Source organism: Porcincola intestinalis (genome assembly GCF_009696445.1).
GTDB classification, from domain to species: Bacteria; Bacillota; Clostridia; order Lachnospirales; family Lachnospiraceae; genus Porcincola; species Porcincola intestinalis.
Window position 1 is genome coordinate 1 of sequence record NZ_VULZ01000014.1, and the last position, 57,671, is coordinate 57,671.

Genomic DNA, 57,671 nt, shown 5'->3' on the forward strand with positions numbered 1-57,671 from the left:
CATAATCGATCTCTTCAAATAGCATTGTCCAGCTGGAAGGCGCGGGAAGCCGCGCCACATCCATCATGTTCGTGCTGCCCTCAGTATCGATAAATACCGGATCGGGAAATTTAGAAGCCAGTGTTGATTTCCCGATCCCTTCCGGACCGTAAATGACAACTTTTGTCGCCTTGTGGATAACGCCTCGTGTTATCTCCATTAAAACTCTCCTTCCTTCCACGCTGATGACGGCGCTTTCGCGGTTTTCAGCGTGGTTGATTCACTATATCCATCGGTGATGATGATGCTGCATTCATCACCGTTGCTCACTCTGGTGGCAATACACTGCAGGTTCTCTTTTTCCAGCCATTCACCGAACTCGGCAAGCGTATTTCTGTCCATCTGTTCCAGCTTGTCAAGCAGAACAAAACCGCATTCAGGATTCAATTCCCGTACAATTGCAGTCGCAACCTTCAGCTGATCTGATCCGCTCATGCAATCCCATGGATGACCGTTGTACAGCAGTTTCCCATCCTCAACAGTCAGCCCCGGAAGTGGAAGCTTTGCCCCATCAAACAGCTGATTTTTCTGTTTGCGGACTTTGTCGAGTTGAGCTGTCAGCTTGTTGTACTGATCAACATACTGTTTTGCATCCTCTTCAGCTTTGTCTTTGTCGAGATTCGCCCGGACTTTCCGGTTCGTCTCGTCGATTTGTGCGATGTTTTCTTCAAGCTCCGCAGTTGACTCGTCCTGAAGCTGAGCGACCGTCTTTTCGGCAATCTGTTCATTTTCAACATAGGTTTCGTATTGCGCCTCCATGGCTTCCAGCTTTTCGCGGAGATCTGCAATCTGCATCTCAAGGCGGCGTTTTCCCGCCTTTATATGTTCCAGATTGTCACGTTTCCGCTGATTTTCGCCGTTTCTGGCGAGAATTTCCTGCTGCTGCCTGATCAGCTCCGACGCTGACACTGGTGCCTGCGGAACGTCCGGATAATATGTCTGCTCCTCCGCATATTTCTTCTTCTGGTCCGCGATCCTGCCGATTGCCGTTCGTTCTTGATAAATTTCCTCTTCTTGTTTTTCCAGTGCGGTAAGCTTTTCCTTTACCCCAATGATATTAAGAAGGGTATTAGCTTTTTCGCTGTCACTGGCCTGCATGAATTTCGGAAGATCGAGTGCCAGCTTCGAGATAAAGCTGTCAAGAATCTGCTGCCCGGCACGGCCTCCGGTCGGGTCAGTCACTTTCAGATCAGAATTCTTGCCCTTTCGCTCTACAACAAGGCCGTTGCTGAGCACCACATGGAGATACGGATCAGATACAGATCCTTCCCGATGCGGCTGTGATGGACGGAAGTAATTGCCTCCGAGCGCCCACGCAATCGCATCCAATACAGAAGTTTTGCCCTGGTTATTGTTTCCGCCGATGATTGTCAGCCCTGTCGTTGAAGGTGTCATCTGCACGGCTTTTACCCGTTTAATGTTCTCGATCTCAAGTTCATTGATTTTCACTGCCATCCTGTGTCCCTCCTTTATCTTTCAGCAGCATTTCATCGACTGCGCGTCTGTAAAATGTCTTGCTGATTTCGAATCCATAGAAATTTCTTCCCAGTTCCTGACACGCTCTAGCTGTTGTTCCGGAACCGAATCACGGATCAATCACAACGTCTCCCGGGTCAGTGAATATCTGCACAAGCTGTTTTATGAGTGAAACAGGCTTTTGCGCCGGATGAATCTTCGGGATGTCTTTTGGATCCCGTTCCCATTTGAACCAGTTAAATATCATGTGCCCGGTTCTGCGGATGTTTTTTCCGTTCTCGTCCACCTTCAGCCCGTTTCTGAACTTAGGAAGCCTGTCACGGTAGAACAGCAGCGCATATTCAGTCGCTCCGACAACCCGCATATTCGCCTTCAGAACTTGCGGACTGTAATTCTTCACGAACACAAGCGGGATGTAGTGGATGAATCCATGTTTTGCGGCTGCATTGATGAGTGTCTGAAACCGCTCAAAGGAGCAAAACACAATCATGCATGGGCTGTCTGATGATCTTCCTCTTGCGCATGGTCTCGTGTCGTCCTTCTTCATCAGCTGCGAACAAAAATGGAAGTATTCATACAGGTTAAAATTGAAGTCGCTTGTGAATCCCGGTCTTCCAGCGAATTTAGACTCCCCATTCTTGTTGTCCCCGCCCTTGTACCACATGGGGTTGGAACCATAGAAGTTTGTCCCGACGTTGTACGGAACATCCGCGATGATGAGCTGGGCCTTGTGGATCGGGTAGCCTTTCCAGTTCTGCATGGAGTCGTTATATAACTCACATTTCAATCGTCTCTGCATTTCATGCGCCTACCTTTGTGTCGGCCCATCTGGTCAGGCCGTACCGGTCGCTGATTGTCGTTGCCGTATAGTAATGTTTTTCGCGGATCAGCGATGACAGCGCCCTGCAGTTAAGCATGTAAAACGCGATCGCGATGATCGCAGTCACGCCCATGCCAGGCTGACTTTCCGGCTTTACCAGTGCCAGGAATCCCGCCGCTATACCGGCGGACAAAGCCTTAATGATGATCTTTCTTCTCATTTCTTTCCCCTCCTGTGATTTGAATCGCGAGCTGGCATTCGCCATCCCGCCAGTTACGGTTTAAGCAATGCCTTCGTGCGGCTGCATAGCTCATATGCTCCTTGCGGACGACATCCCCATTCCGGATTGTGATTAACGCTACTCGACACATTTCTTCGCCCTTTCATGCCGCCGCATCGCTCCGCGACGCTTTGCCCCTGCGACCAATACGCTGCTAAACTTTTCTTTAGCTGATCGTTGCTCTTCACAGCTTATCTATGGCCAGTCCAGGCACAGCATCGCTACGGCGCTGCTAGACTTCTCTTCGCAAATCATCGCCTAAACTTTTCCAGTCTTTGCCTTGGCATCACTCATCTTTGCAACCTTGGCTCTTGCGAATCCACATAATGCATTGCTTGTGCGGATCTTCGCATTGCTTCGCTTTGGCGTTACATAACAATGAATCTCTATTCATCTCTATTCTTTTGCTTTTCCCAACAATGCCCCGCATAGCTATTGCTGTGCCACATATCTCGTCGCTTTGCCAGCTGCGTAGCCTGTCAGCGCTTTACTATCGCTTCTCCGATCGATGTGACGCGTTGCTTCTGCTTCTCTCTGCCTCACCATGCGCCTCTGTTACTCTGCGTGTTAGCGTGTGTTAGTGCGTGTTAGCGCGTGTTAGTGCGTGTTGCTTCCGCGCGACGTTTCTATGCCTTTCCTTCGCCTTGCAATCTAAACACTACCTTGCCTGCGCATTTCCACTCTTTTCTTATGGCGCGCTACGCTATGCTCTTCTTCTGCGTTGCCTGTGTTCGCTTTGCGTCGCCATCGCAGTGCATCGCTTCACTCTTCTTCTGCGATGCCTATGATCGCTGTGCGTCGCCCTCGCCGTCCAATGCAGAGCAATGCTTTTTCAGTGCGAAACGAAACTATTGCTTATCATAGCTAATCTATTCTGATGCTATTCTTGGCCATTCCTTGCTTTTGCAACTTAACGCTTCGACATGCCGTAGCCATTCAATGCTTTTCTCTTCCACATCGTTGCCATTACTCTTCCGGGTCCACATAGTCCCAGATGAATGATCCTTTGCAACTATTCCGCCAACCGCCGATGCCGTTGTCGTAACCGTAGTCCAGCCATTCCTCGATCATCCCGCGGCTTCCTTCTCCCAGAAGGCTTACGATGTCGAACTCCACCCATGCTCCCGGTGCGATGCTTTCGCTGTCGCTGATTGCCACTCTGTCGCCCTGCGGAGTCGATGCCCGCAGCGGCCGCTGACAGTCACCGATCGGCTTGTTCGTGTGAATTACGATCTCGCGAACCGTCTTATCTTCAACAGTGCCGTTTGTGATCGCGTCCTTGCTCTTCTGGACGTCGGAATACACCTGGATCAGCGTGTCTATCTTGCCCTTATAGGCCGTGAACTTTTTCGCGGTCGTCTCGCTCTCCGGAATCTGCCGGCAGGCCCCGCAGGCGCTTTTGAAGAACCCACGGATCTGGTAGTCGAACAGGATCGGCTCACCGTTATCATTACGTGGGAAGAACGTCTTCCCCTTCGTGATTTCTTCTTCAGCGTTCAGGTTCTTTATGTCTTCCAATTCTTGATTCACCAGCGCATCGCGCTGCTCATCGGTCAGCCCTTCCCTTATGTATTTCTGGCTGGCCTTCTGCTTCTTCTTGATTTTCCCGGCAACGTAGGTTCCGTGGATGTCCTCGTTTCCGGAGGCCGTTCCCAGAAGCTCATTCATGAATGTGAGCCGGACATGCATCACCAGCGCGTCCTTCCGGAGCCTCTCGCCTCTGGTTCTTCTCTTATTCAGTTCTGCTGCTGTTGCCATTTGTGTTTCCCTCCTGTGTTGTGTTTACTTTAGTGTTTCAGGCGACCGGCCTTGCTTCCGCTTCCTGCTTCAGCACCCACATGCCCTGCTCAGTTTGTTTTCTTTTGGCAAGCTGATCGAGACATGCCTGCGTGAATCGCTGCCGGTATCCTTCGGTGAATGTCACGACGACATTGATTTCCGTCTCTTTTCGCTTCATGCTTCCGGCCCTCCTGACAAATCGCTATCTGTATCCGAAGTGTCTAATTTAGACACTTCTGGGCTAAAAAAAATGAGTACAATCTTCTCAGGATTAAGGTGATAACGGACACTTATCATTGTTATTTCTTTCTTTGTGAACTCGGTTCCGCTTTCATTAAGCTTCTGAGAGAAGGTACTGCGTGCGATTCCCAGATAATCGGCCAGAGATTGTCCTGTGTCATGATGAAGCTTCATTTCAGCTTCAAGGATTTCTTTCCGCACTGTTTTTTCACCTCCTTTTTTGTGTCTTCTTAAGACACCACAATAATATCCTTTAGTGTCTGTTCTGTCAACTACTATTTTGAAATTTAAGACACTTTTTATTGATATGCGCACAAACAAGGTATATTATCAATGTATAAACAACAGGAGGGCGCACTTATGGGGATGGCTGAGCGAATAAAAGAACGGCGTAAAATAATGGGATATACGCAAGAGGAATTGGCGGACAAATTAGGGCTGCAAAAATCAGCAATTGCTAAATATGAAAACGGAAGAGTTGAGAATATCAAGCGTTCAGTAATTGAAAGAATGGCGAATGTTCTTGAATGCTCACCAACATATCTTATGGGGTGGGGTGACTCTTCTCATATCATTCAAGCCCCACTGGGTAATAATCGGATCCCTGTTTATTCTGCGGCCGGAGCCGGGAAACCGCATTTGGCAACTGATGATATTCTTTATTTCATTGACTATAGCGGCGATCCTAACGGTGTAATTGCCGTGGTAATAGATGGAGACAGTATGACTCCTACCATTCCTAATGGCTCGGTTGTTGTAGCTGACCGTAACTTGTCTGTAGAATCTGGAGATGTTGTGATAGCAGTAATTAACTCCGACAATGAAGCTCTTTGTAAGCGTCTCAAAAAATACGATGACGGCATCGCCCTTGTATCTGATAACCCGGATTATCCGCCGTGGTACTTCTCGGCTGATGAGGTGCAAACGCTTCCGATCAGGATTGTCGGAAAATGTACAGAAGTACGGAAGAAGTTATAGGAGGGATCCACTATGAAAAAACATGCAATCGTAACAATGACTCTGGCGATCGCATTAGCAATGCCGGCAATCACGTCCGCAGGTCCGATGTCAGATTTTGCAGCGGAATCTTCAGAAAAAGAGTATACCTTCCGGGGGATCCCGTGGGGTTCTTCATTAGAACAGGTAAAAAATTCTGATTTTCTATTACAGTATTCAGACTATGTTTATGATTCTGAGAACAATGACATTGCTGTTCAAGATGTAAAGGTTGCCGGGAAGACGGCTGGTGTAATTCTCTATTTCGGATACAAAGGGTTATATTCCGCAGGGTATGTATTCGATAAAGAAGAAGGCGGAATATCTGACGATTATCAGACCTTCTTGGATGTTGAGAAGTCACTCAAGAAAAAATATGGAGACCCAGACGAAAAAAAAGACGATTTTGCTGCGGATGTCATAAAAAACACGCCATCGATGTATGCTCTTTCAATTTCTATGGGAAAAGCTGTTTTTCTTAGAAAATGGATAGGAGAGGACACAGAGTTATGGCTTGCGACATCTGGCTCTAATGGAACGATTACAAACATACTTATCTATCAGTCAAATACTCTTTCTCCGGTAGAAACAGAAATTGACGATGGATTATAAACCGCTATTCCCGTTTATTATACCCGTTTTTGCATGAAATATGCAAATATCTGGAATAATATCGCGTAGAAACTGCATTATAAAAGCCGCCCGGTGCTGCAACACCAGACGGCAAAGGTCATTGTACCCCGACGCATTATACGGGCAACCTCTGACCTTTTTCATTATATCACAGGAGGTGGTTCTGTGCGCTTCTTCTGCTATGGACGTAAATCTGTATTCTCTGACAAATCTGATTCTGTTGATAATCAGCTACGCATGTGTCTGGATTACTGCGAATCGAAGTTTCATGGACAGATCGACAGCTGGGAGTGCTTCTCCGATGAAGATTTTACCGGGGCCAATACTGATCGACCGCAGCTGCAACTTATGTTTTCCAGAATTCGTGAAAACGCTGCTGATGCCCTTGTTGTTTACCAGCTGGACCGGCTGTCCAGGAATGTCCGCGATTTCTCTAACATGTATGCAATGCTAGAAGAGCATGGAGTCATGTTCATTTCGATCAAGGAAACAATTGATACAACAACGCCAATTGGCCGGGCGATGATGTTTGTTACCGCCGTCTTTGCTCAGATGGAAAGAGAAACAATTGCGGAGCGCGTCTCGGACAATATGCTGGGGCTTGCGCGAAAAGGATATTGGACCGGTGGGAATCCTCCAGTAGGATATATCCGCAAAAGCATTGTTGAGCACGGAAGAAAGCATGTAACCATCATTCCTGATCCTGACGGCGTTGACTATGTCAATCGTATATTTGACACATTTATTTCATCTAACCGAAGTCTACAGGGGATGGAAACGCAGTTCAAAAATTCTGGCATCAAAACTCTGTCGGGTAAATTCTTCTCGTCTACGCAGCTCTACAAGATTCTTACCATGCCATTCTGTGTAGAAGCTACTCCGGAAGTATACGACTACTATGCAAACAAAGGATGCATCATGGATCCAGATTCCCCGCGCGAAAAATGGGATGGTTCTGTGGGCGTTATGGTTTACGGGCGGACAACTGGAAAAAACAAGAAGCATCAGCTTCAGCCTCCAGAAAAATGGACCGTTTGCTTGGGGCACCAGGAGCCATTCATGAAGGCCGATAAATGGCTGCTTGTTCAATCTCGATTCTCTGAGCATAAATGTATCAAAGATGCTAAATGGCCGGTCCCGCTGATGAAGGGCGTATTACGTTGCAAATGTGGGTCATTGATGTCGGTATCAAGAAAGAAACGAGTCGATGGCTCATGCTCTTCTTGGTATTACTGCCGCAAAAGGATGCGTCAGGGGGTCAGCTATTGTGATATGGGACAGACGGCGTGTGACAAGCTCGACAGCCGATTGATTAGCATCTTTCGGGACATTGCAGCCGATCCGAAGCTGATAAATCAGTATCTTCAGAAAACCGAGGACAAACCGCTTCGCGATCCAAAAGCGATTCTCTCCTCAATTACATCCTGCGACGGCAAGATCGGACGGTTGACTGCATCTCTTGCTCTGGCTGAATCATCTTCTATATCAAAATACATCATTGCGGAGATAAAGCATCTCGATTCAGAGAAAAGCAGATTGCAAAAAGAACTTACGGATATAGAACACGAATCAAAGCGCAAAATGGCACGCGAAAAAGATTCTCTTAAAGCTATTGCGGAAATATCCAGGTTAATATCAGGGCTAGATGGATTTAACGACAAAGAACGCAACGAGATCGTTCGCTCTGTAGTGAAGACTTGTACATGGGATGGCGTGAATCTTTTTATTACGCTTTAATCCTCACTTTTTTGTTATGCGTCCGAATCGGATTATAGTAGGGGAAGTCCGAGGCGCTGAAACCATCGATATGCTTCAGAGTTTCAACACCGGCCATGTTGGATATCCCTCTTAACTACATGATTTCCAGCTGAGTTTTCTTTCCCATAGGTTGTGTTGCAAAGAATCACATGTCCAGACTTCAGCAGAATTTTCATATCGTTAGTCGGCAATATATCGATATGATCGATATAGTTTACAATTCTTTCCCGATCCATCGTCTGAAAATTCCTGAGATTGGCGATGGCGGCCCTAATACCCGCCATTTTAGCTGTCACATAGGAATCATCCAGTTTTATTTCTTCTTTAACACGGATCTGTTCCGACAACTTGTCAATCTCATCTGTAATTTCATTGATTCTTGCAAGGACTCTGGCTTTTGCAGGTCCTGTTAGCACATCTTCAGAAAGTGTGTCAAGCAGCTTGGATATCTGCTTTTCACGAGCAGTTTTCTGCTTTTTCAGGTCGTCCGTGTCGCCCTCTTTTTGGGATGACTCAACACACTCCAGAAGGACCTTTTCAAGTGTTGAAAAGACAATGTCCTGCTGATCCATAATCCTTTTTAGAGACTCTTTTACTATTCCATCCAAGTCTTCTTCAAATACGCGGTTAATATTGCTCGTGCAATTCGAATGGTTCCCGACTCTATAGATTGGAATAGTTTTATTTCTGTCAGCATATCCAAAGCGGAATGGCTTGCCACAAACACCGCAAAAAATTTTACCGGCATACTTGTGCGTTCCCTGAAAGTATGTCTGTATAGTTTTCTTGTCTGGCTTTGTGTAGATAGTCAACCGAGCATGGTAAACCCTCTGCGCAAGTGCAAACAGCTCTGGGTCTACTATCTGAAGGTCTGGTCTTTCTACAAGCACCCACTTTTCTTTAGGGAGTTTGACGCGCTTTGATTTCACTCTCCCCATTCCAAGTTTCGTAGTGCGTTTGTTGATATAGAATTTCCCAATATAGCGTTCATCCCGCAGGATATTAAGAACGCTCCGGTTGCACAGTGTAATGCCCTCAGCGTTCAATTCTCTCGTTATCTGCGCTGGGAAGCGATTATAGTACACGTATTCCTCGTAAATCCTGCGTACAGTTTTCGCCTGCTCTTCATTGATAGTTATTGATTTACTGTCACGATGCCAGTCATACCCAAAAGCACAGTCCTTGGCAGAGAGTTCTTTGCGCTCACACCTGAGTTCCTGAACTTTTCTTCCGTTGATACTCTGCTGTTTTACATACTGTGCGTCAATGGCATACTTAATACTATGGAGAAGATCAGAGTTCATATCCTCAAAGTCATGAACCTGACCATCTTCAAGCGTAAGAACCGTTGTATTGTACTCGATAAGAATGCTTGTGAGCTGAAGTGAGTTTAACTGATCACGGTTCAGCCTGGAAAGGGCTTTCGTGATAATTAAGTCAACACCGCCGGTTTCAATTTTCTCTACCATTTCATTGTATTGAGGCCTATTGAAATCATTCTTTCCCGAGATACCATCATCAACATATACATTCATCAGATAAATGTTGGGGTGGCTTTCGATATACTTTTTTGCCAAATCTACCTGATTGGCACACGATTCTTTCTGTCCATCAGTGTCTGTCGACACTCTCGCATAAATGACTGCTTTTACGCTTTCCGTATTAGTATCATTTATTCTTTTCTTTATCTCTTCCGCATAATTCATGTTCCATACCTCTTAACAGAACTCTAGATAACCGTCTTGCAAAGAATAGATATCTAACTCGAGCGCTTCTCTGATCCTGCAGAAATTCGAAGTTCTCCAATGGATATCGTTTAGGTTCTGCACCAGTAACAAATCGTATTTATCTCTATTGGCAATCAGTTTCTGAAGTTCATGCTGTTCGCCATCCCTTTGGTGAAGCGTCATATCCGAAAACTGATCTGTTATCTTCCAGTCAGTTTTTTTCTCGGTAAAGGCTTTGAAAATATCCTGCCTGAGTTGGAATACTTCTTCCATTTCCTTCGGTGTTGCGAGGTGGCAAGTATATGTGGCAACCTTCAAGCTCTTATTAAAAGGTGCCGTACTCCAGACAAAACTCCCATTATCCGGTGTATGTACTTCAAGGCCTTTATCTCGAAGCTGTTTCAATATCGACATGCTCTTCATCGTGTTTTTCGAGATATGGTAAAAATCCTTAGCGATCAATGCATCAAACTGATTGCACTCTGACATAAAGCGATCGAACTCGGTCCGTTGATAACGGAACAGGCTCTTGTCACAGAAGACTTCTGCAACCTCAAATCCTCTGGACTTTGCAAACTCTGTAAGTCTGAAAATTTGTTTTTGATTTACTATCGGTCTCTTCTGAGATCCGTCTGTAAAATGATAGATTGCTGCTTTCTTCTGTGACATTTGCGCCTCTTAATCAAGCTGTTGCTCGGTATTCCGCTTTCTCCGGAGCATTGATGTTTCCAATAGTTGCTATCTTTTGAACTGCTCTGTTATAGATATCCTCATCAATTACTTTGCTGTTCAAAAGATCATTGAGAAAAAGAATCTCAAGTGAAAATGCTGTCGTGCCGTTCATTCTGATCCCCCCTTTTTCATATCAATACGGGTGGATTCAGAAGCCGATGAAAGGTCCTTGCTCTCCGGAAACATGAAGGCCGTCAAATTCCTCTTTGGGATTCTGTATGCGTTACCAACGCGTATGGATTTGATCTCACCTGTGTCCAGTAGCTTATAGACTGTGCTTCGACTGATATGAAGAATCTCCATGATATCTTTTGGGAGAAGGACTTCTTCATAATCTGATAACTGCTTACCCGTATTCATGTGCTTCCTCCTGTGCTTAATGCGCACTTTTTTGTGCTCATTTGTACTATAGCACCATGTCCGTTCTCATGCAAGCACTTTTTTGTGCTTTTTATTATGAAAACTAATTAGGAGTCTTTATTTGTACTTTAAGGCTGTGATAATATGAATGTATTGAAATTTACGCACATTTATGTGCTTATCTGGAGGGAATCGAATGCATATTCAGAATCCAACAGCTCAGGAAGATCTATTGGACTTTTATGATAGGACCGCCGCCGAACGCGTAGGCAGAAGGATCCGTGAAATAAGAATGGCTGTAGGACTATCGCAAACGGAATTGGGAGAAAAAATTGGTCTTTCAGCAGATCGAGTACGAAAATATGAAAACGGTGCTAGAAAGCCAAAATCTGATCTAATAAAAAAGATTGCTGATGTTCTCGGAGTAGAACCTATCGCCTTTGTAGATCCGGTTACGGTTAATACCGTTGGAGATATGTACGCATTCTTTGAAATGGAGAAATTGTTCGGCTTAAAGGTTAAGCGTGAGGGTGGGAAGCTTTCTCTTACTTTCGGGGATGGCTTTACCGGTTCGATGAACGATTTTCTAGATAAATGGGAAAAAGAACTCAGCACTTATAAGGAAGAGTTAAGCTCTGCAACTTCAGATGAAGAAAAGTCCCAAGCTACACAAAGATACAATATGTGGAAGTGGACATTTCCAAAGTGTATTTATCATAAGATAAATCTGGAATCGAAAGAACAGAAAAAGGCCAGGCTAGAAGAACAGATTAAGCAGCTATCGCAGGAATTATCCGACTTGAACAATGATGGCAACTAATTCATCGGCAACAATTCTCTCTAATAGTTAATAACAAGGTCTGAGGATATTGATAGATTCCTCAGACCTTTTCTCCCTTTTCAAGATGTCTTTGTAGCGTACGCCTTGTAGCGCATCAAGGTCCTCGGACTGACACCAGTCAGCTCTGCCACCTCAGAGTAGCTATGGTTCTTCAGGAGATCCAGAGCCTGTTGTTTTTGTCTCTTGTTTAACGCCTGCGGTCGTCCTTCCTTAAATCCTGGCTTCTGCCTTGCTATTGCTTTTCCCGCCTGTGTTCTTTCTACAATCATATCCTTCTCAAATTCTGCGAAAGCCAGCATTACAGTTCGAATAAGTTTGCCGTTTGGTGTGTTATTCAATTTCCCCATATTGAGAATATCCACAGAAATACCTTTGGTGAGGAAATCATCAACGATCTGTATTCCCTGAGACGCGCTGCGTGCGATTCTATCAAGTTTTGTTACTACTAATGTATCGCCGCTTTTAAGAATCGATCTCAGTTCCTCGAACGAGGGTCTATCTAATGTCGCTCCGGTAGCAGCGTCCTTATATATGTTGTTCTCCGGAACCCCTGCCTCAAGGAGATCATGTACTTGAACTTCTAGACCGTTGCCGGTCAGCTCCTGCTGTTTTGTACTAACTCTTGCATAGCCATAAAGCGCCATTTTTCTTCTCCCTAGTATTGTCACTAAGTTTTGTCGCATATTATAGTGTCATAATATTAAAGGTTTTGTCATGTGTCAATACTTATAAGTTATGTCAGTTCTTAATAATAATGAAGAGCAAGCAATCGCGTGCTTGCTCTCCTTGTCATTTATTGAGTTGTTCAATTTCTGGAAGGATTGTGTTCAGTTTCAGTATTATACGGCGTTGCTCCTGTTCCGGAGGTATAGGAATAGGCATATTTTGAAAGTCTTCAAATCTGAGACTATCGACTGTGGTTACTTGTTTTCGATATGTCTGAAGAATATACGTTTCCATACCTTTTAAGACAACATATATATACTCACATATATCTGGGTAGTATAACGAAAAGGCTTTTATATCTTGGTTTATAGTACTATTTGCCGTTAATATTGATACCGGTAACATTCGTTTCAATATCCCACTTCGTACTACCATAAGCATTGTATTTGGTGGATATAATCTCATTTCGGAAGCTGCATACTCGGAAATAAGCATTTGTGATATGGATAAATATTTATTCTTCATATCCTTCGATGTAATCCATGACACTCGCCCGTTCTGCCAATTTCTTACATCGCTCATAGATGGTGTTTTCCCACTACTAAATTCTCCCAGGTCCTTCAACCGTATCCATGTCCAGCTGTCTGGGATATCAAAAGGTTTTTCATCGTCTGTAATTTCCGCTAATGGTTTCTGCTTCTTGATCTTCCCTTCCTTGATCAGCTTCGCTTTCTCTTCTTGAATCTTCCGGAACAGCTCTTCTCCGGTTCCTTCTTCCGGACGCTGCTCGACCAGTTTGCCTTCCACAGCCATCTGCAAGATGGATTTGGTCATCTGATCTGGAAAATCAACGTTCAGCTTATCAAGTTTTTCAGAGACTGATTTATATTGCTTTACGAATGGCGCTAGCAACTCTAGTTTTTGAACAATACGAAATTGCTCTTGTAGTGGTGGAAGTGGTACCAACATGTTGCTAATACTACTATTATTTAATGTAAATCCCTTTACAGCTTTATTAGCATGTCCATATTGTGATAATTCTGGAAGCATATGAAACAAATAGTCCCGAAACGAATTATTAAAATCGATAAAGGGAAAAATGGAAATTATCGCTTCATTATGTACGCAATCCTCTCCAAGTATTGAAACCTTTCCAAGCTGAATTTTAGGAAGCTGTCAGTAGAAGAACGGAAGTGGCTGAAAAAGATTGCGGAAAAATCCGACTTGCTGAAGAATCCAAAACCGCAGAGAGGACGAAGATAAAAAATGCCTGAACGGCGGTTCTGGTTTTTCAGAACCACCATCCAGGCATTTTGTTTAGTAATAGAAAAAGGTGCAGTTGATTATTGCGTATTGTCAATCTCTCTCAAACCGGGTAGTAAAAATACGGCAAGCGCAACGATGATAATGCCAATTCCGCAAATGACAAACCATTTCTCAACTCCCAGCCGCTCCGCCAGAGGCCCGGAAATGACAAGGCCAAACGGCATGGCGAGGGAAGCGGCGCTTGTCAGTAGAGAAAAAACTCTCCCCAGATATTCTGGTTTGACCGTTTCTTGAAAAATCGCATTTTGCACACCGTAAAATGGAGCGGAAATTCCCATAACAGTACAGCACACAACAAAGACAAGAAATGCGTCTGGCGGCAAAAGCCCGGAGAGCATATTGCTAACGCCCATCAGGAGAACGGAAAGACCGATGGTGTACCGCCGTTTCTTAAAACCGCCCCAAATGCTCAGAATGACTCCGCCAAGCAGCATACCAACCGCAAAAGCAATTTCAGCGGCAGAGGCATGGGCCGGTGTTCCTTTGAAGTATGACATACAGATGAGAGGAAAAAGCGTACTGATTGGCATATAAAAGAACATATAAATTACACCAATCCAGAGCAGAGCAAAGAGGCCCCTGTTTTGCTTTAATACCACATACCCCTCTTTCATATCCTGTAAAAACTGTTGTCTTTTCGTTTCTGGACATAGTTCAGGCGTTGGTATGGACGAAATCGCAACAGTCACACAGGCAAGGATTGCACCCACAATATCTAACAATATAATTGCATTAAGAGGCCAAACAGCATATAAAAACGCTGCGGCAGCTGGACTGATAATCGCACTTACTGCTTGCATGGTCTGCGTGTAACCAGCGCATTTTGTAAGTTCCTCTTTTGGCACAATCATAGGTGTTGCTGCGCTGAATGCTGGAGAATGAAAAGCAGTTCCCGCACTTCGGATTAACAGGACAACCATAATAGACCATACGGGCAATTCCATGTAAAACGCCACCAGCGCCAGAATACCGCCAGCGGCGGCAATTATCAAATCCGCACCAATCATTACGCTTTTACGGCTGTGCCGGTCAACAAAAGCACCTGCAAACGGGCCTAAACAGGCTTGCGGCAAAAATCCAATCAGTGTTGCCGCCGTCAATATGATTGCAGAATTAGTTTTCGCAACCAAATAAAAGATAATGGCCATTTGCAAAATACCGCTGCTAATAAAGGATATTGCTTGTCCGGCAAGAAGTGTAAAATAAGTTTTTCTCCATGAATTGTTGTTTTGGGTCATAATGCGAACCTCCTTTTTTATTGCATTGTTCCTTTGTTTCTGCAATAAAAAGCAGGCGTTGTCCCACAGAGAGGGCAGACGCCTGCATAACAACAAAGCACGAAAAAACACCACGATACAGTTCAAAGACTGCTCGTGTCAAACCTACGTGTTCCTTTGCATACGCACGCAAAAAAAGCCCACCATCATGTGGAAAGGTACTTCTACTTTTTATTGCTTATTAGCGTACACAAATTAACACACGTAAGCCTCCTTCCAATCTCAAACTGTCGCACAGTATAACACACATCCGATAGACTTGTCAACCATTTTTAACCTTGTTTTCCATCTTGTTTTTCCATCTCTTACGGGCAGTAGCAAAGCCAGGCGAGCCAGTCAACGGTCAAGATGAACGGCGCTTTCAGCGCCGCCGTTGACAGTCTCGCCCGTCTTTGCTAATGGGTAATCAAGGCGGGAAAGCCATTTTAGGGCTTTCCCGCCCATTTCAATTTTGGGAGAAGAAAGGCCCCAAAATGAACGAGTGCGGCCAAACACTTTTAGGGATTGGCCACCTTGTCCACCCATCCAGCGGGGCGGCGGGGAACGGTCAAGGCCGGGCGTCAGCCCATTCATTTCAGCCTTGACGGTTTCCTGCCGTCCTGCTACTTTTCCCGGAGTGTGGCCACACATCTGGTCACGGTGTCCAGAGCTTTGGGACTTTTTGTCCCATAGGCCGGGGGCGGAGGACGAGGGACGGGGGCTTTCATAATACGCCCTGTCTGCTGCTGAAATCAGCCCTTTGTTTCCGGCTTACCAGCCCCAAACAAAGCCCTGCTTTCCTGCCGCGTCAAATGCCCTTGCCCTCCCCGGCGGCAACGGTATTTTCAGGGCAACGCCGACAGAGCGTATAACACACTACACTTTGCTCCGCAAAGTCGTGTGCCAAATGGGGCGCTGCCCCCTTTGGAAACCCCCGCAACAAACAGGTGCTATGCACCCAGCCGGGAGCATAGCGCCGTTTGTTGTCAGCAGCCCGTTTCACGGTCTGCGTGTAGTTCCTTGTAAACTGACCTAACGGAAAGTTTAAAACTCATTATTAACGTACCTTTAGGACTGATCAGGCTTCCAAACTTTTTTTCGAAAGCTCCTTGTGATATACCTTCTTTTGTCTTGACAACCACACCGCCGTCTATCATATCGGCAATCGAAACCCAAGGGATATCTCTTTTCCAGAAAGATAAGTCTTCTCGAGGTGGTGTTTTCCCCATCCTAAAACTAACTATTTCACCAAATCTTACCCACCGCCAACTCTCTGGGATGTCAAAGGGTTTTTCATCCTCATCTATTGCTCGAAGAGGCTTCTGTTTCTTAATCTTTCCCTCTTTGACAAGTTTGGATTTCTCTGCTTGAATCTGATGAAATAACCCTTCTCCCGTACCCTCTTCAGGTCTTTGCTCTACCAGCTTTCCTTCCATGGCAAGCTGCAGAATGGATGCCTTAAGCTGTTCTGCTGTCATCATGCTCAATCACCATCCTTTAGGTCGATGCCAAGGACATCTGTTATCTTTTCCAGAATCCGGTCAATATTCGCATTCAGGCTTGCCCGCTTCTCCTGGTATTCCTGAATCAATTCTTTTGGTGGAAGAATTTCTTCCTCCTCATGTGGATATCCGCAAAGATCAAGGTTATAACTACCCTCGGCTATTTCATCAGCTGTATAGCACTTTGCCTTGAAGCCATCTCCATCAACAATCTCAGTACGGTTTCCCCACCATTCACGGACTGGATCAAAGTGTTCGGTTCGCATCGGCTTAGTCTTGCTGAAATGCTTGTATCCTTCAGGTATATCCAGACGATAGAACCATGTCTGCTTTGTGCTGCCCGTATGATCGAAGAACAGGATGTTAGTCGTGATTGATGTATAAGGTGAAAACACGCTGCCAGGCATACGAATAATGGTATGCAGGTTGAACTCATTCATCAGCTTCTTCTTGATCGCAACCTTTGTATTATCTGTTCCGAAGAGAAAACCATCCGGAAGGATAACAGCAGCCCGACCATCCTGCCTCAGGCGATACATGATAACGCTCATAAACAAGTCAGCTGTCTCGGAGCTTGCCAGATCAGACGGGAAGTGATTCTTCACGTCATTTTTCTCGGCGCCTCCATATGGCGGATTCATCAGCACAACGTCGAACTGATCTTTCTCCGTATAGTCCAGAACATCCTTGAGCAGGCTGTTGTCGTGATATACACGAGGATTCTCAACGCCATGCAGGAGCATATTAGTAACGCAGAGCATATACGGAAACTGCTTCTTCTCAATACCGTAGATAGAATCATTCACAGCTTCCGCATCTTCTGTTGTCTTTATCTGCTTTTCAAGCTGCTTCAGCCAGCTGACAAGAAATCCTCCGGTCCCGCAAGCGAAGTCTGCACACTTTTCACCAATCTGCGGCTGGATCATCTCAGCCATGAAATCCGTCACTGCTCTTGGTGTATAGAACTCACCGGCTGATCCTGCGCTTTGCAACTCCTTCAGGATGCTCTCATAGATATCGCCAAACGCATGGCTCTCTTCATAATCCCCGAAGTCTACGCCATCGATAACATTCACAATCTGCCGTAAAAGTACGCCGTCCTTCATGTACTGGTTTGCGTCCTCAAAGGTAGACTTAACGATTGCTTTCCTGATATCCGTGCTGCTGTCTACATCCAGATTCTTGAGGGTTGGGAAGAGTGTATTGTTAACAAAATCAAGGAGATGATCTCCTGTCAGGGCAGTCCCTTTCCCATCATCAGCAGCCCAGCTGCGCCATCTGCAGTTCTCCGGAATGATCGACTGGTAATTCTCATCATCAAATTCCCAGTTCTCTTCCTGTGCGTCATATACTTTCAGGAACAGCAGCCATGCGATCTGCTCGATTCTCTGTGCATCGCCGTTGATTCCTGCATCATTGCGCATGATATCTCTGAGTCTTTTTACAAAACTTCCAAGGTCACTCATTTCCAGTCTTATCCTATCTTATAAATCTCGTCTTCCAGTTCTCTGACAGCATTCTGATACCCAGCTTTTCCTCCGAACAGTTTCGCTATCCTTGCGGGGTTGCCCATCCTGCGGAACGGATCCAGTTTCAAAATATCGGTCTTTGTTATCTCCGTGATGCCCTCATTAGCGTACTTATCAAGAAGCGCCTCAATGACCGCCCTGGCGGCTCCGGTATATTTGTGAAGAAAATCCCTCTTCTTCACATTTTCCGCCCGTTCTCGTCTCGTAAGAGGCTTTGCGTCATAAGCCACATGCGCAATGAAATCAAAATCATCTACATCGTCCATGTGTTCATCATTCTTCAGCTTTTCAAGGTCAATACCGTGCTTTGCAAGTTCTGACCGGATTGCCTCCTTCTTGTCCGTTTCAGACCATTTCCGGACAAACGCGCTCAGATCTGCATAGTCATGACGGATATTCTTGCGCGTATAGTCAATGATATCTTCCTGACGGAGAAGTTTGCCGTCCGTGTCATATACTGATACGACCTTCTGGATAATCTTTACCGGACACCCTTCCGAATCGACATACGGCATCGGATTTTTGGGTGGTTTTGGTTCCGGACCCGGACCCGGCCCGGGTCCCGGCCCGGGTCCCGGATCTGTCGGAGGCATATACCCAGGATCAATCTCAATCGGACCATCCCAGTCAGGATCTGCGAAAAGTCTTGCAACACCCCTGAAATCCATAACAGCAAAACTCAGCTTTCCCTGATCTTCACGGACTCTTGTGCCTCGCCCTATGATCTGCTTGAACTGAGTCATAGAGTTGATGGTCTTATCAAGAACGATCAGCTTCGTCATTTTACAGTCCGTGCCTGTCGAAAGCAGTTCAGACGTTGTGGCGATAACCGGATATTTTGAAGTGACGGAAATGAAATAATCAAGCTGCTTTTTGCCGTAAACGTCACTTCCCGTGATACGGACCACATAGTCCGGATTCTTCTGCACCATGTCGTGGTTCTGATTCACAAGGGCTACTCGCATCCGCTCTGCAGCTTCCTCGGTAGCGCAGAAAACGATTGTCTTCTGCATCCGGTCAGTAGCCTTCAGATACTCAGTGATTCTTTTAGCCACCTCCCTTGTCCGGTCCATCAGGACGATGTTGTAATCATAATCGGAGTTATTGTATATCCTGTCTTCAATCTCATTGCCGAAATAGTCAAGCTGCCCCTTGAACGGTCTCCACCCATCAGAGATGTTGAGCTTCATGCCAAGCACACGGAACGGCGCAAGGAAACCGTCATCAATGCCCCTCTTCAGGCTGTACTCATAGACCGGTTTTCCAAAGTAGTCGATATTCGAGACATACTTTGTCTCTTTCGGGGTTGCTGTCATACCGATCTGGGTAGCCGACTTGAAGTATTCGAGGATCCTCCTCCAGTTGCTGTCGGCTTTTGCTGATCCGCGATGACACTCATCTACAATAATCAGGTCAAAGAACTCCGGATCAAACAATTCCGAATAATGCTCCTGATCATCATCGCCGATAAGCTGCTGATAAAGAGCAAAATACACCTGATACGATGTAATAGTGTCCTTGTTGTCCTTCGCAAAATTAACTTTGTGGATCACCTTTTCCAGCGGCGAAAAGTCCTGCGAGATGGACTGATCGACCAGATTGTTCCGGTCTGCCAGATAAAGGACTTTATGCTTGATGCCAGATGAAATAAGCCGGTACACGATCTGGAACGCCGTGTAGGTCTTTCCGGTTCCGGTCGCCATCACCAGAAGGATACGGTCTTTTCCCTGGGCGATTGCATCCAGAGTGCGGTTGACAGCGTTTCTCTGATAGTAGCGGGGCGGGTAAGTGTTCTGGCTGCTGTAATATGGCTGCCTGATCAGCTGCTCCTCTGTATCATTCAGCCTTTTTTCAGTCTTATAGCGTGAAATAAGTTCATCCTGAGTCGGGAACTTGTCCATTGAGAGCATCCGTTCCGAGCCGGTCAGGAAGTCATGTTCGCAGAATCCATCCCCATTCGAACTATATGCAAACGGAAGATCCAGCATCTTTGCATACGTGATCGCCTGTTGAAGACCATGCGAAACGGAATGATTGTTGTCCTTTGCTTCAACGATCGCAATGGGATGGTATTTATTCAGATAGAGAAGATAATCAACCTTCTTCGGAGTCTCGCGGTAAGCCATGTTACCCTTGATGTTGATGCGCCCATCCGTGATCTTTGTCTCCATGGTGATATTCACACCATTCTGCCATCCGGCAGCGTTAATCGCAGGAGTGATGTAGTTGAGCTTGATATCTTCTTCGGTCATTTGTTTCTTATCAAGAATCATCAGACGCTCCTCCTCAGGACATACTTAAAAATATTATAACTTTCGCGGATTGTTTACACAATAAAAAACGCCGCTGCATAACTGCATACGGCGCAAACGCAAACTGTAAGTTTCAATTTCAGCCTCAGTCAAAATGCCAATGATGATAAAAATGTTCCGTGCAGATTTATGTTGCATTTCTCTTTTCGGTCGTCCCATTAAACAAAAACCGCAGAGAAGATTCATACATCCTGTCAATAGGCAGGGACACTGAAAGCGGTTATAATCAGAACCGTGATGTATCATCTGCCAGTGAATGAACTTTCATCCACTGTCGGCGGAGGTGCGAAGGGAGTCCCTTGAGGGGCTCCCTTTTCAATATTCATGATCCGAAATATGTTCCATCACCTTCTCGTGTCACGACCATCCTGATGAAGACATATACGAAATGGACTGCGATGAAGACCACAATCAGGTTCAGCTTTACTGCCGACATCATATCGGCAAACCAGACCAGGACGACAAGTTCTGTCACAGCGATATAGACGCTGATGCTGTCCGCGAAATGCTCTCTGTAAAATCCTACGAGCTTATAGCCGGCAAATCCCAGACCTCCGAATACAAGTGCTAAGAGGCTTGCAAAACCAGCGACAGCAAGCACCGCAGGAAGGATCTGACGGATCACCGGAACAGCGATCTTTTCATTCAGACTCCATGCAGCTGTTGCAAAACTCCATGCAGCGCTGAACATACCGGTGATGAAGCCGCCGATAAAAGTCAACGCCTGAAGGAGATCATGTGAGAAGCGTGCAGACTGAATGGCGCGGAAGATCAGATCGAGAGATGCAAACAGAAGGACTCCCCATGTGAAAGCCTCGTCTTCCTGCTCGCGTCTTTTATACCGATCTTCACATTCCTGTTTCTTGAGCTTATATTCACGGTGCAGCCGGTCTCGGTCCTCACGATACCGCCGGTCTATGCCGGCAAGGTTTTCATATGCCATCTTGTCGGCAAGGTCCGTGATCCGCTTGTCCTCCTCGTCCACTTTTTTCTGAGCTTCCTGCTCAAGCTCTTCCGCGTGGGCGAGTTTCTTTTTCGCTTTTTCCATCTTCTCTTTGTAAGATGCCTTAACGGATTCTGCCGCCGCTTCTGCTTCCGATGCTCTCTTCCTCAATTCGCTGTTCTGCTTCCCGAGTATCCGATTCTCTTGCAGCACTTTGTCTGCGCCGTTCAGCGCGACGATCGTCTCGCTCTGCTCTTGCAGCTTTTTCTTCATCATCAAGTTTTCTGATGAAAGAAGCCGTATCTCCTGCGCCTGTCTCCGGATCGTTTCGGACTGACTCTGCATGACCGATTCCTTCGACTGCTGACTCGACTTCTCTGTAATACTGCACGAATCCATCTTCTTTCTGATCTCTGTCGGAGCGGCTCCCTGCGAGCCTGAGTTCATTCTGTCTCTCAAATTCATGGATCAGGTTCTCCTTGTCAATATTCATGCTGAAGGTTTTGCTGATGTTCGTGTCCCGGACCTTGTCACCGTTGCCGTTCACAAAAGTGATATGTTTCTTCTTCGCCGTCCATGTGACGTTCCATCCCTTCTGCGTCATGCCGGCAATAAATGCTTCACGGCTCGTGCAGCCCTGAAGCGTCTCCACGATAGCGATTGCGCAGTCTGCGACAAAACTCTTCTTCGCCTCGTTGACCAGCAGATGGTACTTGTCCTTGCTCCATCCGCGGATCTCGCCCTCCTCGATCTTAGCTCCATCGAAGTGCTTTCCCTTTTCTGCTACGGAAAGACCACGTTCCGCGCAGAGCTGGTTGGTGAAGACTTTCTGTTTTTCCAAATCAGCTCTGGACTGGTGCAGCTTCCTCCCATCAATGTATGAGACGGTATTCGTGACGATGTGGATGTGAAGGTGGTCGCGGTCCTGATGAACCGCAATCAGGCTCTGGTGTCCGGAGAAGAACTGGTCGCAGAATTTCTTCGCAATCTCCATGCACTCTTCCGGAGTCACCTTCTCGTCTCTGTGAAAGCTGATGATGTTGTGTGCATACATTCTTCCGGAGTCTTTCTTCCAGATTTTCTTCTCCTCAAGGAATGCCTGATAAACATCATCGTAAGTGATCCTGTCCGGTTCATACGGACCGATGATGTCCGCATACCCGCCAATAACCTTTTTCTCCTGAAGCACGTACTGGATCACGTTCTTCATTGCTCCATGTGATTTTGTTGACTTATTAATAACCTTGTTGATCGCCATATTTTCTCTGCCTCCTTCCTTGCCAGGTCCAGTTTTTCACTGATACCGTCAAGGGATCTCACTGCGGGAAGATATCCCTGCCCGTTTGCGATGTGAGCCATCTGATTGACGTTCGTTCCAAGACCTTTGATCTGCCTCACGAGATCGGACAGATTCCTGCTGTTCTCTTTCCATACAGCCAGAAGCTGCTTCACTCCGCTTGAGTCGATGATTGGTGATCCGATGACGGCTTCGATAATGTACGTCTGCTGGGGAAGTCCGGATTCCTCCACCTTTGCTTTCATTGCCCGATATTCTTCTTCTGTCATCCGGACAGTGACAGCCCTGTTTCTGATGCGGGCGGGTTTTCTATTGTTGCTCATCAACATCACCCCTTTCGATGCTTTTGTGGATGAACATAAAGCTGTTTTCTGCTCTGCCTCGCCCTGCCGGTCCAGATAGCGTTGTGCGACAGGATCCGGCGGGCGGGCAGCTGCGGGATTCCAAAGGGATGCAGTCCCTTTGGCGGGATGCAGGGGCAGCGCTCCTGCCTGGGAGTACAGAGGGCGGGGAGCCCTCTAGCAGAAATTGCGAAACACATGACGGAAGGTCCGGTGGACCTTTCGCCAGATGTTGAGCATTTCTGTGTGTTCCGGATGCAGGGGTGAAACACCCTGCCGGGGGATCCAAGGGGGCAGCGCCCCGCTGGCAAGTTTAGAGAGCGGAGCGAACGGCGCAAAAGTGGCTTGCCACTTTGCGAAACTTGCCTATCACCACTACCGCCTTGTTGACCCTTTCGCGGTCTTTGGCGGGAGGGGTGATAGTGGTCTTGCTTTGCGGGGACATGGAGCGGCGTCATTCCGTAAAAATGACATGACCGGAGGACATGGCATTTTCCACGGAATGGCAGAGCGGAATGTTTCTGCAAAGCGCGGCATGAAGGACGGATGATGGAGCGGAGTGAAAAGTGAAGGACCCGTGAAAGGTCCTTCGCTTTTCGTGAAGCGGAACCATCCCGACTGAATACCGCTGATCCGAACAGGCCAGCCAGATGCAGGACTTTCCATGAGATCCCCATACGGTCACCTCGCTCTTCCGGAGCGTTCCGGTCCCTGCATCCTGTGAAGCCTCGATCGGTCGGTGTGCAGGATCTCCCGCTCCACCGACTCCGGATCAACTTCCACAGAAGTGACCTCATCCCCGTACCATGGATCAGCTCCGTACTCCAGAAGCGCTGCGGCTTTTTCCGCTTCTTCAAAAGATCCGAAATACTGCTCCTCAAAATCTTCTTCCTCAGAATCTTCTGAGACCCTGAAGGACACAACCAGCCGGTAAACTTTCTTCCTGATGCAATCTGCCATCTCTTTGCCTCCTCATTCCTCAGGCGCTTCGCTGCCAAGTTCGAGGATCTTCTTCAAGGTCTCCTCGATCAGTTCATGGGGCAGCATGTTGTCCTGGCGTTTTGATCTCGAGCAGTTCTTCCAGTCGTTCACGGAGATCTTTGCAATCTTCCAGCTGTTGACCGTCTTCACGATCTCCGACTGCTTCAGCCCGTCCAGTGCAGGAATCTGGTAGATCCCAGAACGGTAGCCCATAAGGATTGACATAAGGATCTTCCGGTCGAGGTTCTTTCCGATGTAGCCCTTGGTCTTTGTCGTGGACTTCACCTTCACCCGTTCGAGATCCCCTGTCACTTTGACGCAGTCCTCGTTCTCCATCGTTCTCCGGTAGTTCATGAACTCTTCCGTATCATCGAAGGGTCTCGTGTCGTATTCGGCGATCACGGTGTCGATGTGCTGCTTCCCGTCCGCACTGTCGTAGTGGACCGGCGTGTCCTTCGCCGTCTCCACGATCGGGCAGCGCTTGTAATCGAAGTTCATTGACAGCTGTCTGAGGCTTTCGGAAACTTTGAAGTCATATTTCCTCTCAACGATCTCGGAGAACTCTGTCCAGATCTGCGTCCTGCACTGCAGCCGCCCCTCGCGGGACAGCACGGCGATGATATAAGCGTCCCTGTCTGCGCGGCTGTTCTTCACTTCTCCTGTCGTGTAGGAGTTGTGGGCGATCACGCCTTTGTCGTTGACAGCAACGTTTCCCCTTGTCGTGATGTTCAGGAACGTATCGTTGAAATGTTTGGGCTCCCAGACCTGATTCGCGTCACATGGATCAGTTGTCTGGTTCAGCGTGTACCTTCCCTGCTGGAAGATCTCCGCAAAGCCGTAGGCATCCAGCCCCCGCACGATCTCTGTCGGAGCATCTGTTATGAAGCCGTCCGTTGTCACGGAGTAAACGTGGTAGCCCATTTCGTGGAGCTGGTTGATGCAGGCGATCAGCATGCACCGGACCAGTGCGGTAGTGTAGGAGGCGTGGTACGGGCTCGTTACTGCGGAGGGCTCAGCGTCTTCGCGTCCCATCTTCCGAGCGTTGTAGCGAGTCTTCGGGCTGACGTTCTGGGCAGTTTTCCCGTAACAGGAGTTGACCATCGTCTTGAGGCTCTTCTCCACGAGAGGGCTATCCTTGTAGACCTTCTTGGCTTTCATCCGGTCCTGCACAAGCTGCGTCACAGCGTATGCGAGGCACTTTGAGGGTTTCCCATCTCTGACAAGAATTTGGTTCACGCCACCGCGGAAAACCGTCACCTTTGCCCCCAGCTTCAGGGCGAGGTACATGTCCGGTCCGGTCATGTAGACATTCCGTCCATGCCTCGGGTAGATCTTCATGCCGCCCTTCACAGGGACAGGGATGTTCGGACAGTAAACATCGTCCGGAAAGTCGAAGCTGCCGACAGCGACCGCAGGGATCAAGGGACTTGTCAGGTCCTGCCATGTCAGTTCGTAATATCTGGGGAAGTCCCTCATGGGCTTGGACCAGTCAATATCCACGATGTTTGCCATAGCGGTCGGATACGCGTTCTGAAGGTCGAAGTCTGTCGTATGCTCCGTGATCCACCCGATGTAGAAGGATGCATTGAAGCCTCCGGTATAGGCTTCCTCGTAGAACTCCGTTGCGATCTTCGCGTCCGGATTGTCCCTCCTCGGAACATAGCGCGTAGCTTTCAGGAACTTCATGCATTCATCTTTTGACGGGATGATTCCTTCATCGAGCATTTCCAACCCCCTGTAAATCAGGTCATATTCAGCTTTCTTCGAAACGCCGAAGTATTCCTTGATGCTTCCGTACATTGAGGAAGCAGCGGCGCTGGACAGTGTCATGGGTATCGAATGGTTGCACCGGAATAGCGCCGAGCAGAAGGAGACGACAATGTCCGCGTCATTCATCGCGTATTTGTAATATTCCACCGGATGATTCACGGCATAGGCTGACATGTGATTGATCGCGTCCGGAGGGAGCGTGATCTTCGGTCTGTTGATAACGTTTCCCAAAGCCTTCAGAGATTTGTTGTCCGCAGGAGTCAGACCGAGTGTGTCTCTCACTGCAAGGTTCACAAGCCAGTAGTAGTTGTAGTTCCGGTCATTCTCAGCCTTGAATCGGACGTTCTTGGTAGTCATCCACCCGCCCTGGATCTCGCCCAGATCCCTGATCAGGTCAACATCGTACTTGGATCTCCGGAAGACGGAGATGTCAGCTTTTCCGGTATGGCAGATGATTGTGACAGGGATCACAAGGTCCTGCATGGCTTCAAAGTCGACAATCTTGTATGAATCATGACCTTTCCACTTCTGCTCCTTGTAGACAATGTCTTTCTTCAGGACGAGTGGGAAGTTGCCGAAGTAGCATTTCTTCAGGTCTGCAAGGATATCAGCAAGGCAGTATTTCAGAGGAATTTTTCCTCCGGTCTCTGCCGTGATCACCTGATATCTGGGATCTACAAGGAAGAAATACCGGATCAGGATCGCTCCGAGTGCGATCGACATCTGGAGGGACAGGACCCTTCTGCTGTCGCCGTTTTCCTGAAACTCGGTATCAAACCCGATGTTCAGCCTCAGTGACTTTGACTGGATCACACGGAAGGAAGGGATCACCTCGGCAATGCTGCCTTTCGTCTGAATGTCCAGCGGAGCAAGGAACTGCTTCGGCTTGATGCCAGGTTCAAGCCCCGTGGGCTGATTGGTGTCATTCATACCTTTTGCCCCGCATATAGGTGAAATGACACCTGTGTCTGAAAGCCTTGAAATCAAAGCATTTTCGGTGTCCTGCGTTTTACCGAAGTTGGAAACATCGGTAAAGTTTTCCGGTGCCAGAATCTGTTTGAGAAGGGTATATTCTTCCCTTCCCTTCACATACTCACATCCGAAATTGATCAGGGTCTGGACGATCTGAAAATGCTGTTCCTGCGTCCAGATCAACGCTGCTGGAACAATGTCTGGAGAAATCTGTAATGCAGACGTTCTATCTATCATTCAGATCCCTCCCTTCAAGCAGTAAGGAGATAACAGGAAACCTTTATCTCCACTGTTTCGGGATAAGCTCTCAGTTGTTTTGGGATTGGTTTGTAAGAAAACGATGTAAGAAACACTCTGTCCAGAGTGTTGTTATGAAGAAAATCCAAGACATGACGGCAGCCTCAGCACCGGTCACGGAAACAGTCCGCAGGACATGCTTTCTCGCCTTGAAACCATGGTTCTGATGGGCTTGTCCATTCCAATCCCGGCAATCCGCAGACAGATTGCATCCGGCATCGACATCATGGTGCATCTCTCCCGCATGCGCGACAAGAGCCGGAAGGTTCTGGAAATTCTTGAAATCGATGGATATGACATTCCCTCCAGCGAAATCCGGACGCATCCGCTCTTTGAATTCGAAGAAAGCGGAGAGGATAAAGACGGCCGGCTGACCGGCAGGCTCAAGAAAGTCGGATGTCTGTCTCATACTCAGAAGCTCCGCCGGGCCGGCATCAGCACTGAAGATATGTAGAAAGGAGTAACTCCCCATGCCCGAGCGCTCCCGAAGTATGATGAAGAACAGCCCTCCTCCACGAACCCCTCGGCAGGCGGCCCGGAAGCCCAGGCAGCCCGGCAATCCATATTCACCCAGCCTTTCACTGTCGCCTCCCCGGCACGCGCGGGCATTCAGGACAGAGACTGCTCCGTCTCTCCTCCGGAGGCCCCGTGACTATGGAACCTATCTGTTCAGCCGGCGTGAGCGTCTCGAAAATATTCTGGCATATCTGTGCCTGTGTTTCCTGGTCTCCTGGCTGTTTTACCACTCCCTCCTGCCGGCAGCACTCTTCCTGCCAGGTATCCCGTTCTTCCTGAAAGCCCGAAAGGAAAGCCTGCTTGAAAAGCGGAAAATCCAGATGCTCCGTGAATTTACAACCGGTATGCAGCTGGTCAATGCCTCTCTTCAGGCAGGATACGCAGTCGAAAATGCCTTCCGTGAATCCCTCCCGGAACTGAAAAAAATATACCCTTCTGACTCGTTTATCGTCAAGGAATTCAGACGAATCATCTCACAGCTTGATGTCAGCATTCCGATTGAGAAAGCGCTGGCAGATCTGTCAGCACGCAGCCATATCGATGATATCCGGAACTTTTCGGAGGTCTTCCAGACAGCCAAGCGAACCGGAGGCGACCTGATGCTGATCATCCGGAATACTGTTTCCGATATACAGGAGAAATCAGAGACTCGTGAACAGATCGAGGCAGACATCTCCGGAAAAGTACTGGAGCAGAAAATCATGAGCCTTGTCCCGATTCTGATCATCGCCTATGTCAACCTTACATCCCCCGATTTTCTGGAAGTCTGTTACTGTACAGCCGCCGGAAGACTGGTTATGACCGTCTGCCTCGGTCTCTATGGAATTGCTTTTCTCTGGGGACGGAAGGTTATGAAGATCCAGATATAAGTTCATTCCTGAAAGGAAAACCATGGAGAACAAACCTCGTTTTTCATCACAGATCCGTTCTTTTTTCCTGCGGCTTCATCCCTTCCGAAAGCTTTCTGTCTTTCTGTATGACCACTTCGTTCCCCGTGGAAGAAAGCTGAAGCTGACAGATGCTGTGGATGCTGTGTCCTGCCACCAGAAGGACAGTACCCGCACCTACTATCTGGAGAAGATCTCTTTCACACTTTTTATCTCCTCCCTGATGGGCGCGGCTCTTCTTTTCGGGGCTTTGTACAGCGCCCGGCAGAACCGTGGCATCCCATCCAACCTGATAACACGCCCGGGCTACGGAGAAGCGTCCCTTGAGGAGACCTTGAATCTGACCGCCGCAGGAGAGAAGGAATCAGAGCGCGTCACGATCCGGATCAGCCCGAAAGCATATACCTCCAAACAGGCACAGGCGCTTCTGGATCAGGCTGAGACGCAGCTTCAGAAACAGCTCCCGGGGAGAAATGAATCACTGGACGATATCCGTTACCCACTCAGGCTTCCTGCGTCCCTGCTGGATGGCGTCATTTCAGCAGAGTACACCATCTCTCCCTACGGCGTCATTGATGATAGCAGCGGTGCGATCGTCGGGAATCTGACAGAAAACGGTACACCTGTGACCATCGAAGCAACTCTCAAGGTGCAGGAGCTTGAGCGGATCTGCCGCTATGCAGCGGTTGTCTTCCCTCCCGCCCTCACAGACAGGGAGCAGTTTTCCGCCGACCTGGATACAGCCCTTCGGGCAGCTGACAGCTCAGATCCCACCTCCGACCAGATCCAGCTTCCCGCGTATGCCGGAAATACTCCGCTGGCCTGGAGCCGTCCGGAAGGTCCCTTTCTCACGATTCTCTTCATCCTCACGATCCTCCTCCCTGCCCTTTTCTGGTTTCAGAAAGATGAAAAGATGAAAGAACTGGCAAAAAGAAGACGGGAAATGCTCGACCTGGACTACTCCGAGCTTCTCTTTAAACTCACCCTGCTGATCGGCGCAGGTCTTACCATCAAAGGGGCCTTCTCCCGGATCTGCAGCCAGCAAGATGCTCTGCAGCACGGCTCATCTCTGCCATCTGGAGCCGGAAAAGACAGCATTCAACACCCAGCTGCGCAGAATAGATTTCTGGAGATAAAGAAGTCCCGTCCTGAATCTGCCCATCCGGTATATGGGGAGATCCGGATTCTGCTGCGCGAGATAACAGATGGCGTACCGGAGGAGACCGCCTATGAAAACTTTGGCAGGCGCTGCGGACTTCCGACTTATATCAAGCTTGGATCCCTGCTCGCCCAGAATCTCCGCAAAGGTTCCAGCGGTCTGACCGCTCTTCTTGAAAAAGAAGCCTTCCTCTCGCTGCAGCAGCATCGGACCGCCGCCAGAAAGATGGGTGAACGGGCATCCATGCGGATGCTCTTCCCGATGCTTCTGATGTTTGTCGACGTCATGCTCATCATGATGGTGCCGGCAATGCTCAGTTTCTGAGAGTTTCTGAGACAGCTGCCCCCGGATCGTTTGACGACTTGCAGACTGCACGCTACAATAATGCAAAAATGACGAAAAGGAGACAAATCAGAGATGCTTGAAGATATGAACACAATTCATCAGCATAAAGAATCCGACTCCTGCACCCATCCTGCCCGTAAGATCCTGATCGATACAGATCCCGGCGTGGATGACGCACTTGCGATCATGCTCTGCGCTGCAGATCCCTTGGTCCAAATCACTGCCATCACTGCTGTTGCCGGCAATGTCGGTCTAAACCATACGCTGGAGAATGCTCTGTATCTGAAGGAAGTCCTCGGACTTTCCCACACCCTTGTGTCAAGAGGAGCGGATCGTCCACTAGTTCTTTCCCCCGGGCGCGTCACAACGGTCCATGGGAATGACGGCCTCGGCGGACTGAGCAAAACCCCGAAAGCGTCTCCTGACCCTCTGCCGGCGTGGGAGAGAATCTACGAAACTGCCGTCCAGGAGAAGGGGAATCTCGAAATTCTAGCTCTCGGCCCGCTGACCAACCTTGCCCTCGCACTCCGGAAGCATCCGGACCTGAAAAGTCTGGTTAAAAACCTGGCCATCATGGGCGGAAGCGCGAAAAGCGGCAATGTGACAGAGCAGGCAGAGTTCAACGCCTGGGTCGACCCGGACGCCTGCGATGAGGTGCTTCACTCCGGCATCCCGCTTCTGCTCTGTGGGCTCGATGGTCTTCAACCTGCTGCCCTGGAGTTTCCGGAGCTGGATGCCCTGATAGACACCTTTCAAAGCCGTGGCGGCGTGACGGAAAACCTTGCCGTTCCGATCATCCGCTTTATTCGCCATTCGCGAAAAGGCTGGGGAGGGCACCACAACGTCTGTATCTATGATCTGGCAACTGCTGTCTGCTTTCTTCATCCGGAAGCCGCCCAGGCACACCCCGCCCATCTGTCCTGTGTGACAGAGGAAGGTCCCGTACTTGGCAAAACTGTCGTAACGGCTGCCGGCTCCGGAGAAGTGTGCACCTCCCAGATCCTGTACAGCATGGACAAGCAGCGGTATCTTGATGCGTTTCGCTTCATGCTGACCCGTCTGTCCGACCCGGATCTGTCCCTCTCCTCTGTCTGACAGCAACGGCTCCGCCGTCATCTCATGCTCTGCACTCGATGATGAGCGGTCATCTTCACAAAAAGGCGCACCCGCAGGTGCGCCTTCCGAAATCATCTCAGTGAAGTTTCAATCCCCAAATCTTACTCGATCTCGTCCCGATGATAACATAGTTGTTATAGACAGCCGGGGATGCTTCAATTGCCCCCTCACTCAGTTCGAACTGTGTGAACTGCGCACCTGTCTTCCCATCCAGCAGGTACATCCTCCCGCCGCAGCTTGCGTAGATCACATACCCGGTTCCATCCTCGTTGTAAACACAGGCAGGGGAAGACCATGCATAGAATGCCTTGTGTTCCCATTTGACCTCTCCTGTCTTTTTATCCAGGCAGGCCAGCACACCGCCCGATGGTGTGCCCGTCATCGCGACTGTCACATAGATGTTGTCATCCAGACTGTCCCGGCCAACCGCGATTGTCGACTGGACACCGCCGGATACCCCCTTCTGGGAATAGCAGTCATATTCCCGCTTCCAGATGATTTCACCTGTCTCCGCATCAATCTTCCAGATCGGAATCGGAGCGGTCGTATTGCTCCGCCACCCTATATGAAAGGATGTCGATATGTACAGATACAAATGCCCATCCTCAGCCGACAGTACAGGGGTGTCGTTGGTATCATCCAGCGTATCCTGGACCCAGACCAGCTGCAGCGTGTGCAGATCCATGCACATCAGGTTGCCGCCATTGTCCGCGACAAACAGATAGCCCTTGTATATATCGCAGCTGTCCTCCATTCCAAGCCAGTACTGCTGCACGCTCGTTCTTGTCCCCATGTAGTGCCATTTGACCACCTTATCCGGATTGATCGAAATCTGTCCTGTGGTCTGGTCATATACGGTATTCAGATGGAAAAGATACAGGATGCCATTTTCTCCAGGCCAGATCAATGTATCGGTTTCCGCATCCACAAGCGGAGACGAATCAAAGTAGCTCAGGTTCCCCCTGAGTGAGAATTCATCGATCGCCCCGAATTCATACATGATGCTCATGTCTACCAGATTAACGATGAAGGCATGAGCTGTTCCTTCATTGCTGTCATATCCGGCGCCGACATACAGGATCGGATATCCTCTGGGATCAAGTGCCCCCGCGCCCTTGAAGGTCCATCCAAGATAGAGCGGATCCCTTGTCTTCTCCCCCGTTTCCATGTCCAGGAAATAGACATAACCGTCCATGCAGGCATAGATGACTTCGACCAGATCGTCCTTCTCCTTCGCCCAGTCATACATCGCCATGTTCTTCTTCTGACTTCGGCTCCACCGCCTGAGAAGCGGCTGTCCAGTCCATCCGGATCCGGTCCAGGTTGCCGACCCGACAGTCAGGGCACCGGTCTGCTGGGTCCAGACTCCTTCAATGGAGGCGTCCCGGATATCCGCATGGCCATACGTCGGATTGTCACGGAAGTTATTTCCCCGAAAGGTCACAATTCCGTCCACATCTGTATAATCCTGCGGCATCCCGAACTGAATATCCGTATCAGATACATAAGCCGCCGGATCATCCAGGACTGTCCCATTCACTTCAATCCCTGTCGATGCAATGAAGTTGGAAGGCTTGGTTGATTCCACCGCGTGCGGTGAAAATGGGACCTCTGTCTCCGGTACCGTCTCCGGCTCCGACTCTGTCTCCGCGCCGATCATCATGCCACTTTCCGTCTCGATTCCGCCTGTCTCACCCATGTGAGGACCGGCCGCGTTATGCTCCACATGACGAATCAGCTTCCCGGCGCTCTCCCATCCCCTTTGCAGAGTCGTACGGATCTGCAGGCGGCCTTCCCAGCAGAAAAATGCAACCGTCAGAACCGCCATAAGGATCAGCACATTCCTCATTGTATGTCTGGGCTTCAGCGCTCCCATGTCTTTGTAGGGCCTTGTCGCTGCATATCTGCTGTACAGCCGATATTTCTCCTGCTCCGGGCTGCTCTCTCTGCTCATCGTCCGATACTCCCTCCCTTTATTCCTGCAAAAGCCAGTTCATTATCGCACCGCTGAAAAATCGCGTCAAACATCGATATGAGGTAAACAAACATGCTCCCGTCCGACCTGATGTTCCTGCTCTCCTTTACAATGGCCTGCACCCTTCATGACCTGAGAACCGGAAAAATCCCGAATTCCTTCATACTCTGCGGACTTCTGTGCGGCTCCGCCACGCTGCTCCTATCCTCCAACGGAACTGCCTTGAGCACGTTCTCCCGGATTCACCTTCCTGTTTTCCATCCCGCTCAGCCAGATCCAGCCAGCTGTATCCTGGGCCTTCTGCTACCATATCTTCTCTTCGGGCTTCCCGCTCTCCTTGGTATGATCGGAGGAGGCGACGTCAAGCTGCTGTCCGTCGCCGGGCTGTTTCTGGGCGCCGGAGCCGTGTGGAGCGTGATTCGGACTTCTGTCCTGATCGGTGCCCTCTATGCCCTTTTCGTCCTGGTTCGTCACCGCAACGGATACCGGCGGTTCTTGTTTCTACGGACGTACCTGTGTGAGCTGATGTCCGTCCTCCGCAGCCGCCAGACTTTCCCGGCCAGTCTTCCTGCCGTTTCGCACTCCAGCCCATCTTGTTCAAATGTCCATCTTTCCGGGGCAGCGCATGCCAGCTCTACGCCCTCTCATCCCTGCCTGAGCCGTTATCGCGGAGCTGGGACAGCAGACGCGGAATTCTGCTTCTCCGTCCCGATCTTTCTGGCACTTCTGTTTCTCACCCTGCGGGCGCAGTTTCCATGAGCGTCTCTCACCATCACCAGAGGAGGTCTTATGACAGAATCCAAAAAAATCTTTGCGATCTGCGATCTGGATGAGCATTATGTCGTCCGGCTCGCGAACTATCTCACCGAAAGAAAGACTGTCCCCTTCGAGATTCTCGCCTTCACAAACCTTGACAGTCTCTCGATCTACGCCGGCTCACACCCGATCGAAATTCTCCTGATTTCGAGACAGGCGCTGAATGAAAAGGTCAAGGAACTGAATATCAGACGAATTCTGCTGCTAAGCGACAGCGAGGAGTTTGAGCGCCAGCTCGAAGCTTCCCCGGACGACTTCCTTCATATTCCCGATGAGGAAGACACTGCACCATCCATTTCCTACCCGTCCATCCGAAAGTACCAGTCTTCCGAGAATATCGCCCGGGAGGTCATGAGCTATTACACAGAAGGCCGCCTGGGACTCTCCAAGAAGCTTCAGGAAATCGGCACATCCATCTACGCTGTCCACTCTCCGATCGCCCGCTGCGGAAAAACGCTCTTCTCACTGACCCTCTCAGAAATTCTGGGTGAAAAAAAGAAGACTCTCTACCTGAATCTGGAAAATTACAGCGGCTTTGAAGCCCTTTTCGGCCAGACATACCGGTCTGACCTGACCGACCTCGTCTACCTTTCCAGAAAAAATGAAGGGAGTCTTCCAATGAAACTTGAACATGTCATCCGTCCGCTTCGGAACGCCGACTACATTCCTCCGGCCTTCTTTCCCGGCGACCTGAGAGAAATCCATGCCGGAGAATGGATCTCCTTTCTCACTTCCACCGCAGCTTTGATGGAGTATCAGGCGATCGTCCTTGATATCGGAAGTGAGCCGTCCGATATCCCTGACCTTCTTTCATCCGCCGCCCACATCTACATGCCTGTACTTCCCGATCCATTGTCCCGTGCAAAGATCTCGCAGTATGAAAAGGATATGGAAGCCTTGTCTCTCAGTCCGCTGATGGACAGAACCGTCCGTCTGTACCTTCCGGAAGTTTCTGTCCGCGGAGGAGGGAGCGAGCTTCTGGACCATCTGATCAGCAGCGATATGGGACGCTATGTCCGAAGACTGCTCTCCGAGGAAGCCATGCAGACGTGTACGCCTCCCCGGCATCAGGCAGCGATGTAGCCCCTGCCCGCACCGTTGTCAGGAGCGGATATAGTCCTGCTCGGACTTCGGCGGCCGAGTCATCAGGTTCCGAACCGTCTCCTTCGGGTCCGCCCCATGGTTGATCACAGCATCGACTGCATCAACGAGCGGCATCTCTACCCCGTACTTTTTCTCCAGCTCCAGTGCTGCCGGAATGGCATTGATGCCTTCGACAACCATCCCAACCTTCTTCACCGCCTGGTCTGGTGTCATTCCCTGCCCGATCAGATGCCCGCAGCGATTGTTTCTGGAGTGTTCGGAAGTAGCCGTGACAATCAGGTCTCCGATTCCAGCCAAGCCATAGAAGGTCTCTGCCTTGCATCCCATCTTCAGGCCGAGCATCGTAATCTCATGCATGCCGCGTGTGATCAGTGCTGCCTTCGTGTTGTCACCATATCCAAGCCCGAGTGCGATCCCGGACGCAAGTGCAATGATATTCTTCAAGGCCCCGCAGAGTTCTATCCCCAGCACATCATCGTTTGTATAGACACGCATGACGTCATTCATAAAGACCTTCTGGACATACTCTGCCGTCTTCATATCTGTGCAGGACGCAACAATCGTTGTCGGCAGATCCAGCGAGACCTCCTCCGCATGGGTCGGACCGGACAGCGCGACCAGCCTGACAGACGGATGCTTTCCATCTTTGCCAAGCTCATCTCCGATCACCTGCGTCAGGGTAAACAGCGTATCCGGCTCAATTCCCTTCGCAACATCGACAATCACCTGCCCATCCGGGATATACGGAGCCGCCGTCCTTGCTGTTGACCGGACAAAGACAGAGGGAACTGCAAAAAGAAGGATATCCTTTCCCGTGCAGACCTCCTCGATGTCCTTTGTAAAGACGATCGAATCCGGAATGATCATGCCCGGCAGATTCGGGTGCCTCCTTGTCCTGCTGTATTCCTCCACTTCCTTCGGAAGTGCAGACCACACCATCACATCATAGCCCATGTTTGAAAGCATTCTGGCAAGTGCCATTCCCCATGTACCTGCTCCGAGGACTCCAATCTTCACCATATCTCTATTCCTCTCTGCGAACCTCAGCCAGCTGCAGACACATCCGGCTGTCATCCTGCAGCCTGAAGGGCTGCCCTTTCTGTTCTCACTGAAACGTCTGTGCCTGCCTTTCCCAGTCCTCCAGTCAACCGGACACTTCCGCCTAAGAGCCAAGCCTGCACCGACAGAAGCATTCTACCATCATTCCCGGACAGGGGCAAACTGCGCCCTTCTGCTGTCTTCATTCTGTCTTCATTCTATCTTCATTCTTCCCCCAATCTGCTCCTGTCTTGCCTTCCACCCTTTTTTCAGCATTCCTTCTTCTCAGGGACCGGCGCCGCCTGAATCTCACCCGGCTCCTTCCTTGCCTTCTGCTGCCTCAGAAATGAAACCGCGAACGGGACTGAGATCAGGGCAGCGGTGATATCTGAAACCGGCTGCGCGATCTCAATTCCTGTCAGGCCGAGATAAAGCGGAAGGATCTCAATCAGCGGAATGAAACAGAGCCCTGTTCGAAGCGCGGAGAGAAAAAGCGCCCTTCCGCTTTTCCCGATGCTCTGGAACATCATGTTAATCGGAACCGACAGCGGCTGGAACAGTGCGGACACACAGGCCCACCTCAGAGCGACGGTTCCGATTTCAATCACCTCCGGATCGTCGCGGAACCAGGTGATAATCGGCCGGGCAAAAATCATGCAGACGACGGCAAACACAGACAACAGGGCTGCGGCCATTTTCACTGTGAAATGGAAGCTTTCGCGGACACGCTTGTACTTCCGTGCTCCATAGTTGAAGGAAATGACAGGCTGCATACCCTGCCCGGTTCCGATCGCACAGGCCCCGATGAAGAAGCTCATTCTGCCTACGATACTCATCGCAGCAATGGCCGGATCACCGTACACCTTCGCCTGCTGATTCAGCAGGATGGTGCTGGCCGCATTCAGTCCCTGGCGCAGAAGACTGGGAGAACCGACCTTCATGATCTCCCAGTACGTGGAAAGCTCCGTGCTGATACGGCGCGGCGAGACATCTGTGACGGTGATATGGATGCAGAACATGGAAAGAAGAATCAGAAAACTGACGATCTGCGAGAGGCAGGTAGACAGCCCGGCACCTGACACCCCCATCCCGAAGCCGAACATCAGGATCGGATCACCGATCATATTCAGGATTCCGCCGGTTGTCAGGCCGATCATCGCGTACATCGCCCTGCCCTCATAGCGGAGCAGATTGTTCAGCGTGCAGCTTGCGGACAGAAACGGGCCGGCAATCAGAATCCAGACGGCATACTGCCGGGCATACGGCAGGATGGTCTCGGTGCTGCCCAGAAAATACAGAACTCTGTTCAGGTTCAGATAGAAGGCCAGCGACAAAAGCGTTCCCAGAAGGGAGGACAGGAAAAATGTACTCGCCGCGAACATCTTTGCCTTGTCAGGGCTCTTCGCCCCGAGAAACCGTGCAACGAAGCTTCCTGCGCCATGTCCGCACATGAATCCGATGGCCTGATAAAAGGTCATGAACGCGAAGACAATTCCAACCGCCCCTGAGGCAGATGTCCCGAGCCGTGAGACAAAGTACGTGTCTGCAGTATTGTAGATGTTTGTCACGAGCATGCTGATGATCGTCGGGATCGCCAGCGTTCCGATCAGCTTTCCGATGGGCGTCTGCGTCATCCGAATATACTGCTGCCTTGTCTGATCTTCATGTTGATTCTGCATATCGTTCTTCCTTCATTTCTGCCGGAACTGCCGCCCCACCATAGACAACAGAGCGGCAGAGCCTGATTCTCTCTGCCGCTTTCATGTCTTCTGTATTTCCTGTTACTCGGCTTCTTCATCCTCCTCAGCCGTGCACCGGATGTGAAGCTCATCCAGCTGCTGCTGCGTCACCTCGGAGGGCGCCCCCATCATGACATCCTGCGCAGTTTTATTCATCGGGAACGGAATGACTTCCCGGATGGAATCCTCGCCTGCCAGCAGCATCACCATGCGGTCGATGCCCGGTGCGATGCCAGCATGAGGCGGTGCCCCATAGGTGAAGGCATTGTACATCGCCGGGAATCTCTTCTTGACATCTTCCTCACCGAGGCGGACCATCTCAAACGCCTTGACCATGATTTCCGGATCATGGTTCCGGACCGCTCCGGATGAAAGTTCGATGCCGTTGCACACGATATCGTACTGGTCTGCCATGATCGACAGCGGATCGATTTCGCCTCTCTCCGCCTTCAGCAAGGTTTCAAGCCCGCCGCTCGGCATGGAGAATGGATTATGACAGAACTCCAGCTCTCCGGACTCCTCGCCGATCTCATACATCGGGAAGTCCACGATCCAGCAGAACGCATACTGTTCCTTATCCATATGTCCAGGAACTGCCGCACCAAGCGTCTTGACCAGAACACCTGCTGTCTTCTGCGCCTGGGAAAGTTTTCCTGCCGAAAGCGCAACGAAGTCACCCGGCTTCAGATTCAGCTTTTCAAATACCTGCTCCTTGATCGGCTTGACAAACTTTGAAATGCCTCCGACCAGCTCACCCTGCTCGTCCACACGGAACCAGTATGGCTTGTCACCTGCCTGGACTTCAACGCCGGCCAGCGTCTTGTCGATGAACTTTCTGGTCTCATTGAACCCGCTCACCACGACCGCTTTGACGACACCGCTCTCAAACGGCCCGAAGCCGCAGCCGCCCAGCACATCGGTCACATCCTGCACATACAGATCAATTCTCAGATCCGGCTTGTCTGTCCCATACTTCTCCATCGCTTCCCTGTATGGAATCCGGAGAAACGGAGCCTCAGACGCTCTGTCGTAGGTGCCGTATTTCGCAAACACCGGCGGAAGGACATCCTCCATCACCTGGAATACATCCTCCTGGCTTGCAAATGCCATCTCCATATCCAGCTGATAGAACTCACCCGGCGAGCGGTCCCCGCGGGCATCCTCATCGCGGAAGCAGGGGGCAATCTGGAAATAACGATCAAAGCCAGCTGTCATGAGCAGCTGCTTGAACTGCTGCGGAGCCTGCGGCAGCGCATAGAACTTCCCGGGGTGCTTCCTGGCCGGAACCAGGTAGTCTCTCGCGCCTTCCGGGCTGGAGGCTGTCAGGATCGGCGTCGTGATCTCCATGAAGCCATGATCCGTCATTGCCTGCCTGAGCGCCGCCACAACCTGGCATCGAAGGATAATGTTCTTCTTCACCTCCGGGTTGCGAAGATCCAGATAGCGGTATTTCAGCCGCTGGGACTCATCCGCCTCACGGCTGCGGTTGATCTCAAAGGGGAGTTCGCTATGGAAGCACTTTCCAAGCACTGTCACCTTCTGCGGGACAACCTCAATCTCGCCAGTTGCCTGCTTTTTATTCTTGGAGCTTCTCTCCCGGACCGTCCCGGTCACCTGGATCGTGGATTCCTTCGTGATATCCTTGAAGAGTCTTACCATCTCTTCTGTCTCGGCAACGACCTGCGTGGTTCCGTAAAAATCTCTCACAACAACGAACGCAAGACCGGCAGAAACAACACGCATATTCTCAAGCCAGCCCGCAAGCGTGACCGTCTTGCCAACGTCCCCAATGCGAAGCTCGCCACATGTGTGCGTACGCGACTGCATCATACTCTACCTCCTGACGCGGGCCTGAACTTCCGCACAGACGCCTCAGCTGACGACCTGAAAGAACCCCCGCCTTATATTTTCACACTCCGGATATTCTACTATTTCAGCCGGTTTCTGTAAACCAGCCATCCTGCAATTATGCCGGTTCGCCGCAAAGCCTTCGCCGCAAAACTGTCCCGCCACCGAATCATTGCCCGGCATCGCTCACCTTGCCCGCCGCTCTCCGGATTCATGCGGCATCGCTCACCTTCCGCCGCTTCCGGGCACATCCGGCCTCTCTTACGGCGCAGTCCTGGTCGGGATGTAAACACCCTCATAGTGCTTGATCTCATGATCCCGCTTCCGCTCATCCGGGACCTGATACCCGTGAAGCCCGATCAGGCGCTGATTGCTGCTCCCGCGAAACAGGAGCGTGGAATCCTTCTTCTCCAGTACAAACTCGCCATCCACCAGACAGTCAATATAGGAAAGCATTTCATCTGTAACTTCCGTCCGGACCTTCACCCCTGTGCTGGATACGCTGTCGCTCAGAAGATCCTCCTCATAGGTATATCCGGTGTAGCACCAGATATCTTTCTTTGGATACGTTTCCCTGACCTTTCTGAGCAGTTTCACCAGCACATGCTGGTTCTCCGGCTCAAAGGGCTCCCCGCCCAGGAGCGTCAGTCCCTGGATATACGCTGGGCTCAACAGCCGTAGAAGCTCCGCCTGCGTCTCTTCCGTATAAGGTTTTCCATACTGGAAATCCCAGGCCATCGCATTGAAGCACTCCCTGCAGTGATGCCGGCAGCCTGACACAAACAGGCTGACCCTCACGCCCGGTCCGTCGGCAACATCGACTCCTTTGATATTTGCGTAGTACATATCGCTTCTCCACTCCCGTTGTTCTTACGTCTCCCGGGCGCCATCCCACCCGCGCCTGACGCTGCACTCTCACAGCTTCCTTACCCCTGCGCCCGGCGCTGCACTCTCACAGCTTCCGCACCTCTGCGCCTGCCCGGTTCAATCAGGCATCTGCATGCCACCCCCGGCCTGTTTCAAACCTGAAGAAACAGGCGCCCGCTTCAATCGGGCGCCTGTTCCCATCATTCATATAGTGATTCAGATACTGTTGTCCCCCGCACCTGCGTGCGCACGATTACAGATGCAGCACCCTGTCCTTGATCTCCTGTGTTCTTCCCTGGTTCCAGAACTGGGTTCCGATATAACCACAGGTACGTCTTGCGACGGACATCTTGGTCTGGTCGGTATTGCCGCAGTTCGGGCAGACCCAGATCAGCTTCCCGTGCTCGTCCTCGTGGATCTGAATCTCCCCATCATATCCGCAGACTTCGCAGTAATCGCTCTTGGTGTTGAGCTCCGCATACATGATGTTCTCATAGATGAACTGCATAACCGAAAGCACCGCCGGAATGTTATCCTGCAGGTTCGGCACTTCCACATAGCTGATTGCGCCGCCCGGGGAGAGCTTCTGGAACTCCGACTCGAACTCCAGCTTGCGGAACGCGTCGATCTTCTCCCTGACATTCACATGGTAGCTGTTGGTGATGTAGTTGTGATCCGTGACATCCTTGATGATGCCAAACCGCTTCTGCAGACACTTTGCAAACTTGTATGTTGTGGATTCCATCGGCGTACCGTAGAGCGAGTAGCTGATATTCTCCGCTTTTCTCCACTTCATGCAGTAGTCATTCAGCGTCTGCATGACCTTCAGCGCAAATGGTTTTGCCTCCTCGTCGGTGTGGCTCTTTCCGGTCATCTCCACGCACATCTCATACAGGCCGGCGTAGCCGAGGCTGATGGTCGAGTAGTTGCCGAACAGCAGCTTGTCGATCTTCTCATCCTTCTTGAGTCTTGCGAGCGCACCATACTGCCAGAGAATCGGCGCTACATCTGACGGAGTGCCCATGAGTCTTTCATGGCGGCAGCGGAGTGCCCTGTGGCAGAGCTCCAGCCGATCGTCGAGAATCTTCCAGAATTCGTCGAACTTGTCTGTCCCGGCCTTCTCCGCTTCTTTGACAGCAGAGCAGGCAACATCGACCAAGTTGATCGTGACAACACCCTGATTGAAGCGGCCATAGTACTTGTGCTGCCCCGGCGTATAGTCCCCCGCCTCTGCCTTGTTTCCATCGTTGCAGAGCCCTTCCGGCTGCTGCTCGTTGTCCGGTGTCAGGAAGCTTCTGCAGCCCATGCACGGGTAGACATCCCCCTTGAGCTCCTTCATCTTCTTCGCGGAGATGTAGTCCGGCACCATTCTCTTCGCTGTGCACTCTGCAGCAAGCTTCGTCAGATACCAGTACCTGGAGTCCTCTGTGATGTTGTCCTCATCCAGCACATAGATCAGCTTCGGGAACGCCGGCGTGATCCACACGCCCTTCTCATTCTTGACGCCCTGCATCCGCTGGCGGAGCACTTCCTCAATCAGCATTGCAAGGTCTTCCCTGGTCTGCCCCTCCGGCACCTCGTCCAGGTACATGAACATCGTCACAAACGGTGCCTGGCCGTTGCAGGTCATCAGCGTGATCAGCTGATACTGAATCGTCTGGATTCCCCTTGTGACCTCATCCTTCAGACGGATCTCCGCGATCGACTCAACCTTCTTCTCGTCGATCTCTTCACCAACCGCCTGGAGCTCCTCCGCCGTCTGTTTTCTGAGTTTCTTTCTGCTGATGTCGACAAACGGTGCCAGATGCGCCAGCGTGAAGGACTGCCCACCGTATTGGTTGGATGCCACCTGCGCGACGATCTGCGTTGTAACGTTCGCCGCTGTGTAGAAGCTGTGCGGCTTCTCAATCAGTGTCTCGCTGATGACCGTCCCGTTCTGAAGCATATCCTCCAGATTGATCAGATCGCAGTTGTGTTCCTTCTGCGCATAATAGTCCGAATCATGAAAATGGATGATCCCCGCTTCATGCGCCCGGACAACTTCCTCCGGAAGCAGGATTCTGCGGCTCAGATCTCGGCTGACCTCTCCGGCCATGTAGTCACGCTGAGTGGAGTTGATGACAGGGTTCTTGTTGGAGTTCTCCTGCTTCACTTCCTCATTGTTCTGCTCGATCAGCGCCAGAATACCATCGTCCGTCGTGTTGGACTTGCGCGCAAGCGTCCTCTTATAGCGGTAGCGGACATACTTTTGTGCCACCTCAAAGCCGCGCATCTCCATGATGCCGGTCTCGACCATGTCCTGGATGTCCTCGACATTCACCGCATGTGGCGCCTTGCGGACCTCGCGGGCGACGTTCTCGGACACCGCGCGGATCTGCACATCACTCATCTGGTGGATCGGATCCACTTCCTTGTTCGCCTTCGCGATGGCATTGAAAATCTTCTCAATGTCAAACGTAACTTCCTCTCCGTTGCGCTTGATCACGTTCGTCTGTACATTCTCTTCCACGATAACTCCGCCCCTTCCCACTGATTCATCATACAATACCTCATCATTGCCGGAATTCTTCTGCAAACACCCCCGGGCCGTCTGTTTATTCTGTCAGCAGTCCTCCATATTTCATTTGCTATATCCAGATATAGGCATGTATGTTTTCGTATTCACAATATCTTGTATGTTCGTGCCTTGCTATCATATCGCAGCGGTTCTCCTTTTGCAACATGGCAAAATAGACAAACTCCTGACTGCCTTTCTCGAAGGCCATTCCGCAGGACGTTTCAGAAACGCGGAAAACGGGCATCTCTCCAAACGCTTCTTCACTGACAGACGGCGCGCGTTCCGGCTGATGAGCCCGGGCATATCAGGGTTTCAGCGGCTTCTACACACGCTTCGTGCAATTTGACGAAAAAATCCCCGCAGGGTCAAAGGGCCCTGTGGGGATTTCTCTTCCTGTCAGTCCGCACCGCGGCCTGATCGATATTCATGATCTTTTACGGATTGTGTAATGCATCCCGTCGTTCTCATCCAGCACAAACGGTGTGCGATCCAGCATTCCCGCCATCACACTGCTGCGGAGCCTGTAGTAGTCAGCCGCATCGCCGTTCCACCCGGCTGCATGGATGTCCTCCGCCATATGCCAGGAAACCTGGTCATCGGAGCTTTCGTCGACAACATTCACCCTGTCGCACGGCATCCCGTTGACAAAGAAATCCTCAAACGCACGGTAGATATCGGAAGCCGAAGCGGCATCCGGCCTGTTGTCCTGTCCGAACGCATATGCGACGCCGAGAAGCGCCTCCATGCGCTCCGGATGTCCGGAAAGCACACCCTTCACCAGAGAAGCAAGCCTTGTCTCGGAATCCGCGATGCGGCTCTGCAGCCATCCGTGGATATTGGAGACATCGATCACGCTTTGCAGCTCCGGGAGGCGCGCCGTAAAGCTTTCCGGCTCTCCGATCCACCCCTTCTCCGCTGAGTAGGAGGCCAGCTTTCCAGTCAGCTCCTCCTGTTTTCCGATTTTATTGTACAGCCAGTAGTGAACCGGCCCCAGATATGCTCTCATCGCTTCTCACCCTCTGTTCTCTGCAATCTTGCTGTTGACCTCTTTCACGACCGCCTCCGCGTCCACACCGTGGACCATGCAGGCATCCCGCAGGCTCTCCCCGAGGGAAGCCGGACAGCCAAGACAGTGCATACCGATTCCGAGCAGGACATCCGTCGTCTCCGGGTACTGACTCACCAGCTCCCCGATCAGTGTCGTCTCATCTACATACTTGCTTTCCGCCATATCCACCATACGTCACTCCTTTATGCTTTTTTCGTTGTCTTCCTGTATGGTGGCATTATAATGAAGTATGGGCAACTTTTATGTTGTCCTGGCAACACATGTTATCCCTTCACGCTTCCGGCCGTCAGTCCCTTTACAAAGAATTTCTGACAGGAAATGAAGACGATGAGGATCGGAATCAGGCTGAAGACGGACAAGGCAAACACATATCCCCACTGTGTGAACTGGTGCTGCCCGAAAAACCCGGAGATGGCAATCGGAAGTGTCCGCTTCATGTCATCGTTGATTACGGTATTCGCCCACGGGAATTCCTCCCAGGCTGTCAGAAAATTAAAAATTGAGATGGAAGCAATGCCCGGCTTCGCAAGCGGAAGCACCACATGGAAATACACGGTAAACACATTTCCGCCATCGATATAAGCCGCTTCATCCAGCTCCCGCGGAATGTTCTCCACGAATCCCTTGATCATAAATGTTGAATACGGGATGACCCAGGCAGTGTAAAAGGGGATCAGCCCGCCGATGCTGTTGATCGTATGGAGCTTCACGGCCAGCTCATACTGCGGCACAATCATCGTTGTTCCGGGAATGATCATCGTCAGGATGATGAACGCAAACAAAAATCTCCTTCCCGGGAACCGGAACCGCGCGATACAGAACGCGAGTGCGGAGGATACGACTGCCGACAAAGCAACCGTACTCACGGAAACCAGAACGCTGTTGAGAAAATTGCGCAGAAATCTGCCCTGCGAGAGAATGTACCGATAATTTTCCAGCGTGATTTCCTTCAGTTTTGGAAAGAACTTCGGCGGATACTCATACAGAGCACCGTTCGGCTTCAGCGAGGTGCTGATCATATACACCATCGGCAGGACAACGATTACCATGCCGGCGATCAGAAGGACATACATCCACAGAGCTGTTCTCTTCTTCCTCATGGTTCAGTCATCCTCCTTCCTCTGCATAAGCCCAAACTGCACAACAGCCAGAACCGCCAGGACAAGCGCAATGATGAAAGACAGTGCTGCCGAATAGCCGAACTTGCCGCTGCTGAATGCCTTGTAGTACATCCATGTCAGGACAACCTCTGTCGCGTGCCCCGGCTTGCCGTCCGTAATCAGCTTGGTAGAAGTATAGACGTTGAAACCGCCAATCGTGAGCATGACAAGGGCAAACAGGATGGTCCCTCTGATTCCCGGCAGCGTCACGTGAACAAACCGCTGCCAGGCGCCGGCGCCGTCCATCGACGCGGACTCATACAGGGACTGCGGCACCTGCTGCAGCGCCGCCAGAAAGACGACCATATTCCAGCCGATCCCTTTCCAGATTCCCAGAAGCATGGCAACTGTCATGCCTCCCCACCTGGAATCAAGCCAGTGCACATTCTGGGACGTCACATGGACCACATTTGTCAGGAAATAATTCAGCATGCCCTCCGTATTGAAAACATACTTGAAAACCAGGGAGGCAATGACCCAGGATGTGATGACCGGAAGATAATAGGCAACCCGAAAGAAAATCTTCGCATGCGTGATCGAATTGATCAGCATGGCGACGAACAGCCCGAGCATCATCTGCGCCGGGACAGTCACCAGCGTATAGACGATGGTGTTGGCAAACGCAACCCTGAAGTTTTCATCCCCCAGTACGGTGCGGTAATTATCAAATCCTATGAATTTCTGGTCAAAGAATGAGCCGAAATCCCATTTGAAAAAGCTCATCCAGAAGAGTCTGACGATCGGATAAAAGGTAAAGATACCAAAGATCAGCAGTCCCGGCAGCAAAAGCGCAAGAACCCGGACTTTATTCCAGCCTTTCAGTTTCATCATGCTGCAGTCTCCTTTAAAATGGGGCAGCCGCAGGTTTAAATGCGCCCTGCGGCTGCCCCGGATATCATATAACCCGCAATCCAGGAGAGGCGGGTTGCCGGTTATTCTTCCGCAAGCAGCTCATCCACCTCAGCTGCCAGCTGATCCATCGCATCCTGCGCCGTGGTGTCCCCATTCACCACACCTGTAACAGCCTCGGAAAGCTTGCTGTCGATTTCAGACCAGCTTGCCACAGTCGGGCGGGATTTTGCCGTCTTCAGCTGCTCGATGTAAGGCGCAAAGTCCGCCTTTTTCACCGTATCGCTCTCAAGCGCTTCCTTGTTGCATGGGATCTGCCCGCACTTTGCCATGGCCTCCTGTGCATACTCACTGGTCATGAACTTCATAAATTTCCACGCAGCATCCTTGTGGGCTGACTTGAACATTCCGATGTCCTCACCGCCCAGGACGGATACCGAGCCGCCATCTCCTGCCGGAACCGGCGCGACAGCATACTCAAGGTCCGGATAAGCGCCCGCCAGCTCAGAGACCTTCCACGGTCCCTCCAGAAGCATCATGTAGCGCCCTGTTCCGAAGCCGTCTGTCATCGGGATATCTCCGCTGTTCCAGCCGGTGATCGCACCTTCCTTCGCAAGATCTGCGAACATCTGGATCGCCGCGACCGTCTTCTCCCCGTTCAGATAGCCGGTTGCCTTCGTCTGGTCCTCATTTGTGATGGCTCCGCCCATGCTCCAGATAAACGGGCAGAGGTTCCAGCCGGACAGGCCGGGTTCATCATATCCCCATACCTGCTGACCATTTTTGTTGGTTCCGGAAAGCTTCCGGCAGGCCTCTGCGAACTCATCCATCGTCTTTGGCACATCCACACCTGCGTCCTTCAGTCCCTGGACGTTGTAATAGAGAATTTTTGTATTGGTATTCAGCGCCAGTGCGTAGGAGTCTCCTCCGATCTGCGCAGTTGTCATGGCGCTCTCCAGAAGTCCGCCGGAGACATCGCCGAAGTCACTCATTTCCTGATTCAGCGGCACCAGAATCCCCATCTTCTGGAATTCCGGAACCCAGGCACTGTCCAGCCTTGCAACGTCCGGAAGCGTATCGGACTGGGCGCTGATCAGAATCTTGTCATGAAGATCCGCCCACTCGTGGGAGACCGCATTGACCGTGATCCCCGGATGCTCCTTCTCAAACTTCGGAATCAGGTCATTCATCAGCGTTTCATTCTCCGGCGATTGTGCGCTATAATGGTGCCAGAAGTTCAATGTAACTTCTTCAGACGGAGCCGCAGCTTCTGTACCGGATGCCTGCGTTTTGACTGAATCCTCATCCTTCACTGAGGATTCAGCCGCTCCTGCTGTCATACTTCCTGCCAGCGCCATGCACATCGCTGCCGAGAGGATGGCCGTCTGGATTCTGCCTGAACACTTCTTCATAAGATTCCCTCCTTTGTCTGATCTTCCTTGAATATGACCGCTGAATACGGTGCGAGCGTCACATTCAGATATCCCTTGTAATGAATCACATCTTCATTCAGAAAATGCTGCTGCGCTTCCTTTTCTGTCGAGATAAGCGCCCTTTCCTGCCGGCTTTCATCTGTCTGCAGCAGTACCCTGAAACGTCCCTCTGACACAACCGGTACCCGCAGATCACAATCATCCACGCCTGTGTTCACCAGGATATAGATGGCATTCCGTCCTTCACCCCGGAAATACCCGTATACATCCTTACAGCAGAGGATTGTTCTCTGACGTCCCGTCCGAAGAGCCGGCTCCTTCTTCCGGATACGGATCAGACTTCTGTACAGCTCATAAAGTTCCTGATCCCGCTCACTTTCCTCCCAGATCATGCACCTGCGGCAGTCCGGGTCATTCTCCCCCTCCATGCCGCACTCATCGCCATAATAGATAGACGGCGAGCCCATAAAGCTCATCTGGAGGACGACCGCCAGCGCCATCTTCCTCCGGTCGCCGCCGCACAGCGTCAGAAACCGTTCCGTGTCATGGCTGCCGAGTGGAAGAAACATCGAAAGATCCATATCCACCGGATAGTCGGACAGCATCTTCTGGATTCTGGCGTCAAATTCCTCCGCCCGGATTGTTCCAAGCGCGATGAAGTCCCGGACCGCATCCCGAAACATATAATTCATGATGCTGTCCATCTGCGTGCCGTTCATCAGCCTCAGTCCGCTCCCCCAGGTCTCCCCCAGCAGAAGCATATTCGGATGCTTCTGCTTCAGCACAATCCGTGCCATCTCCCAGACGCTCTCGTCGACTTCATCCGCGACATCCAGCCGCCACCCATCGATCTGGAATTCCGATATCCAAAAATCCATCACGCGCAGGATGAACGCCCGAACTTCCGGATTTCCGCTGTTGAGCTTCGGCATGTACTTGTACGCACCGACACACTCGTAGTCATGATGAGTGATGTCAAACGGAAAATCCCTGACGAAAAACCAGTCCCTGTAGCGGGAGCGCTCCTGGTTTTTCAGCAGATCCTGGAATGGCTCAAAATGGATCCCGCAGTGGTTGAACACTCCGTCCAGGATAATCCGCATCCCGGACGCATGAACCCGCTCCACCAGTTCCTTCAGATCCTCATTGGTCCCGAACTGCGGATCGACCTCAAAGTAGTCTGTCGTTGCATACTTGTGATTGAAATCGCCCTTGAAGACCGGATTCAGATAGAGACAGTCCACGCCAAGTTCCTTCAGGTACGGCAATTTCCTGATAATTCCCCTTAAATCACCTCCCATGTCATGCACTCTGTCCGGCGGGCTGCCCCACGGCATGCACCCATCCGGGTCATTGCCCCGGTCTCCGTTGCAGAACCGTTCCGGAAAGATCTGATAGAACACCTGTCCCCTCGCCCATGCCGGCACTGTGACGGCATCGGTCGTGTTCGCGTACAGGAATTCGAAAAATCCATCCGTCGGACAACGTTGCGAAAAACCATGCGCTGAATAGTACAAGGCATCGTCAAACCGGAAATAATACTTCTGATACCGGGCGATCTGGTGAAACGTAACGACTGCTGCATAATAATCGAACAGCTCGTCCCGATACTCCCACACCATCGGAATCTCCCGGACCTTTTCCGGCTCTGTCCTTGCAAAGCAGAACAGGGTGCAGCGCTGTACATCTGCTCTGGCAGTCCGTATCCTGAAAACCAGCGTTCTGCGGTTTTGAAGATAAACATCCGGGTATGTCCCGGTATGCCTGACTGCTTCTCTGATCATTGACCCTCCTTTCCCGCTGATGACATCCGCCTGATCAGGCTGGCGCCGATCAGCACCTGCCTGGGCGGCCTGTCGGCCTCATGTATGCTCTGTATCAGAAGCTCTGCCGCAGCCTTCCCGAGTCTGGATGTATCCACATCCACCGCCGTAAGCGGCGGGTCCATGAAAGGTGCCAGCGGGTAGTTATCGAAGGTCACCACACCAGCCTCCTCCGGGATCCGGATCCCCGCCCCGCGAAGGGCGCGCAGCACATGATACGCAATCTCATTGTCCGCGCACAGAAAAGCATCCGCTTTCCCCTCGCCGACAAGTCTGACAGCCAGCTCCTCCAGCTTCGCTGCCTGTCCGTCCGTCCAGAATTCCGCATCTGCCTGTTCAGGCGGACGCGGCTGCCCGTCCGGCTCCTCCACATATATCACCTGCGGAGGACATATTTCCGTCACACCATCCTGATAGCCGTAAATTCGGTTCCTGGCAAAAACGGTTCTGTCGTTTCGGACAATCATGACAATCCTGCGAAACCCCTGCCGGCAGAGGTGAACGACCGCCTCCCTGCTTCCTTTCCGGTTATCGACATCCACCCAAGTCGTTCTCGTCTGGCCGATTTCCGGCTCTCCGAGCACAACAAACGGAAAATGCTCTTCCTCCAGGAACTTTACGGTTTCCTCATCGAGGCTGGCCGGTGGAATAATCAATCCGTCCACCCGCTTTTCATAGACCAGCGACCGGATCGAGGAGACCGGCCGGTTGTTCGTAATCAGGAGGCTGTAGGCATGCTCCTGAAGTGTTTTCTCGATCGCATACACACTCCGGTTGAAAAAACTGTTGGCGAAGGTTCCTTCGTCCGCTGCGTCAATCACAAGCCCGATGGTACAGGATGCGCCGCTTGCCAGGTTTCTGGCCGTACTGTTCGGGTGGTAGTTCAGCTTTTTCATTGCTTCTCTGATCTTTTCCTGGGTCTCCTCCGATATCGGAGCCGTCCGGTTGACCACCCTTGACACCGTGGAGGGAGACACACCAACCATCTTTGCAATGTCCTTGATCGTCGCTGCCATACTGGTTCCCTTCTGCAGGCTGTCTGTCTCTGTCCGCCTGAAAATCTTCTCTTCATGCAATCGTTTGCATGAATGTTGTAAAATATATGCAATCGTGCAACCGATTGCATACTGAATATATACGTCATTCTGTTTTAATTGTCAACATATCTTCAGGTTCATCTGTCCATTTTTATGAAACCTGCACAACCTAAGGGCCCTATTTTTATGCAATCCTTCAATCGAGCAGGGCCGATTCACCCTGCCCCCTCGTTTCGTCGCCCCCGCCGTCCTCTCGTGCTTCGCACTCGATGATGTGCGGTCGCCAGGTGCCATGATGCAAGCAAGCTTGCATCATGGCTTCTGGCTCGTCGCTTTCACAAAAAAGAGGCACGGAACGCTTCCGTGCCTCTCTCCGAGAAACAATTGCTTCCCTGCTTATTCACTTGTCAGAGATGCATTCCCGCACCATTTTGATACGGCCACAATATCCAGTCAGGTCTGCTCCGGTTGTTTTGGTGCAGTTTGAAACATCTAACCGCTCACAACCTGCCCCCTGTGTGATACTAAATGATTCCGGATATCAAGCCACACTTGCCTTCTTCTCAAGGCTCTGCTTTCTCATGGTTCTGATGGAATCCACCGCAAGAATCAGCGCCAGTACAACAAGAAGGACAGCAATGACGGTTCTTGCGACATCCCATCCGAAGTCTGTCGCCGCACCGGACGTCAGCGCGTTCATATTCTTGATGACCGTCTGGATCAGGGATGTGACCGTGACGCAAAGCATGAAGACCATCGGGATATAAAACATCTTGTTTTTCTTCCCCACCTTGCCGAGCCAGGTTGCAACGGCAAGCAGGCCGACAGCAGCCAGCAGCTGGTTTGATGCGCCGAACAGCGGCCAGATGTTCATGTACCCGGTCATGCCGAGTCCGACTCCAAGCACCACCGTCAGGATGGAGGAGAAGTACGGATTGACAAGAACCTTCTTGAAGCCCTTCGCATCTGCGACCGTCTCGCCCGGAGCCAGCCAGAATTCCTGGAACGTATATCTTGCCAGTCTCGTGGAGGTATCCAGCGAGGTCAGGCAGAAGACAGAAATCGCAAGGATCAGAAGCGAGCGGATAACATTCTCAGCGCCCGAAAGGCCCGGAAGAACCGCAACCATCTTCGCGATCCCGATGGAAAATACCTGCATCGGGTTCGTTGTCGTTCCGGATGAGAAATCCTTCCAGAGATAGCCGACTGCGCAGATCGTGCACAGTCCGAGCACGCACTCGATCAGCATGGAGCCGTAGGCAACCGGCAGCGCATGCTTCTCATTGTCGAGCTGCTTGGATGTCGTGCCGGAAGATACCAGCGAGTGGAAGCCGGAAATCGCGCCGCAGGCGATCGTGACAAACAGTGCCGGGAACAGATATCCCTGTGTCTTGTTATAGAATCCTGTGAAGGCCGGCATCTGGGAAATGCTCGGATGCGCGCCGAAGATCCCGACGACTGCAAGAGCCATCATGAAATACAGCAGGAAGGAGCTCAGGTAGTCTCTGGGCTGAAGCAGGATCCAGACCGGAACGATGGATGCCGCCGCGATATACACCCCGATCAGAATCATCCATGTCCTGTTATTCAGATAAATCGGATGCCAGTTCAGTCCGATCGCAATGATTGCGGCAATCGCCACCACACCGGCAATCGTGGACACCAGGAGCGGTGCGTTTCTTCTGTAGATCATGAAGCCAAATGCAATTGCGATAACGATGAACAGAATGGAAATCATCGCCGTCGACGCATTGGTCGCGCTCGCCGCCTTGTCCAGGACACCGTTCGTGTAGGTCGCACTGAAGGTTCCGGCAACCATCGAAGAGAATGCTGCGATAACCAGAAGCAGGGTCAGATAGGTGAACACCAGAAACAGCTTCTTCATCTTGCTGCCCATGGTATCGCCGATGATCTCGCCGATTGACTGTCCCTTGTGGCGCAGCGAAGCAAACAGAGCGCCGAAGTCATGCACCCCTCCGAAGAAAATGCCTCCGATCAGGATCCAGAGCATAACCGGCACCCATCCGAAGACGGCTGCCTGGACCGGTCCGGTAATCGGGCCTGCTCCCGCGATGGATGAGAAATGATGTCCCATCAGCACAGGTGCCTTTGAAGGTACGTAGTCGACGCCGTCCTGGTATTCGACAGCCGGCGTCTTTCTCGACGGATCGATACCCCATGTCTTCGCGAGCCATCTGCCGTAAAACAGATATCCGCAGGCAAGGACAACGATACCGACGAACAGTATCACTGCAGCATTCATTGTGTTTCCCTCCTCTTGTTTCCCTTGCCGTTCCGCTGCCTGCTCTCCATTCTTCTCCTTCAGTCCCGGATCTGAATGTCCGTGCGGCCGCGCTCCGGCTGTTTCTTTGCTGCCGGTCTCCCGGCTATATCATCAGCGCCTCATGGCGCAGGATGAACCATCTCATGACAGGCACTTCTTCCGTCTGTCTTCCATATGACTTTCAGACTGAACGATTTCCATCCGGCCGGAACAGCCGGTACGCCAATCGTACACCAGCCGGCTGACTGCCGGCAAAGCAGTGGCAATCACCGGATCAGCTGCCGCAACAGCTTCAGGTTATCATGCCCGCCGAAGTTTGCAGCGGCCTTCCCGCTTCCCAGTGTCATCAGGCCAGTGTGGAAATCCATCCATCCGTCGATTGAAAAACGGAAACTCTTGTGCAGCCGGCACTTTTTCAGAAGCTTCTCGGCACCCGGCGTACTTTCGTCACAGACCACAAGAAGCGTCAGTGTCGTGCACATGTGTCCTTTCCCGGGATGAATCAGCTTCATGCCCTCCTCGTAGACATACTGTTCCAATGTCCGGTAAGTCTCCTCTGTCAGCTGCGGCATCGAAAAGATATAGCAGTGTTCCCTGCTCTCCGCACTCCAGAGCTCATTCTTCTTCGACAAAACATACTGTGCATTGCGCACGGAAAAGTCGCAGCGGCAGATCAGTCCGTCCGGGCCCTCCAGTATCTCAGCTGAGGTCGATTCTGTCTGCTGAGGCGTTGCCCCCGCAGCCTCCTTCGCCGTTGTCTCTGATCGGGGCGCATTGACGGCTTCCGCAGAGACCCCCGGGATGATGTCGTAGTACCTGCGGTATGAACTGACCAGCTTTTCCACATATTGTCCGCGATCCATACGGCATACCTCCCTTCCGTTTTTACGCTGGTCCCTGCGTCCCCTCGCTGCCTGGCGCTTATTTCTGCTGTCCGGCTTTCTTCCCTGCTGCGAACAGGTGCATCGCTGTGAATGCAGTCAGCAGCTCTCGGGGCTGATCCACTAAAAAAAGCCCCCGCCTGCACATAAACCTGCACTGTGCAAAGGCGGAGACTTTCATCTTCGTGGTACCACTTTGCTTGCTGCCAAGGGCAACCTCTCTGTCTGTCGCGGATATCCGCTGCGTCTGCTGCGGAGGATCCTGAAACAGCTCATCATATAACGGTGATCACCGGCGGCATCTACTTCATCTGCCAGGACGATATGAACCCCGCCCGGCATCCGGTTCAATGTGCTGCTCGCAGATGAGACTCATCCGAACTTCCCATACCGCTTCTCAGCACCCGCGGCTCTCTGTGATGTTCCACTCGTGAGCATGTTCTGGTCATTGCATTTCTCAGTTGTCTGTCGGCTCTTTCGAGCTTGAACAGAATGATACCACCTGTTAATCCTTTTGTAAACCAAACGTTTTTCTAATTTTGCAGTGTTCTCATGAATTATTTCGGCATCTGTGCAGATAATTCTCTGTGCGGTTCTCCCGCGCCCATCTGCCTGACGCCGTTAAACCGTTCGTGCTGAATCATGCGCGCTTCCGACAAGGCCCGGATCTTACACCGTTCCCCACTGGTATACGGTCCTGCCGTCAGCCTCCTCCGAAAACGGTCCGGGAAGCGGAGCTGCCCCTCTGTGCGCACCGAAGTAGTCCTCATTGAAGACGATTCTGCTGCCATCCGGGTTCTCAAACCGCTCTTCCGGCTCAAAGGCTTTCCCAAGCGTATCTGAGTCAACGATGGCGTCCGTGAAGCCCGACTGTCTCAGCCATTCTCCGATGTTCGTTCTCAGGATGACGCTGCCATCCCGCTCCTCCACATCCGCATAAGGCGCCTCCGGGAGCATTGACGCATCAGGGATGCAGCTACTTTTCTCATGAGTCCATGCCTCTGCCCCGTTCAGATAGAAGTTCCCCTCAGACCAGACCGGAAGCTTGTCAAAATGATGCGGCTCAAGCTTCTTCATATCCGGAACATCCGAGTCCATATCGAACCAACTGATCCATTCCTCATAGGTCGGATAGCTGTCGAACACTGCCGTCCCCACCTTCCGGTTGTCCCAGTCCGCTGCGCCCGGCTCACTGTCGCTGGCATTGAGATAGTCCGCGGACGGCCATTTCTGCAAAAATACGTTGTTGTAGAAGCGGTCATCCCCGTGCAGGATGGTCATGAAGCCCATGACCTCCGTCCGGTGCGGGATGTGGTACGGAGTGTAGCGCTGTCTCAGCAGGCCGTCCACGATCGCATCTGTTCCACCTCCCACGACGGTAAAGGCACCGCAGATGAGATTGTGCACCATCGCGACCCCCTCTGTCGCAAATCGGAGCGAGACATCGGAGAGCAGGATGTTGTTGTCGATCAGCGTCGGTCCGTGGCCAACCTCGACGAACAGATCCTGGCTGCACATGCCGCCCGGAAGCCGCTTTGCCCCCTCAGGCGCCTGATTGCGGTACAGCAGGTTCTGCGTGATCCTCGTTCCCTGTGCCTCCCAGTCGCACCAGATGCCCATCGTGCAGTCATGGATCCAGTTTCTCCTGATCGTCACATCGATGGCTGCATGCATCTTGATGCCCGCAATCTCCGCGCCGCCAAGCTCCATCATATTGTTGATATGGTGAATATGGTTGTCCTCAATCACGCTGAAGACACCGCCCATGCGGCCGATGATTCCGCCCTGCTCGCAGTCATGGATGTTGTTGCGGCGGATGATATGGCTTCCGATCTTTTCCTTCAGCCAGCCATAATACTGTCCTCTGCAGACCGCGTCGCGCTCCATCTGAGTCGGACTCTTCACGTGTTTTGTCGTAAAGTAATGGTCATTCTCCGGGTCATAGTACTTGCCCAGTCCGATGCCGGAGCACTTGCTGTTCGAGATCTCGCAGTCCTCGATGATCCACCCCTTTGACCAGTGCGGACCGATCATGCAGTCCTGGAAAGCGGCCGGCGGTGCCCAGGTCGTCGCAGCCTTTGTCACCACGAAACCGGAGACTGTGATGTACCCGATCCCCTCCTGCTGCGGCATGAAGCACTCTCTGCGAACATTGATCTCCACATTTTCCTTGTTCGGGTCCTTGTCCTGGAAATTTGCATAGAAGACCGTCTCATCTCCGTCCTGCTCCGCGTACCACTGGTAAACAGACTCCTCCGGCCGCCAGGAGTACGGGCTTTTCTCCGCCTTCAGGCAGTCCTCCAGCGTCCTCGCCTCATACAGCATCCGGTCATTCAGGTAGACCGCTCCGGTGTGTCTGCCCTTTCCGGCAAAGTACCAGTCGCCGTAGACATAGGTCGTATACGGGTTGTAGTCCCCGAAGATGCCGTTCCTGACGCGTGCTGTCCAGACAGTTCCCTGATACCGCTCCCAGTCTTCCAGCTTCTCCGCGCCGGTGATCACTGCACCGAGCTTTTTCTCGCTCCTGTAGATAATCCGTGCGTCCGGGCGCCCGGCGTTCTTCGGGTCTACATACTCGCGGTACACCCCGGGTGCCACAACAACCTCATCTCCAGGCTTCGCCACACTCGCGGCATCCTGAATATGCCGGAACGGCCTGTTCTCACTGCCGTCTCCCTGAAATGAGGCAGCAGCGTTGACATAGTAAATCATCCGTATCTCCCTTCACCCCTTGACCTTGATCACTGCCTTGACCAGATCCGTCCGATTATTGACACATTCCTGATAGGCATCATCGATATGATCGAAGTCAAACTCATGTGTGACAATCTGCTTGACATCAATGGCTCCCTTTGCAACTGCAGCAATCGCCTTCGGGAAGATATTTCTGTATCTGAAAACAGATTTGATTGTCAGTTCCTTATCCATGATCTGCGCAAAGCTATAGCTGATGTCTGACTGAACAGAAATCCCTACCAGAACAACGACACCGCCGCGCCTTGCAAGATAAGGTGTCTGCTGAATGCAGACTGCAGCCCCGCTCGTCTCAAAGACCTTGTCTGCCCCGCGTCCCCCGGTCAGTTCGGCAACACGCTCCAGCACATTCTCCTTCCCGCTGTTGATCACAACGTCTGCGCCCAGCTCTTTTGCCTTGTTAAGTCTGGCCTCCACGATATCCGCTACGATAATCTGCCCTGCTCCGTGAGCCTTCGCTGACAGAAGCGTGCAAAGTCCGATGCACCCGCTCCCCAGAATGACCACGGTATCTCCGACGCCAACGCCGCCCTGGTTCGCCGCGTGAAAACCGACAGACAGCGGTTCGATCAATGCGCCTTCCTTTGTGCTGACATTGTCAGGAAGCTTGAAGCACCAGTCTGCGGGATGCTCGATGAATTCCTCGTTACAGCCGGGAACCGGCGGGGTAGCGAGAAACTGTACATCCGGGCACAGATTATAATATCCGGTTTTGCAGAACTCACAATGTCCGCAGGTGACACCCGGCTCCAGCGCAACCCGGTCTCCAACCTGAAGATTTGTGACGCCCTCTCCAACCTCGACAACTGTTCCTGCCGCCTCATGCCCCAGCATATAATCCTGCGTCAGGTCAACTGTATAAGCGCCAACCTTACCGGCATGATAATAATGAATATCTGACCCGCAGATCCCGATGTATTCCAATGCTACAACTACATTTCCCGGTCCCGCAGCAGGTTTTTCAATCTCTTTGATGATCATATGATCAAGCCCTCTCATGAAGGCTCCCTTCTGAGTTGCCATCTTTTTATTCCTCGCTTTCTCTCTTGTCATTCTGATCAGCAGCCCCTGCCTTCCAGGCACTGCTCAGGCTTATTACACCCTCCATATCAGCCATGCCCCTGTTTTCCGGCATCATCTCACGTTCATTCCCGGCAGGCTGCCATTTTTCAGAAGACAATCATTTCATCCTGAATCTCCGCAAATGGTCCTGCAGCCGGCTCGATTCCTCTTGGATGATCGAAATAATCCAGGTTAAATACAATTGGCTTTCCATCCGGCTCCTCGAACCGCTGTTCAGGTTCAAACGCCATCCCAAGTGTATCGGTCGAAACCACCGGGCATGTTCCCGTCGGAAGAGCTCTCATCAGGTCCGTCCTCAGCACCATCTGCCCCTGTTCCGATTCCAGAAGTTCAATGTGCACCTGATGTTCTCTGTCCACAATGGCACCCGATTCATGATTGAAAGGCTGCGCTCCGTTGAAGTAGAGATTGCCGCTTGTCATTACCGGAAGATGGTCATAGTAGAAATCCCGGCACAC

Annotated in this window: 50 protein-coding genes and 3 pseudogenes (1 of these 53 running past the window's edge); 12 read left to right on the forward strand and 41 right to left on the reverse strand. The window is 51.1% G+C overall.

Features of this window, described 5'->3' with window-relative positions; all coding sequences use genetic code 11:
- The 7 genes and pseudogenes from FYJ35_RS11690 to FYJ35_RS11720 all read right to left on the reverse strand — a co-directional run.
- The coding region (locus tag FYJ35_RS11690; protein ID WP_154521300.1) for an AAA family ATPase at window positions 1-199 on the reverse strand (199 nt) is incomplete at its 3' end.
- Window positions 199-1,494, reverse strand: a complete 1,296-nt coding sequence (locus tag FYJ35_RS11695) for an AAA family ATPase (RefSeq protein WP_154526749.1) — start codon at window positions 1,492-1,494, stop codon at window positions 199-201. The genes FYJ35_RS11695 and FYJ35_RS11690, both read right to left, overlap by 1 nt.
- Window positions 1,475-2,314 (reverse strand): annotated as a pseudogene (locus tag FYJ35_RS11700) (DNA-methyltransferase). The gene FYJ35_RS11695 and the pseudogene FYJ35_RS11700 overlap by 20 nt, the downstream one beginning before the upstream one ends.
- A 1-nt stretch (window position 2,315) precedes the next feature.
- Window positions 2,316-2,555 carry a hypothetical protein gene (locus FYJ35_RS11705; protein ID WP_154526751.1) on the reverse strand — a complete coding sequence of 80 codons (240 nt, stop codon included), beginning with the start codon at window positions 2,553-2,555 and terminating at the stop codon, window positions 2,316-2,318.
- A gap of 1,026 nt (window positions 2,556-3,581) precedes the next feature.
- Entirely contained in the window at window positions 3,582-4,373 is a 792-nt protein-coding gene (locus FYJ35_RS11710) for a hypothetical protein (protein ID WP_154526753.1), read from the reverse strand.
- A 37-nt stretch (window positions 4,374-4,410) separates the two neighbouring features.
- Window positions 4,411-4,572, reverse strand: a complete 162-nt coding sequence (locus FYJ35_RS11715; protein WP_154526755.1) for a hypothetical protein — start codon at window positions 4,570-4,572, stop codon at window positions 4,411-4,413.
- The gene (locus FYJ35_RS11720) at window positions 4,569-4,835 is read right to left on the reverse strand and encodes a hypothetical protein (protein ID WP_154526757.1); all 267 of its coding nucleotides are present in this window, start codon (window positions 4,833-4,835) and stop codon (window positions 4,569-4,571) included. Before FYJ35_RS11720 ends, FYJ35_RS11715 begins: the two co-directional genes overlap by 4 nt.
- A gap of 159 nt (window positions 4,836-4,994) precedes the next feature.
- On the opposite strand from FYJ35_RS11720, the gene FYJ35_RS11725 reads away from it, so the two are divergent.
- The 4 genes and pseudogenes from FYJ35_RS11725 to FYJ35_RS11740 form a co-directional block, all read left to right on the forward strand.
- Window positions 4,995-5,612 carry a LexA family protein gene (locus tag FYJ35_RS11725; protein WP_205839823.1) on the forward strand — a complete coding sequence of 206 codons (618 nt, stop codon included), beginning with the start codon at window positions 4,995-4,997 and terminating at the stop codon, window positions 5,610-5,612.
- A gap of 12 nt (window positions 5,613-5,624) precedes the next feature.
- Entirely contained in the window at window positions 5,625-6,242 is a 618-nt protein-coding gene (locus tag FYJ35_RS11730; RefSeq protein WP_154526761.1) for a hypothetical protein, read from the forward strand.
- Window positions 6,243-6,428: 186 nt separating this feature from the next.
- Window positions 6,429-8,000: a recombinase family protein gene (locus tag FYJ35_RS11735; RefSeq protein ID WP_154526763.1), complete on the forward strand. Its 1,572-nt coding sequence runs from the start codon at window positions 6,429-6,431 to the stop codon at window positions 7,998-8,000.
- A gap of 16 nt (window positions 8,001-8,016) precedes the next feature.
- Window positions 8,017-8,103: pseudogene (locus tag FYJ35_RS11740) on the forward strand (ATPase, T2SS/T4P/T4SS family); the annotation flags it as partial.
- On the opposite strand, the gene FYJ35_RS11745 reads toward FYJ35_RS11740, so the two are convergent.
- The 4 genes from FYJ35_RS11745 to FYJ35_RS11760 are packed head-to-tail and all read right to left on the reverse strand — an operon-like array spanning window position 8,084 to window position 10,840.
- Window positions 8,084-9,727, reverse strand: coding sequence for a recombinase family protein (locus FYJ35_RS11745; protein ID WP_154526765.1), 1,644 nt, complete (start codon window positions 9,725-9,727; stop codon window positions 8,084-8,086). The pseudogene FYJ35_RS11740 and the gene FYJ35_RS11745 sit on opposite strands and share 20 nt — an antisense overlap.
- A gap of 12 nt (window positions 9,728-9,739) precedes the next feature.
- The gene (locus FYJ35_RS11750) at window positions 9,740-10,417 is read right to left on the reverse strand and encodes a recombinase family protein (protein WP_154526767.1); all 678 of its coding nucleotides are present in this window, start codon (window positions 10,415-10,417) and stop codon (window positions 9,740-9,742) included.
- A 13-nt stretch (window positions 10,418-10,430) separates the two neighbouring features.
- Window positions 10,431-10,592 (reverse strand): hypothetical protein, encoded by a 162-nt coding sequence (locus FYJ35_RS11755; RefSeq protein ID WP_154526769.1) that lies wholly within the window; start codon window positions 10,590-10,592, stop codon window positions 10,431-10,433.
- A complete protein-coding gene (locus FYJ35_RS11760; protein ID WP_154526771.1) occupies window positions 10,589-10,840 on the reverse strand; it encodes a helix-turn-helix domain-containing protein in 252 nt (83 codons plus the stop codon). Before FYJ35_RS11760 ends, FYJ35_RS11755 begins: the two co-directional genes overlap by 4 nt.
- 196 nt (window positions 10,841-11,036) lie before the next feature.
- Here FYJ35_RS11760 and FYJ35_RS11765 point away from each other — a divergent pair, with 196 nt between their 5' ends.
- Window positions 11,037-11,660 carry a helix-turn-helix domain-containing protein gene (locus FYJ35_RS11765; protein ID WP_205839824.1) on the forward strand — a complete coding sequence of 208 codons (624 nt, stop codon included), beginning with the start codon at window positions 11,037-11,039 and terminating at the stop codon, window positions 11,658-11,660.
- An 80-nt stretch (window positions 11,661-11,740) separates the two neighbouring features.
- Here FYJ35_RS11765 and FYJ35_RS11770 read toward each other — a convergent pair whose 3' ends face one another.
- Window positions 11,741-12,325 carry a recombinase family protein gene (locus FYJ35_RS11770; protein ID WP_154526775.1) on the reverse strand — a complete coding sequence of 195 codons (585 nt, stop codon included), beginning with the start codon at window positions 12,323-12,325 and terminating at the stop codon, window positions 11,741-11,743.
- Between the two features lie 145 nt (window positions 12,326-12,470).
- Window positions 12,471-13,511 carry a restriction endonuclease subunit S gene (locus tag FYJ35_RS11775; protein ID WP_328597084.1) on the reverse strand — a complete coding sequence of 347 codons (1,041 nt, stop codon included), beginning with the start codon at window positions 13,509-13,511 and terminating at the stop codon, window positions 12,471-12,473.
- Between FYJ35_RS11775 and FYJ35_RS11780 the strand changes: the two are divergent.
- A pseudogene (locus FYJ35_RS11780) lies at window positions 13,503-13,610 on the forward strand (helix-turn-helix domain-containing protein); the annotation flags it as partial. The gene FYJ35_RS11775 and the pseudogene FYJ35_RS11780 overlap by 9 nt on opposite strands.
- Window positions 13,611-13,690: 80 nt before the next feature.
- Here FYJ35_RS11780 and FYJ35_RS11785 read toward each other — a convergent pair.
- The 9 genes from FYJ35_RS11785 to FYJ35_RS11835 all read right to left on the reverse strand — a co-directional run bounded on the left by FYJ35_RS11785 (window position 13,691) and on the right by FYJ35_RS11835 (window position 26,813).
- Window positions 13,691-14,911, reverse strand: coding sequence for an MFS transporter (locus tag FYJ35_RS11785; protein ID WP_002584949.1), 1,221 nt, complete (start codon window positions 14,909-14,911; stop codon window positions 13,691-13,693).
- Window positions 14,912-15,915: 1,004 nt separating this feature from the next.
- Window positions 15,916-16,410, reverse strand: coding sequence for a restriction endonuclease subunit S domain-containing protein (locus FYJ35_RS11800; RefSeq protein ID WP_154526779.1), 495 nt, complete (start codon window positions 16,408-16,410; stop codon window positions 15,916-15,918).
- A gap of 2 nt (window positions 16,411-16,412) precedes the next feature.
- Window positions 16,413-17,897 carry a type I restriction-modification system subunit M gene (locus FYJ35_RS11805; protein ID WP_154526781.1) on the reverse strand — a complete coding sequence of 495 codons (1,485 nt, stop codon included), beginning with the start codon at window positions 17,895-17,897 and terminating at the stop codon, window positions 16,413-16,415.
- 8 nt (window positions 17,898-17,905) lie between these two features.
- The gene (gene hsdR, locus FYJ35_RS11810; RefSeq protein WP_154526783.1) at window positions 17,906-20,233 is read right to left on the reverse strand and encodes an EcoAI/FtnUII family type I restriction enzme subunit R; all 2,328 of its coding nucleotides are present in this window, start codon (window positions 20,231-20,233) and stop codon (window positions 17,906-17,908) included.
- A gap of 361 nt (window positions 20,234-20,594) precedes the next feature.
- On the reverse strand, window positions 20,595-21,386 hold the full coding sequence (locus FYJ35_RS11815; protein WP_154526785.1) for a DUF6040 family protein: 792 nt from the start codon (window positions 21,384-21,386) through the stop codon (window positions 20,595-20,597).
- Window positions 21,340-22,473, reverse strand: coding sequence for a relaxase/mobilization nuclease domain-containing protein (locus FYJ35_RS11820; protein WP_154526787.1), 1,134 nt, complete (start codon window positions 22,471-22,473; stop codon window positions 21,340-21,342). The genes FYJ35_RS11815 and FYJ35_RS11820 overlap by 47 nt, the downstream gene beginning before the upstream one ends.
- Window positions 22,422-22,835, reverse strand: coding sequence for a plasmid mobilization protein (locus FYJ35_RS11825; RefSeq protein WP_205839825.1), 414 nt, complete (start codon window positions 22,833-22,835; stop codon window positions 22,422-22,424). The genes FYJ35_RS11820 and FYJ35_RS11825 overlap by 52 nt, the downstream gene beginning before the upstream one ends.
- 699 nt (window positions 22,836-23,534) lie before the next feature.
- On the reverse strand, window positions 23,535-23,813 hold the full coding sequence (locus FYJ35_RS11830; RefSeq protein ID WP_154526791.1) for a hypothetical protein: 279 nt from the start codon (window positions 23,811-23,813) through the stop codon (window positions 23,535-23,537).
- Window positions 23,814-23,825: 12 nt separating this feature from the next.
- A complete protein-coding gene (locus tag FYJ35_RS11835) occupies window positions 23,826-26,813 on the reverse strand; it encodes a DNA polymerase type-B family protein (RefSeq protein ID WP_154526793.1) in 2,988 nt (995 codons plus the stop codon).
- Window positions 26,814-27,009: 196 nt separating this feature from the next.
- Here FYJ35_RS11835 and FYJ35_RS11840 point away from each other — a divergent pair, with 196 nt between their 5' ends.
- The 4 genes from FYJ35_RS11840 to FYJ35_RS11855 all read left to right on the forward strand — a co-directional run bounded on the left by FYJ35_RS11840 (window position 27,010) and on the right by FYJ35_RS11855 (window position 30,875).
- The gene (locus FYJ35_RS11840) at window positions 27,010-27,327 is read left to right on the forward strand and encodes a hypothetical protein (protein ID WP_154526795.1); all 318 of its coding nucleotides are present in this window, start codon (window positions 27,010-27,012) and stop codon (window positions 27,325-27,327) included.
- Window positions 27,328-27,709: 382 nt separating this feature from the next.
- Complete coding sequence (locus FYJ35_RS14460; RefSeq protein ID WP_205839826.1) at window positions 27,710-28,258, forward strand: type II secretion system F family protein; 549 nt, start codon at window positions 27,710-27,712, stop codon at window positions 28,256-28,258.
- A 22-nt stretch (window positions 28,259-28,280) separates the two neighbouring features.
- Window positions 28,281-29,759, forward strand: coding sequence for a hypothetical protein (locus FYJ35_RS11850; protein WP_154526799.1), 1,479 nt, complete (start codon window positions 28,281-28,283; stop codon window positions 29,757-29,759).
- A gap of 93 nt (window positions 29,760-29,852) precedes the next feature.
- Window positions 29,853-30,875: a nucleoside hydrolase gene (locus FYJ35_RS11855; RefSeq protein WP_154526801.1), complete on the forward strand. Its 1,023-nt coding sequence runs from the start codon at window positions 29,853-29,855 to the stop codon at window positions 30,873-30,875.
- 97 nt (window positions 30,876-30,972) lie between these two features.
- Here FYJ35_RS11855 and FYJ35_RS11860 read toward each other — a convergent pair whose 3' ends face one another.
- Entirely contained in the window at window positions 30,973-32,850 is a 1,878-nt protein-coding gene (locus tag FYJ35_RS11860) for an outer membrane protein assembly factor BamB family protein (RefSeq protein WP_235906561.1), read from the reverse strand.
- A 93-nt stretch (window positions 32,851-32,943) separates the two neighbouring features.
- Here FYJ35_RS11860 and FYJ35_RS11865 point away from each other — a divergent pair, with 93 nt between their 5' ends.
- Both FYJ35_RS11865 and FYJ35_RS11870 read left to right on the forward strand, forming a co-directional pair.
- Window positions 32,944-33,630: a prepilin peptidase gene (locus FYJ35_RS11865; RefSeq protein WP_154526803.1), complete on the forward strand. Its 687-nt coding sequence runs from the start codon at window positions 32,944-32,946 to the stop codon at window positions 33,628-33,630.
- A gap of 30 nt (window positions 33,631-33,660) precedes the next feature.
- Window positions 33,661-34,770 (forward strand): P-loop NTPase family protein, encoded by a 1,110-nt coding sequence (locus FYJ35_RS11870; protein ID WP_154526805.1) that lies wholly within the window; start codon window positions 33,661-33,663, stop codon window positions 34,768-34,770.
- An 18-nt stretch (window positions 34,771-34,788) separates the two neighbouring features.
- On the opposite strand, the gene FYJ35_RS11875 is transcribed toward FYJ35_RS11870, so the two are convergent.
- The 18 genes from FYJ35_RS11875 to FYJ35_RS11960 all read right to left on the reverse strand — a co-directional run.
- Window positions 34,789-35,811 (reverse strand): NAD(P)H-dependent glycerol-3-phosphate dehydrogenase, encoded by a 1,023-nt coding sequence (locus FYJ35_RS11875; RefSeq protein WP_154526807.1) that lies wholly within the window; start codon window positions 35,809-35,811, stop codon window positions 34,789-34,791.
- 287 nt (window positions 35,812-36,098) lie between these two features.
- A complete protein-coding gene (locus tag FYJ35_RS11880) occupies window positions 36,099-37,508 on the reverse strand; it encodes an MATE family efflux transporter (protein ID WP_154526809.1) in 1,410 nt (469 codons plus the stop codon).
- A gap of 102 nt (window positions 37,509-37,610) precedes the next feature.
- A complete protein-coding gene (gene aspS, locus FYJ35_RS11885; protein WP_154526811.1) occupies window positions 37,611-39,398 on the reverse strand; it encodes an aspartate--tRNA ligase in 1,788 nt (595 codons plus the stop codon).
- Window positions 39,399-39,677: 279 nt separating this feature from the next.
- Window positions 39,678-40,262, reverse strand: a complete 585-nt coding sequence (gene nrdG / locus FYJ35_RS11890; protein ID WP_154526813.1) for an anaerobic ribonucleoside-triphosphate reductase activating protein — start codon at window positions 40,260-40,262, stop codon at window positions 39,678-39,680.
- 274 nt (window positions 40,263-40,536) lie between these two features.
- Entirely contained in the window at window positions 40,537-42,792 is a 2,256-nt protein-coding gene (gene nrdD, locus FYJ35_RS11895) for an anaerobic ribonucleoside-triphosphate reductase (RefSeq protein WP_328597083.1), read from the reverse strand.
- Between the two features lie 472 nt (window positions 42,793-43,264).
- Window positions 43,265-43,846, reverse strand: a complete 582-nt coding sequence (locus FYJ35_RS11900; RefSeq protein WP_154526815.1) for a hypothetical protein — start codon at window positions 43,844-43,846, stop codon at window positions 43,265-43,267.
- A gap of 6 nt (window positions 43,847-43,852) precedes the next feature.
- Window positions 43,853-44,080: a DUF1858 domain-containing protein gene (locus FYJ35_RS11905; protein ID WP_235906562.1), complete on the reverse strand. Its 228-nt coding sequence runs from the start codon at window positions 44,078-44,080 to the stop codon at window positions 43,853-43,855.
- A gap of 92 nt (window positions 44,081-44,172) precedes the next feature.
- The gene (locus FYJ35_RS11910; RefSeq protein WP_154526817.1) at window positions 44,173-45,009 is read right to left on the reverse strand and encodes a carbohydrate ABC transporter permease; all 837 of its coding nucleotides are present in this window, start codon (window positions 45,007-45,009) and stop codon (window positions 44,173-44,175) included.
- Window positions 45,010-45,012: 3 nt separating this feature from the next.
- Window positions 45,013-45,900, reverse strand: a complete 888-nt coding sequence (locus FYJ35_RS11915; RefSeq protein WP_154526819.1) for a carbohydrate ABC transporter permease — start codon at window positions 45,898-45,900, stop codon at window positions 45,013-45,015.
- 101 nt (window positions 45,901-46,001) lie between these two features.
- Entirely contained in the window at window positions 46,002-47,330 is a 1,329-nt protein-coding gene (locus FYJ35_RS11920) for an extracellular solute-binding protein (protein WP_154526821.1), read from the reverse strand.
- Window positions 47,327-49,135, reverse strand: coding sequence for a glycoside hydrolase family 13 protein (locus FYJ35_RS11925; RefSeq protein ID WP_154526823.1), 1,809 nt, complete (start codon window positions 49,133-49,135; stop codon window positions 47,327-47,329). The genes FYJ35_RS11920 and FYJ35_RS11925 overlap by 4 nt, the downstream gene beginning before the upstream one ends.
- Window positions 49,132-50,190, reverse strand: coding sequence for a LacI family DNA-binding transcriptional regulator (locus tag FYJ35_RS11930; protein ID WP_154526825.1), 1,059 nt, complete (start codon window positions 50,188-50,190; stop codon window positions 49,132-49,134). The genes FYJ35_RS11925 and FYJ35_RS11930 overlap by 4 nt, the downstream gene beginning before the upstream one ends.
- A 562-nt stretch (window positions 50,191-50,752) precedes the next feature.
- Complete coding sequence (locus FYJ35_RS11935) at window positions 50,753-52,474, reverse strand: carbon starvation CstA family protein (protein ID WP_154526827.1); 1,722 nt, start codon at window positions 52,472-52,474, stop codon at window positions 50,753-50,755.
- Between the two features lie 287 nt (window positions 52,475-52,761).
- A complete protein-coding gene (locus FYJ35_RS11940) occupies window positions 52,762-53,358 on the reverse strand; it encodes a hypothetical protein (RefSeq protein ID WP_154526829.1) in 597 nt (198 codons plus the stop codon).
- A 687-nt stretch (window positions 53,359-54,045) separates the two neighbouring features.
- On the reverse strand, window positions 54,046-56,088 hold the full coding sequence (locus FYJ35_RS11945) for a right-handed parallel beta-helix repeat-containing protein (RefSeq protein ID WP_154526831.1): 2,043 nt from the start codon (window positions 56,086-56,088) through the stop codon (window positions 54,046-54,048).
- 12 nt (window positions 56,089-56,100) lie between these two features.
- Window positions 56,101-57,153, reverse strand: coding sequence for an NAD(P)-dependent alcohol dehydrogenase (locus FYJ35_RS11950; RefSeq protein ID WP_154526833.1), 1,053 nt, complete (start codon window positions 57,151-57,153; stop codon window positions 56,101-56,103).
- A gap of 4 nt (window positions 57,154-57,157) precedes the next feature.
- A complete protein-coding gene (locus FYJ35_RS11955; protein WP_154526835.1) occupies window positions 57,158-57,310 on the reverse strand; it encodes a hypothetical protein in 153 nt (50 codons plus the stop codon).
- Window positions 57,300-57,671, reverse strand: the 3' portion of a protein-coding gene (locus tag FYJ35_RS11960) for a right-handed parallel beta-helix repeat-containing protein (RefSeq protein ID WP_154526837.1). The gene runs 1,647 nt beyond the window's last position; 372 of the gene's 2,019 nt are visible here — the last part of the coding sequence; the start codon falls outside the window, past its right edge — the gene reads right to left on this strand; it ends in the stop codon at window positions 57,300-57,302. Before FYJ35_RS11960 ends, FYJ35_RS11955 begins: the two co-directional genes overlap by 11 nt.

What these genes read in the sequence shown, in the direction of transcription:
- FYJ35_RS11880 (WP_154526809.1), bottom strand. Translation starts at nt 37,508, where the DNA reads ATGCAGAATCAACATGAAGATCAGACAAGGCAGCAGTATATTCGGATG.
- FYJ35_RS11910 (WP_154526817.1), bottom strand. Translation starts at nt 45,009, where the DNA reads ATGAGGAAGAAGAGAACAGCTCTGTGGATGTATGTCCTTCTGATCGCC.
- FYJ35_RS11755 (WP_154526769.1), bottom strand. Translation starts at nt 10,592, where the DNA reads ATGAACGGCACGACAGCATTTTCACTTGAGATTCTTTTTCTCAATGAT.
- FYJ35_RS11925 (WP_154526823.1), bottom strand. Translation starts at nt 49,135, where the DNA reads ATGATCAGAGAAGCAGTCAGGCATACCGGGACATACCCGGATGTTTAT.
- FYJ35_RS11905 (WP_235906562.1), bottom strand. Translation starts at nt 44,080, where the DNA reads ATGGTGGATATGGCGGAAAGCAAGTATGTAGATGAGACGACACTGATC.
- hsdR (WP_154526783.1), bottom strand. Translation starts at nt 20,233, where the DNA reads ATGATTCTTGATAAGAAACAAATGACCGAAGAAGATATCAAGCTCAAC.
- FYJ35_RS11850 (WP_154526799.1), top strand. Translation starts at nt 28,281, where the DNA reads ATGGAGAACAAACCTCGTTTTTCATCACAGATCCGTTCTTTTTTCCTG.
- aspS (WP_154526811.1), bottom strand. Translation starts at nt 39,398, where the DNA reads ATGATGCAGTCGCGTACGCACACATGTGGCGAGCTTCGCATTGGGGAC.
- FYJ35_RS11840 (WP_154526795.1), top strand. Translation starts at nt 27,010, where the DNA reads ATGCTTTCTCGCCTTGAAACCATGGTTCTGATGGGCTTGTCCATTCCA.
- FYJ35_RS11800 (WP_154526779.1), bottom strand. Translation starts at nt 16,410, where the DNA reads ATGATGACAGCAGAACAGCTTAAGGCATCCATTCTGCAGCTTGCCATG.
- FYJ35_RS11695 (WP_154526749.1), bottom strand. Translation starts at nt 1,494, where the DNA reads ATGGCAGTGAAAATCAATGAACTTGAGATCGAGAACATTAAACGGGTA.
- FYJ35_RS11730 (WP_154526761.1), top strand. Translation starts at nt 5,625, where the DNA reads ATGAAAAAACATGCAATCGTAACAATGACTCTGGCGATCGCATTAGCA.
- FYJ35_RS14460 (WP_205839826.1), top strand. Translation starts at nt 27,710, where the DNA reads ATGCTCCGTGAATTTACAACCGGTATGCAGCTGGTCAATGCCTCTCTT.
- FYJ35_RS11930 (WP_154526825.1), bottom strand. Translation starts at nt 50,190, where the DNA reads ATGGCAGCGACGATCAAGGACATTGCAAAGATGGTTGGTGTGTCTCCC.
- FYJ35_RS11870 (WP_154526805.1), top strand. Translation starts at nt 33,661, where the DNA reads ATGACAGAATCCAAAAAAATCTTTGCGATCTGCGATCTGGATGAGCAT.
- FYJ35_RS11750 (WP_154526767.1), bottom strand. Translation starts at nt 10,417, where the DNA reads ATGTCACAGAAGAAAGCAGCAATCTATCATTTTACAGACGGATCTCAG.
- FYJ35_RS11820 (WP_154526787.1), bottom strand. Translation starts at nt 22,473, where the DNA reads ATGGCGATCAACAAGGTTATTAATAAGTCAACAAAATCACATGGAGCA.
- FYJ35_RS11710 (WP_154526753.1), bottom strand. Translation starts at nt 4,373, where the DNA reads ATGGCAACAGCAGCAGAACTGAATAAGAGAAGAACCAGAGGCGAGAGG.
- FYJ35_RS11725 (WP_205839823.1), top strand. Translation starts at nt 4,995, where the DNA reads ATGGGGATGGCTGAGCGAATAAAAGAACGGCGTAAAATAATGGGATAT.
- FYJ35_RS11745 (WP_154526765.1), bottom strand. Translation starts at nt 9,727, where the DNA reads ATGAATTATGCGGAAGAGATAAAGAAAAGAATAAATGATACTAATACG.
- FYJ35_RS11915 (WP_154526819.1), bottom strand. Translation starts at nt 45,900, where the DNA reads ATGATGAAACTGAAAGGCTGGAATAAAGTCCGGGTTCTTGCGCTTTTG.
- FYJ35_RS11765 (WP_205839824.1), top strand. Translation starts at nt 11,037, where the DNA reads ATGCATATTCAGAATCCAACAGCTCAGGAAGATCTATTGGACTTTTAT.
- FYJ35_RS11900 (WP_154526815.1), bottom strand. Translation starts at nt 43,846, where the DNA reads ATGAGAGCATATCTGGGGCCGGTTCACTACTGGCTGTACAATAAAATC.
- FYJ35_RS11940 (WP_154526829.1), bottom strand. Translation starts at nt 53,358, where the DNA reads ATGGATCGCGGACAATATGTGGAAAAGCTGGTCAGTTCATACCGCAGG.
- FYJ35_RS11865 (WP_154526803.1), top strand. Translation starts at nt 32,944, where the DNA reads ATGCTCCCGTCCGACCTGATGTTCCTGCTCTCCTTTACAATGGCCTGC.
- FYJ35_RS11835 (WP_154526793.1), bottom strand. Translation starts at nt 26,813, where the DNA reads ATGATAGATAGAACGTCTGCATTACAGATTTCTCCAGACATTGTTCCA.
- FYJ35_RS11805 (WP_154526781.1), bottom strand. Translation starts at nt 17,897, where the DNA reads ATGAGTGACCTTGGAAGTTTTGTAAAAAGACTCAGAGATATCATGCGC.
- FYJ35_RS11785 (WP_002584949.1), bottom strand. Translation starts at nt 14,911, where the DNA reads ATGACCCAAAACAACAATTCATGGAGAAAAACTTATTTTACACTTCTT.
- FYJ35_RS11920 (WP_154526821.1), bottom strand. Translation starts at nt 47,330, where the DNA reads ATGAAGAAGTGTTCAGGCAGAATCCAGACGGCCATCCTCTCGGCAGCG.
- FYJ35_RS11760 (WP_154526771.1), bottom strand. Translation starts at nt 10,840, where the DNA reads ATGAATACGGGTAAGCAGTTATCAGATTATGAAGAAGTCCTTCTCCCA.
- FYJ35_RS11830 (WP_154526791.1), bottom strand. Translation starts at nt 23,813, where the DNA reads ATGGCAGATTGCATCAGGAAGAAAGTTTACCGGCTGGTTGTGTCCTTC.
- FYJ35_RS11875 (WP_154526807.1), bottom strand. Translation starts at nt 35,811, where the DNA reads ATGGTGAAGATTGGAGTCCTCGGAGCAGGTACATGGGGAATGGCACTT.
- FYJ35_RS11705 (WP_154526751.1), bottom strand. Translation starts at nt 2,555, where the DNA reads ATGAGAAGAAAGATCATCATTAAGGCTTTGTCCGCCGGTATAGCGGCG.
- FYJ35_RS11770 (WP_154526775.1), bottom strand. Translation starts at nt 12,325, where the DNA reads ATGGCGCTTTATGGCTATGCAAGAGTTAGTACAAAACAGCAGGAGCTG.
- FYJ35_RS11715 (WP_154526755.1), bottom strand. Translation starts at nt 4,572, where the DNA reads ATGAAGCGAAAAGAGACGGAAATCAATGTCGTCGTGACATTCACCGAA.
- FYJ35_RS11860 (WP_235906561.1), bottom strand. Translation starts at nt 32,850, where the DNA reads ATGAGCAGAGAGAGCAGCCCGGAGCAGGAGAAATATCGGCTGTACAGC.
- nrdG (WP_154526813.1), bottom strand. Translation starts at nt 40,262, where the DNA reads ATGTACTACGCAAATATCAAAGGAGTCGATGTTGCCGACGGACCGGGC.
- FYJ35_RS11950 (WP_154526833.1), bottom strand. Translation starts at nt 57,153, where the DNA reads ATGGCAACTCAGAAGGGAGCCTTCATGAGAGGGCTTGATCATATGATC.
- FYJ35_RS11825 (WP_205839825.1), bottom strand. Translation starts at nt 22,835, where the DNA reads ATGAGCAACAATAGAAAACCCGCCCGCATCAGAAACAGGGCTGTCACT.
- FYJ35_RS11935 (WP_154526827.1), bottom strand. Translation starts at nt 52,474, where the DNA reads ATGAATGCTGCAGTGATACTGTTCGTCGGTATCGTTGTCCTTGCCTGC.
- FYJ35_RS11855 (WP_154526801.1), top strand. Translation starts at nt 29,853, where the DNA reads ATGCTTGAAGATATGAACACAATTCATCAGCATAAAGAATCCGACTCC.
- FYJ35_RS11945 (WP_154526831.1), bottom strand. Translation starts at nt 56,088, where the DNA reads ATGATTTACTATGTCAACGCTGCTGCCTCATTTCAGGGAGACGGCAGT.